Here is a 56,743-nt window from a genome sequence, read left to right as displayed (position 1 = left end):
TCGCGGAGTCGGCGGAGACGTCGGCGGCGGTGGCCTCCCTGACGGACGAGCCGGCCGAGGCCGCTCCCGTGAAGGAGTCGGCCGAGACCGCCGCCACGGAGGAGAAGGCTGAGGCTGCTCCTGTGAAGGAGAAGGCCGAGACCGCTCCCGCGGAGGAGAAGGCCGAGGCCGCTCCCGCGGAGGAGAAGGCTGAGGCTGCTCCTGTGAAGGAGAAGGCCGAGGCCGCTCCCGCGGAGGAGAAGGCCGAGGCCGCTCCCGTGAAGGAGAAGGCCGAGGCCGCTCCCGCGGAGGAGAAGGCCGAGGCCGCTCCCGTGAAGGAGAAGGCCGAGACCGCTCCGGCGGAGGCGCCGGCCGAGGGCTCCTCGGCCGAGGAACCGGCCGAGGCCGCCACGGAGGAGGCCGCCGAGGCCGCCCCCGCGGGGGAGTCGGCGGGGCCCGAGGTCTCCAAGGAGACGCCCTCCAAAGAGAAGTAAGTAACACCGAGCCCCCGCCTTGTAATGTAAGGCGGGGGCTTTGTGCTGGGTGAGAATAGAAGGGTGGTCCAGCAACTCTTCAGCCCCTCCGTCCAGCACACGCTCGATCTGATCGGCATCTTCGTCTTCGCGATCTCGGGTGCGCTGCTGGCCGTCCGCAAGAACTTCGACGTCTTCGGCATAGCTGTGCTCGCCGAGGTCACCGCGCTGGGCGGGGGGATCTTCCGTGACGTGATCATCGGGGCCGTACCGCCCGCGGCCTTCACCGACCTGGGGTACTTCCTCGCCCCGTTGCTCGCCGCCCTCCTGGTGTTCTTCCTCCACCCCCACGTGGAGCGCATCCAGACCGGTGTGAACGTCTTCGACGCGGCCGGCCTCGGCCTGTTCTGCGTCGCCGGCACCACGAAGGCGTACGACTACGGCCTGGGCCTCACCGCGTCGGCCGCCCTGGGCCTGGCCACCGCGGTCGGCGGCGGTGTGCTGCGGGACGTCCTCGCCAACGAGGTGCCGTCGCTGCTGCGCTGGGACCGCGACCTGTACGCGGTCCCGGCGATCGTCGGCGCCACGATGGTGGCGCTGTGCATCCGCTACGACGCCCTCACCCCGCTGGCCAGCGGGGCCGCCGCGGTCACGGCCTTCGTCCTGCGGCTGCTCGCGATGCGCTACCACTGGCGAGCGCCGCGCGCCTGGAACCGTCGCTCGACGGTCCGGGAGGACTAGCTCCCTCCACGGCGCCCGCCTGACCCGTCTGCGCGGTCAGCCAGCGGAACGCGGGCACCACCTGCGGCCGCCACAGCGCCATGGTGTGGCCGCCCGCGTCCCCCGGGACGAGGACGACGCGCACGGCCGTCGGCGCCTTCGCCTCCCGCTGCAGCGCCGTGCCGTCCTCGTAGCCGTCGCCCGGCCGGCCCGAGACGTACAGGGCGACGGGGGGCGGCTCGGCGGCCCTGCGCAGCAGCACCCAGGGGTTGTTCTGCTCGCGCAGGGTGCGGCTCTGCGCGGCCAGGGAGGTGCGCTCCGCGGCCGGGTCGTTGTAGCCGGACAGGCTGATCGCGGCCCGGTAGCGGTCGGGGTGGGCGACGGCCAGCTTGGCGGCGCAGTGCGCCCCGGCCGAGTACCCGGCGACCGCCCACCCCTGCGGCGCGGGCTGGGCCCGGAAGTTGTCCCTGACCATCTTCGGCACGTCGAGGCTCAGCCAGGAGTCGGCGTTGACGGTGCCGGGGACGTTGGCGCAGCCGGTGTCCGCGCCGGGCAGCAGCGCGGTGCGCGGGGCGACCAGGATGAACGGCGCGACCTTGCCCTCGCGCATCAGCGGCAGCAGCTGCTCGTGCGCGCGCAGCGTCCCGAACCAGGACTTGGCCGAGCCGGGGTAGCCCGGCAGCAGCTCCACGACGGGGAAGGCGCGCTTGCGGTAGGCCGGGTCGTCGTACTGCGGGGGCAGCCACACGTAGACCTCGGCGTCGACGCCGGAGACGCGCCCCTCGAGCTGGGTGACGCGCACCCCGCCGGCCGCGTGCATGCCGGGGCCCTCGGCCCGGCTGAACGTCTGCCGGACCCTCGGCAGGCTCTCGACCGCGATGCCGCCGGTGCCGTCGGGGCCCAGGTCGGCGGCCTGCCGCACGTGGCTGCCGGTGCCGAGGAGGTCGTCCCAGGTGTCGTACAGGTTGTTGGCGTTGTTGACCAGGACGAACACCAGGGCGACGGCGGTGCCCTGGGCGAACAGCAGCATCAGCGTCCGGGCCGTGGCACGCAGGACCCTGGGTCCGCGCACGCGCGACCACACCAGCAGCGGCAGGGCGAGGGCGGCGACGGACAGCGCGATCAGGGTGAGGAGGAACGGAGTCCCGGTGAGGCTCATGTCCCTGGAGAGGGGAAAACGGGCCCCGAGGTTTACGGACGAGTGCGGACACTTGCCGGGAAACCACCCGCCCCGCACGCGTCGGGCGGCCCCGCCCCCGCGAAAAGCTACCGCTTAGTAATTGCCTGTTGTACCGTTCATGCATGCCTGAAGCAGCCATCGCCCCCGCCACCGTCGGGGACAGCGAGTTCGACCGCGACACCGCCGTCACCCCGCGCGAGCCCGGCGTGTACGACGCCGACCTCTCGGCCGGCTGGACGATCTTCGGCGCCGTCAACGGCGGCTACCTGCTCGCCGTCCTCGGGCGCGCCCTCGCGGACACCCTGCCGCACCGCGACCCGTTCACCGTCTCCGCGCACTACCTCAGCGCCTCCCGCCCCGGGCCGGCCGTGATCCGCACCGAGACGGTCCGCACCGGCCGCACCCTCTCCACCGGCCAGGCGTCCCTCCTCCAGTACGACGAGGAGGGCCGCGAGGTCGAACGCATCCGCGTCCTCGCCTCCTACGGCGACCTCGACACCCTCCCCGACGACGTCCGCACCTCGGCGCGGCCCCCGGCCTTCCCGCCGATGGACCGGTGCTTCGGCCCCGAGGACGGACCCGCCCCCGACGCCGAGCAGCAGCCCATCGCCGAGCGGCTGATGCTCAAGCTCGACCCGTCGACCGTCGGCTGGGCCCTGGGCCGGCCCTCGGGCAAGGGCGAGATGCGGGCCTGGTTCGGGCTGGCCGACGGCCGTGACGCCGACCCGCTGTCGCTGCTCCTCGCGGTGGACGCCCTGCCGCCCACCGCGTTCGACCTCGGCATCGCCGGCTGGGTCCCGACGGTGGAACTCACCGTCCACGTCCGCTCCCGCCCGGCCCCGGGCCCGGTCCGGGTCTCCATCACCACCCGCAACCTCGCCGGCGGCTACCTGGAGGAGGACGCCGAGGTGTGGGACAGCGCGGACCGACTGGTGGCGCAGTCGCGGCAGCTGGCGCGGGTCAGGCTGGGCTGACCGGCCCGGGCGGCGGGGCCGACGGCGGCCCGTCGCCGTACGCGAGGAGAGGGCGGCGCACCCGGTGGACGGGTGCGCCGCCCTCGTCGCGCGTGCGCGTCCGCGCCCGGACACGGGGACCGGCTCAGTCGAGCCAGTGCCGGCGGCCGATGCTGACGAGCCGCAGCCGGCGGGTCGCGGCCCGGGTGACGCGCTCACGGGCCTCGGCGTGCGCCTCCTCGCCCTCCGCGGACTCCTGCGCCTCCAGGAACAGCGAGGCCGTGATGAGCATCTGGTCGACGTACAGGTGCGCCAGCATCGCCAGGTCCTCCTCGCTCCAGCCCGCCGCCTCCGGGTCCTCGGCCAGTTCGGCCTCCACCTCCGCGGCGAACCGCGCCAGTTGGTCGCGGATCGCCGCGCGGACCGGTTGGACCCCGCCGTGGCGCTCCCGGGCGATAAAACGGACATGTGCGGGGTACGCGTGTACGTGACGGGCGATCAACTCGACGGCACGGGCGATGCGTTCGTCGCTGGAACCGGCGGACGTCACCGTGGTCCGGATCATCGGGTGCAGGCTGCCCAGCGCCTCCTCGACCAGGGCCACACCGAGGTCCGCCGTGGAGCGGAAGTGGCGGTAGAAGGCCGTCGGGGCCACCCCGACGGCGCGGGTGACCTCGCGCAGGCCCAGGCTGCTCAGGCTCTGCTCCTCCAGCAGTCCCAGTGCCGCGTCCAGGAGCGCCCGCCGGGTCTTCTGCTTCTGGGCCTGCCGGATGCCGAGGGTGTGACTCATGTCATCCAGTTAACAACTGTTCTCCATAATTGCCAAGAGAGGGGGCACGCTAGACTCATGAGTCAGTGAACAAGTGTAACTGCAACTGTTCACCGAAACTTCACGGAGGGGGATCCGATCCCATGCTGTTCCTCGTCGCCGCACTGCTGCTGCTCGGCGTCGTCGTGGGCACCGTCGCCCACGCGCCGATCGGCCTGAGCCTCGCCGCCGCAGCCGTGATCGCCGTCTGGCTCGGTGTCTTCGCGCTCCGCGAGCGCCACGGCCGCCGCCACACCCCCACCCGCTGACCCGCCCACCCCGACCGGAAAGGAACGGACCATGCAGCTCACCGCACCGGCCACGCGCCGCACGGGCATCCGGGACACCGACGGCATGGCGGTCGCGTCCTTCGTCCTCGGCCTCGTCGGCCTCCTCGTCCTGAACGTCTTCCTCGGCCCGATCGCCATCGTCCTGGCGGCGGTCGCCCTCCGGCGCGGCACCGGGCGGCGCGGCCGCGCCCTGCTCGGCCTGACGCTCGGCATCGCCGACCTGGTGGTCCTGGCGGCCTTCATGCAGGCGGACTCGACGATCTCGTGGAGCTTCTGAGGCGGGCCGCCGGGAGGCGGGCGGGGACGGCCGACCGCGACACGAGGTCCGTCGGCCCCGCGCCGTAGAATCGCCTCACCATGGCTTACCTCGATCACGCCGCGACCACCCCGATGCTCCCGGAGGCGGCAGAGGCACTCGCCGCCCACCTGGGCGTCACCGGCAACGCCTCCTCCCTGCACGCGTCCGGCCGCCAGGCCCGCCGCACGGTCGAGGAGGCACGCGAGACCCTCGCGGAAGCACTGGGCGCCCGCCCGAGCGAGGTCGTCTTCACCTCCGGCGGCACCGAGGCCGACAACCTCGCCGTCAAGGGCCTGTACTGGTCCCGCCGTGACGCCGACCCGGCCCGCACCCGGATCCTCGCCAGCCCCGTCGAACACCACGCCGTCCTCGACGCCGTGCACTGGCTGGGCGAACACGAGGGCGCGACCGTCGAGTACCTCCCCGTCGACGCCCACGGCCGGGTCCACCCGGACGCCCTCCGGGAGGCCGTCGCCCGCAACCCCGGCGATGTCGCCCTGGCGACCGTCATGTGGGCGAACAACGAGATCGGCACGGTCATGCCGGTCCGTGAACTCGCCGAGGCCGCAGCGGAGTTCGACGTCCCCCTGCACGCCGACGCCGTGCAGGCCTTCGGTCAGGTCCCCGTCGACTTCGCCGCCTCCGGCCTCGCCGCGATGACCCTCTCCGGCCACAAGATCGGCGGCCCCTACGGGATCGGCGCCCTGCTCCTCGGCCGCGAGCACACCCCCGTACCCGTCCTGCACGGCGGCGGCCAGGAGCGGCACGTGCGCTCCGGGACCCTCGACGTCCCCGCCATCGCCTCCTTCGCCGTGGCCGGACGCCTCGCCGCCGAGCAGCGCGAGTGGTTCGCCCGTGAGATCGGCGCCCTGCGCGACGCCCTGGTCGACGCGGTCCGCACGGCCGTCCCCGACGCGATCCTCGGCGGCGACCCGGCGCCGGAGGGCCGCCTCCCCGCCAACGCCCACTTCACCTTCCCGGGCTGCGAGGGCGACTCCCTGCTGCTGCTCCTGGACGCCCAGGGCATCGAGTGCTCCACCGGCTCCGCCTGCACCGCCGGCGTCGCCCAGCCCAGCCACGTCCTGCTCGCCACCGGCGCCGACCCGGACCTGGCCCGCGGCACCCTGCGCTTCTCCCTCGGCCACACCTCCACCGAGGCCGACGTCGAGGCGGTCGCCCGGGCCATCGGACCCGCGGTGGAACGGGCACGGGCGGCGGGGCTCACGTGAGCGACCGCGGGATCCGCCGACGGGGACCCGGGAACGACGGGCTCGCGCGACGGGTGCCCGGGGCCCCTCACGCGGACGCGGTGTGCGCCTCCCGCACCAGCCGCAGGTACCGGTCCCAGTCCCAGTGCTCGCCCGGGTCGGTGTGGTCCGTCCCCGGCACCTCCACGTGGCCGATGATGTGCTCGCGGTCCACCGGTATCCCGTACCGCCGGCAGATCCCGGCCGTCAGCCGCGCCGAGGCCGTGTACATCGCGTCGGTGAAGTCCTGCGGACGGTCCACGAAGCCCTCGTGCTCGATGCCGACGCTCCGCTCGTTGTACCCGCGGTTGCCCGCGTGGTACGCCACGTCCAGCTCGCGGATCATCTGGGTGACGCGCCCGTCCTTGCCGACGATGTAGTGGGCGGCCGCCCGGTGGTCCGGGTCCTGGAACACCTGCACCGCGCTGGCCAGGTCGCCCTGCGTGACGTGGATGACGACCAGGTCGATGCCGTAGTCGTCCGGACGGTCGGCCCAGCGGAAGTTCGCCTCGGAGGCCGCCACCCACCGCGCGCCCCGGTAGTCGACCGCGCCCTGCACCCGGGACTTCTCCACGCCCGGCAGCCGCCACCACAGGTGCGCCAGCTCGTCACGCGCCAGCACCGCCGACCCCACGGCCGCCGCCGCCCCGCCGATCAGCAGCGCACGCCGCCCGATCCGCCGGTCGGCGTCGCGCTTCGTCTCCCCCATGGCCCGTCCTTCCTCGCCCTCCGAGATCCACAACGGATACGCGCGGGCCGCGGTTCCCGGCGCCCCGTACCCTGGGAGGCGTTATGACTGAGACCTCGCAGCGCCCCCGCCCCCTCCGCGTACTCGCCGCCATGTCCGGCGGGGTCGACTCCGCCGTCGCGGCCGCCCGCGCCGCGGAAGCCGGCCACGACGTCACCGGCGTCCACCTCGCGCTCTCCGCGAACCCGCAGTCGTTCCGGACGGGCGCGCGGGGCTGTTGCACCATCGAGGACTCCCGCGACGCCCGCCGCGCCGCCGACGTCATCGGCATCCCCTTCTACGTCTGGGACCTCGCCGACCGCTTCCGCGAGGACGTCGTCGAGGACTTCGTCGCCGAGTACGAGGCCGGCCGCACCCCCAACCCCTGCCTGCGCTGCAACGAGAAGATCAAGTTCGCGGCGCTCCTGGACAAGGCCCTGGCCCTCGGCTTCGACGCGGTCTGCACCGGCCACTACGCGAAGGTCGTGGTCCGCGAGGACGGCACCCGCGAACTGCACCGCGCCTCCGACATGGCTAAGGACCAGTCGTACGTCCTCGGCGTCCTGGACGACAGGCAGCTCGCCCACGCCCTCTTCCCCCTCGGCGACACGGTCACCACGAAGGACGAGATCCGCGCCGAGGCCGAGCGCAGGGGGCTCGCCGTCGCCAAGAAGCCCGACTCGCACGACATCTGCTTCATCGCCGACGGCGACACCCAGGGCTTCCTCGCGCGGCGGCTGGGCAAGGCCGAGGGCGACATCGTCGACGAGGCCGGCCACAAGCTCGGCACGCACGACGGCGCGTACGGCTTCACCATCGGCCAGCGCAAGGGCCTGCGCATCGGCACCCCGGCCGCGGACGGCAAGCCGCGCTACGTCCTCGACATCTCCCCGGTGGACAACACGGTCACGGTCGGTCCGGCCGCCGCCCTCGACGTCACCGCCCTGACCGCCGTCAAGCCCCGCTGGTGCGGCGCCGCCCCCACCGGCCCCGGTGCCTACACCGCCCAGCTGCGCGCCCACGGCGGCGAGACCGGGGTGACGGCGGAGCTGGTGGACGGCGAACTGCGGGTCTCCTTCGGGGAGCCCGTCCGCGGCGTGGCCCCCGGCCAGGCGATCGTGCTGTACGACGGCACGCGCGTGGTGGGCTCGGCGACGATCGCCGCGACCACGCGCGCGACGGCCGCGGCGGTGTGACCCTACGCCCCGGGCGCCCACCGGCCCGGCGACCCCACCGGTGCCGCCGGGGGGCTACGGCGCGAAGAACCCGGTGAGGACCGGCGCGAGGACGTTCGGGTCCACCATGTGGTCCTGGTCCGCCAGTTCGCGGTACGTGCCCCGCGGGACCGCCGCCGCGACCGCGCGCGTCGCCTCGCGCATCCACGCCGGGCTCGCCCCGCCCGCCACGGCCAGCACCGGCACGCCGACCGAGGCCAGCCGCTCCCGGGGGACGAGGCCGTCGCCCATCACGGCGTCGTCGTAGGCCAGGGTCGGCGCGATGGCCTCCATGCCGGCCCACATCGGCGACTGGCGGGCGCCCTGGATCATCTTCTCGGCCAGGCCCGTCAGCCTCAGGAACAGCTCCACCGCGTCCCCGCGCCGGCCCTGCCCGAGCGCCTCGGTCAGCCGCGCGGTGTAGGCGGCGCGTTCCCCGGCGCCGCCGTCCGAGAAGTCCGCGTACGGCGTCTCGTACACCGCCACCCGGCTCACCGGCAGCCCGCTCGCCGCCGCCCGGAGCACCAGCGCGCCGCCCGACGAGACGCCGTACAGCGCCGCCTCGCCGCCCGCCACGTCGATGAGCGCCGCCAGGTCCTCGACCTCGCGTTCCACCGCGTAGGGCGCCGTGTCGCCGCTCTCGCCGCGGCCCCGGCGGTCGTAGCGGACCGTGGTGAAACGCCGCGCGAGGAGGCCGGCCAGCGGTGCCACGGTGGAGCTCGTGGACATCGCGCCGCTGACGAGGACGACCGCCGGGCCCTGCCCTGCGACTTCGTACGCGAGGGACGTGCCGTCGCGCGAAAGGGTCTTCTTCTCCATGTCTGCCGAGACTGTCAGACGGGGCCGAGCTCATCGGTGCGGCGGGGCCGTCCCGGGCGTGCCGCGGCCGTCGGTCAGTCCGTCCGGATGAGGAACCGCTGGTCGGCCGCGCCGGTACAGCGTTCCTCGACCGCTTCGGCTCCCTCGGCGCGGTCGTCGCCGGTCAGGCCGACGCACGTCGTGCCGCGCGCCGTGCGGAGCCGGAAACCGCCGCCGTCGCCGGAGGGGACGGCCTCCACGCGGAACAGGGTGGCGGCGGAACAGTCGTTGCGGGGCTCGAGCATGCCCTTCACCGGACCCGACCCGATCACCGTCAGGCACCCCTTCCCCTCCGAGGGATGGTGCCACTGGATGCGGTACAGGCCCTCGCCGGCCGGTTCCAGGTAGGTGCGCGGAACGGCGGCCCGCGCGCAGGGGAGCTGCACGGCGACGGCGTTCCCGTAGGCGCCCTCGCGGTCCCGCCCGTCCGTCAGGCACAGGTCCGGTGTCCGGGCGGGGCGCACGGTGACCCAGCCGTCGGCGGGCTTCCCGGAGGCGGAGGCGGAGGCGGAGGCCGCGGCGGCCGGCGCGCCGGTGCCGTTCGCGTCGTCCGTGCCGCCGAAGGCCCCGGACAGCAGCGCCCAGGCGGCCAGGGCGAGGAGCGGGGTGGCGAGGACGGACGTGAGCAGGATCCTGCGGGACCCGGCCCCCGGCCCGCGCGCGTCCGGCCCGGCGGTCCGCGGCGGGGACTGGCCCGTCTCCTCGTCCCGGTGCTCGTCCGTGCCGTCGTCCCCGTGCTCCGTTCCGGCCAGGGACGCGGTTCCGCTCCCGGCCCCGTCCGGGTCCGTGGCCGCGGCGGGCGCGTCCGCGGCGATGCGTTCCCTGGCGTCCAGCCAGGCCGCCAGCCGCTGTCCGTCCCCGCAGGCGCGGACGAACGCGGCCAGCACGTCGGGGCGGGGCAGGGTCGCCCGGCGCAGCACGTCGGCCAGGGTGCTGCGGGCCAGCACGTCGCCGTTGCGGGCGGCCCGCTCCTCCAGCTCCCGGTACGTCAGCCCCGCGCGCTCCTTGAGCTGCCGCAGCGACGCGACGAAACCGGCGGCGTCCCGGGCCGCGTCCGGCGACGGCTCCTCCAGATTGCCCATGCACGCATGGTGTGACAGGTCTGACGCGTGGGGCAACGGTGGATCCGGTCATGACGCCGTCGTCCGGGACGGTTGTCCGGGACGGAACCCGGACAGGGCCCTGACCGGCCCGGACAGCCCGGAGGCCGTCCGGGACGGCCCGGTGCCGTCGCTTCCGCCCCGCGATGCGGCACCATCGGTCGGCGGGGGAGCGCGGACCGGTGGCGACGGGGGACCACCGGTCGTGCCCCGCCGCCCGTCCCGCCCGTCCCGCCCGTCCCGCGCGGGCTCACGCCGGCGAGACGGACACCTCGTAGAAGCAGAGGTGGTCCTTGATCGCGGCCACGTCCGGTTCGGGCTCGGGGTAGGACCAGACGAGGTCGGGCGCGTCCGGCAGGGACCAGTAGGACGCCGTGCCCTTGAAGGGGCAGCGCGTGCGGGTGGCGGAGGGGGTGAGGAGGTCCAGGCGTACGTCCTCGGCGGGGAGGTAGTAGCGCACCGGGCAGCCGGTCTCCCTCAGGACGAGGGGCCGGTCGCTCTCGGCCAGCACCTGGTCGCCGTGGACGACCCTGACGTGCCGGTCGCTCTGCTCGATCGTGATCGTGTGTCCGTGGGCCATACCGGACAGAGCGCTCGCGGGGCCGCGGTTCTTCCCGCGTACGGTGGGTGCCATGCGCATCTGTGTCTTCCTCTCCGCCGCCGACCTCGACGACCGCTACACCCGACCCGCCCGTGAGTTCGCCGAACTGCTCGGCAAGGGCGGTCACACGCTCGTGTGGGGCGGCTCCGACAGCGGGCTGATGAAGGTGGTGGCCGACGGCGTGCAGGAGGCGGGCGGCCGGCTGTGCGGGGTGTCGGTGGACTTCCTCGCGGCCAAGGCCCGGCCGGGCGCGGACGAGATGGTCATCGCCCGTGACCTCGCCGAACGCAAGAAGCTCCTGCTGGAGAAGGCCGACGCGGTGGTGATCCTGGTCGGCGGCACGGGCACCCTCGACGAGGCCACCGAGATCCTCGAGCTGAAGAAGCACGGGCACACCGACAAGCCGGTCGTGCTGCTGAACACCGCCGGCTTCTACGACGGCCTGAAGGAGCAGTTCCGGCGCATGGACGCCGAGGGGTTCCTGCCCAGGCCGCTGACCGACCTGGTGTTCTTCGCGGAGGAGCCGGTCGGCGCGCTGGCCTACCTGGAGGAGAGTCAGGGCATCGAGTGAGCGTCCGGTGATGCGAGCATGGCGGGCATGGCTACTCATGTGATCACCGGAGCGGGTTCCGGCATCGGTGCGGCCGTCGCCCGCCGCCTCCACGCGCGCGGGGACGACCTCGTGCTGCACGCGCGCGACGCGGGGCGCGCGAAGGAACTCGCGGCGGAGTTCCCCGGGGCGAGGACGCTCGTCGGCGACCTGGCCGACCCCGACAGGCTGTCCTGGGCCTTCTCGCACCAGACGCTCCCCGACCGGGTGGACTCGCTGCTGCACGTCGCCGGGGTGGTCGACCTCGGACCGGTCGGTGACCTCACCCCCAAGTCCTGGCGCCACCAGCTCAACGTCAACCTCGTCTCGCCCGCCGAGCTGACCCGGCACTTCCTGCCCCAGCTGCGCGCCGCCCGCGGGCACGTGGTGTTCGTGAACTCCGGGGCGGGACTGCGGGCGAGCGCCGACTGGTCGGCCTACGCCGCCTCCAAGCACGGTCTGAAGGCGCTGGCGGACTCCCTGCGGCAGGAGGAGCACGCGAACGGCGTCCGCGTCACCTCCGTCTACCCCGGGCGCACGGCCAGCCCCATGCAGGCCAAGGTCCACCAGCAGGAGGGTAAGGACTACGACCCCGGGCAGTGGATCGACCCGGAGTCGGTCGCGACGACGATCCTGACGGCCCTCGACCTCCCCAGGGACGCGGAGATCAACGACCTGACGGTACGTCCGGGGCGGTGACGGCGGGGGCGGGGAACCGGGGCCGGCGCCCGCGCCCGCCCCGCACCCCCCGAGCCCTACGTAGGCTTCCCCCGTGAACGAGAACATGCGACTGGGCCCCGCCACGGGCATCGGCTCCCTGCCCGGCGGCGACGCCAGGGAGGCCGCCAAGACCGTCACCGGCACCTTCGAGGACTTCCCCTTCCTCGCCGAGCTCCCCGCCCGCGGCCCCGGCGCGGACATGATCGGCCGGACGGCGGGGATGCTGGTCGAGCTGTACGCGCGCGTGGAGCCGAGCGGCTGGCGCGTCGGCGACCGGCCGGGCCGGGACACCCGGCGGGCCAGGTCGTGGCTGGGGGAGGACCTGGACGCGCTGGAGGAGTTCACCCAGGGCTACGAAGGGCCGCTGAAGGTCCAGGCGGTCGGCCCCTGGACCCTCGCCGCCGCCCTGGAGCTGCGGAACGGCGAGGCCGCCCTCTCCGACCCCGGGGCCTGCCGCGACCTGGCCGCCTCCCTCACGGAAGGCCTGCGCCTGCACCTCGCGGAGGTCCGGCGCCGCGTCCCGGGCGCGCGGCTCGTGCTCCAGCTCGACGAGCCCTCCCTCACCGCCGTCCTGCGCGGCCGGGTCAGGACCGCCAGCGGCTACCGCACCCACCGCGCCGTCGACCGCCAGGTCGTCGAGGCCACGCTCCGGGACGTCGCCGGGGTGCACGGCCAGGGTCCGGTCGTGGTCCACTCGTGCGCGCCGGACGTGCCCTTCGCCCTGCTGCGCCGGGCCGGCGTGACCGCGGTCTCCTTCGACCTCTCGCTCCTCACCGAACGTGACGACGAGGTCATCGGGGAGGCGGTGGAGGGGGGTACCCGGCTCTTCGCCGGTGTCGTGCCGGGGACGGACGGCCCGTTGTCAGACCCTGCCGGTAGCGTCATGGGTGTCAGGACGCTGTGGCGCAGGCTGGGGCTGTCACCGGGGCTTCTCGCGGAGGCGGTCACCGTCACGCCTGCGTGCGGTCTCGCGGGGGCCTCTCCCGCGTACGCGCGTCAGGCGCTCGCGCACTGCGTCCGGGCGGCGAGATCCCTCGCCGACAACCCAGAGTGACGGGAGGACTACACGGTGGCCGGCGACAAGCAAGCGGAGACGACGGTGCCCACCGAGGCACGGGAGCAGCACGCGCAGCTCGCTGAGCAGATCGAGGAGCACCGCTTCCGGTACTACGTGAAGGACGCTCCCGTCATCAGCGACGCGGAGTTCGACCGCCTCCTGCGCTCCCTGGAGGCGTTGGAGGAGCGGTACCCCGAGCTGCGCACGCCCGACTCGCCGACCCAGAAGGTCGCGGGCGCGTACGCCACGGAGTTCACGGCCGTCCAGCACCGCGAGCGCATGCTCTCCCTGGACAACGCCTTCGACGACCTGGAGCTGGCCGCCTGGGCCGAGCGCGTCCACAAGGACGTGGGCGCCTCCGCGTACCGCTTCCTGTGCGAGCTGAAGGTCGACGGCCTCGCCGTCAACCTCACCTACGAGAACGGCCGCCTCACCCGCGCGGCCACCCGCGGCGACGGCCGCACCGGCGAGGACATCACGCCCAACGTGCGCACCATCGCCGAGATCCCGGACCGCCTCGCCGGCGACGGCGTCCCCACGCTCGTGGAGATCCGCGGCGAGGTCTACTTCCCGATGGAGAAGTTCGAGGAGCTCAACGCCCGCCTGGTCGAGGCGGGCGACAAGCCCTTCGCCAACCCGCGCAACGCTGCGGCCGGTTCGCTGCGCCAGAAGGACCCGAGGGTGACGGCCGGCCGGCCGCTGCACATGGTCGTCCACGGCATCGGGGCCCTGGAGGGCTACGAGGGCCTGACCCGCCTCTCCGAGGCCTACGACCTCCTCAAGTCCTGGGGCCTGCCCACCTCCGCGCACAACGAGGTCGTCGACGACCTCGACGGCGTGCGGCGGTTCATCGCGTACTACGGCGAGAACCGGCACTCCGTGGAGCACGAGATCGACGGGGTCGTGGTCAAGCTCGACGACATCCGGCTGCAGGGCCGGCTCGGCTCGACGGCCCGCGCCCCCCGCTGGGCCATCGCCTACAAGTACGCGCCCGAAGAGGTCAACACCAAGCTCGTCAACATCCGCGTCGGCGTGGGCCGTACGGGCCGTGTCACGCCGTACGCGCAGGTGGAGCCGGTGACGGTGGCCGGCTCCGAGGTGGAGTTCGCGACCCTGCACAACCAGGACGTCGTCAAGGCCAAGGGCGTCCTCATCGGCGACACGGTGGTGCTGCGCAAGGCCGGTGACGTGATCCCGGAGATCCTCGGGCCGGTCGTCGACCTGCGGGACGGCACCGAGCGCGAGTTCGTGATGCCGTCCGAGTGCCCCGAGTGCGGGACGCCCCTGCGGCCGATGAAGGAGGGCGACGTCGACCTGCGCTGCCCCAACGCCCGCACCTGCCCGGCCCAGTTGCGCGAGCGGCTGTTCTACCTCGCGGGCCGCAAGGCCCTGGACATCGAGCACTTCGGCTACGTCGCCGCCGCGGCCCTCACCAAGCCGCTGGAGCCGCAGGACCCGCCGCTGACCGACGAGGGCGACCTGTTCGACCTCACCGTCGAGCAGCTGCTGCCCATCAAGGCGTACGTCCTCGACCAGGACAGCGGACTGCCCAAGCGGGACCCGAAGACGGGCGAGGAGAAGATCGTCACGGTCTTCGCCAACCAGCAGGGCGAGGCCAAGAAGAACGCGGTCGCCATGCTGGAGAACATCGCGGCCGCCAAGGAGCGCCCGCTCGCGCGCGTCCTCACCGGTCTGTCGATCCGGCACGTGGGGCCGGTCGCCGCCGAGGCGCTCGCCCGCGAGTTCCGCTCGATCGACCGCATCGAGCAGGCGTCCGAGGAGGAGTTGGCGGCCACCGACGGCGTGGGCTCGATCATCGCCGCCTCGCTCAAGGAGTGGTTCGCCGAGGAGTGGCACCAGGAGATCCTCCGCAAGTGGAGGGCGGCCGGGGTCCGCATGGAGGAGGAGAGCACCGGCGAGGACGAGGGCCCCCGTCCCCTGGAGGGCCTCACCGTCGTCGTCACCGGCACCCTGGAGCGCTTCACCCGCGACGGCGCCAAGGAGGCGCTGCAGAGCCGTGGAGCAAAGGTGACCGGTTCGGTTTCGAAGAAGACGTCCTTCGTGGTCGTGGGGGACAATCCCGGCTCGAAGTACGACAAGGCGATGCAGCTGAAGGTGCCCGTCCTGGACGAGGACGGCTTCACCGTCCTGCTCGAACAGGGTCCCGAGGCGGCGGCGGAAGCCGCGCTCGCGGTGACGGAGTAGCGGGGAACGGCGGTTGAAGGCCACCCGATCGGCGCATATCAGATGCATACGGGTGGCCGGGGCGCATTCGGGCAACCGTCGACGACCGCTGCCCGCGGAAGCCGTCCGCGGCCTACTGTTGAGATGTGCGCCCGCCGTGCCCAGCCGCGGTCGGGGCATCCCCGCGCTCCTGACGAGTGCGGGGAAGGGTTCACCGACGCGGCGCCGCCCGGGGGTTGTCGGGCAGTGGGCCGCGCGGCGTGGGCACCGCCGGCTGTGAGAGGGACGGGAATGGAACCGACCGAGAGCGCCGCCCAGGAGTCGGGGCTGCGCCTGCGCCGGGTCACCGGCGTCTGGTGGGGGAGCCGGCGGGTGGTGTGGTCGCAGCGTGCCGAGGCGCGCGCCGGGGCCCCGCACGCCGCCGCGGACCCGCGTGCTCCCGGCAGGTTCCCCGCCGGATCCGCGGCGGCCGGACCCGCCGGCGGCGAGAGCGAGCGCCACCTGTCCTGGTCCGCCGCGGTCGTCGCGGCGGCCGGGTTCGCCCTCGGCGCCGGTTTCTACCGCGCCTTCACCGGCAGCCACGCGCTCTTCCCGGCCGGCACCGCCGGCTGGTCGCTGGCCGTGCTCACCGGCGTCATCGTCGGCCACCTGGTCATGCTCGGCCGGGCCCGCTGGTGGGGCGGCACCGGCTCCGGCGCCGCCCTCACCCTCGCCGTCCTGCTGCTCTACGGCTGGCTGCCCGCCGGACTGGTCAGCCTCACCGTCGTCGTCCTGGTCGGGATAGCCCGCCGCCACCGCTGGCGGCAGGGCGTCCTGCACGGCGCGGTGGACATCGTCGGCATAGGCGCCGGAGCGCTGCTGCTGGCGGCCTGCGGGCGGGTGCCGTCCGTCGAGAGACCCTGGACCCCCGACACCTGGACGGTCTACACCGCCCCCCAGGTCGTCCTGGTCGCCGTCGCCTACCTCGCCGTCACCCGCGTCCTGCTCTGGTACCTCAACGCGCCCCGCCCCGACGGCCTGCCCACCGTCGCCCGCACCGCCCTGGTCAGACAGGGGCTGGTCGCGGTCGCCCTGCTCGGCATAGCCCCGCTGGTGTGCGTGGTGGCCGTGGCCGAACCGATCCTGCTGCCGCTGTTCGCCATCCCGCTCATCGCGCTCGACTCCACGCTGTGGATGGCCCGCGCCCGGGCCGAGGAGCAGTTGCGCGACCCGCTGACCGGGCTGCCGAACCGGCAGTGGCTCGGGGAGCGCATCTGGACCGCCCTGGACGACGCCGAACGCATCGGCGCCCGCGCCGCGTTGATGCTGATCGACCTCGACCGTTTCCGGTCGGTCAACGACACCCTCGGTCATCTCGCCGGTGACCGGCTCCTGCTCCAGACGGCCGACCGGCTCCGGGCCGCCCTTCCGCGCGGGGCCGAGGTCGCCCGGCTCGGCGGCGACGAGTTCGCCGTCTTACTGCCCGTCGCCGACTCCACGACCTCGGCGACCCGTGTCGCCCGCGGACTCGTCTCCGCGCTCGGTTCGCCGCTCGACCTCGACGGGCTCACCCTGGTGCTGGAGGCGAGCGCCGGCGTCGCCGTCTTCCCCGACCACGCCCTCGACGCGGAGGGGCTCCTGCGCCGCGCGGACGTGGCGATGTACCAGGCCAAGCGGGACCGCACGGGCGTCGAGGTCTACGAGTCCAAGCGGGACTCCAACACCCCCGACCGGCTCGGCCTGCTGGGCGATCTGCGGCGCGCGCTCGACGCCCACGAGGTGCAGCTGCACTACCAGCCCAAGGTCCGCTTCGACGGCCAGGTCGCCGGACTCGAGGCGCTGGTGCGGTGGGTGCACCCCGAGCGGGGGAAGGTGCCGCCGGACGAGTTCATAGCGATCGCCGAGTCCTCCGGGCTGATGCCGCACCTCACCGAGTACGTGCTGGAGACGGCGCTCGGACAGGTCGCCCGGTGGCGGTCCCAGGGCCTGTACGTGCCGGTGGCGGTCAACGTCTCCCCCCGCGACGTCCACACCCCCGGCTTCGCCGGTTCGGTCGCCGCGCGCCTCGCCCGGCACGGCGTCCCCGCGGGAGCGCTCCAGCTCGAGATCACGGAGCACGTCCTCCTGGAGGACCCCCAGCGTGCCGCCGACACCCTCAACGGGCTGACCGGGCACGGCGTGAAGATGTCCCTCGACGACTTCGGCACCGGCTACTCCTCGCTCGTCCACCTGCGCCGGCTGCCGGTGAGCGAGCTGAAGATCGACCGGTCCTTCGTGGCCCGGCTGGCGGTGGACGCCGAGGACGCGGCGATCGTGCGCTGCACGGTCGACCTCGCGCATTCGCTCGGGCTGCTCGTCGTCGCGGAGGGCGTCGAGGACGACGAGACGTGGGAGCGGCTGCGCGACCTCGGCTGCGACGCCGTGCAGGGCTGGCTGGTCGCCGCGGCGATGCCGCCCGAGGAGACGACGGCATGGCTGCGGGCCCGCGGCTCACGCGGCTGGCAGCGGCCCGCGGCGGCACTGCCCGCGGCGGCGTCCGACGAGTGACCCGCCCGCCCGGGCGACCCGGCCCCGCCGGCCCGCCCGCCGGGCACCCCGGCGACACGCCGGAGCGCCGGGCCGCCACCCGCTTCGGGTGACGCCGGAGCCCTCCCGCGCCACGCCAGGCCTCATCCGGGAGTTCCCCACCGGCCGTCCCCCTCCGGGGGGTGTCACGCCCGGGTCCTTGTGAAACCGCACGCCGTTCCCGCGCGGCACCCCGGGTCCTTGTGAACCCTCCCCGCGCGGCACCCCGGGCCCCGCGAAGCGTCACGCCGCCCCCGCGCGAGGCGGGCCCCGTCGGAACGTCCGCCGGGGCCCCGCTCACCCCGGACCCGCGGGTCCCCGTCGCCCCCGGCGGCGACGCCGGCGCCCCCTCGCGGTCAAGGGCCTCAGGGACGGCACCCCCGGGATCCTCGGCCTCGCCCTGCCGCTCTTCGTGGGCGCCCGTGCCGAGGCCTGGTACATGCTGGTCGTCGTGGTCGTGCCGCTCGTCGACACGGTGACCGTGCTGCGGCACGGTGGCACCAGGGCCGTGGCCTTCGGGGTCCACTTCGCCACCGCCGTCGCCGTGCTGATCGGCGCCGGACCGCTCTTCGCGGTCCGACCGCGCCAGGACCGCCCGCACAGCCCGTACAGCCCGTACAGAGGGGAAGCCATGTCACTGTTCGTGCCGAAGTTCGACGACTCCGTGGTCGTCCGCGACGCCGACGCCGAGGTGGTCGGCGGCGACCCGGTCGCCGTGAAACTGCTCGCCGACAGCAGCGCGTCCGGCGGCGCGCTGTCCACCGTGCGCGTCACGCTCGCGGAGGGAGCCGACGGCGCCCGCCCGCACCTGCACCGCAACTCCGCCGAGATGTTCTTCCTGCTCGACGGCGAGGCCCGGGTCCTGTCCGGCGACGACATCGTCGACGCCGAGCGCGGCGACCTCGTCGTCGTCCCGCCGGGCAGGCCGCACGCCTTCGCCGCCGCGCCCGGCAGCACCGCCGACCTCCTGATCGTCATCACCCCGGGCGTGGAGCGCTTCGAGTACTTCCGTCACCTCCAGCGCGTCCGGCTGGGGGAGGCCGGCCCGGAGAGCCTCCTCGAGGTCCAGGAGCTGTACGACAACCACTTCCTGCGCAGCGAGGCCTGGGAGGCCCGCCGCTGACGCACCGGACCGCCGCCGGGGCGAACCGTTTCACGGGTACCTGCCCGCGCCCCCTAGGATTGGGCCCAAACCACACACACTCACCCCAGAGGAACGCTGCATGCCTGGCATCACGCGCGAGGAGGTCGCCCACCTCGCCCGGCTGGCGCGTCTGGAGCTGAAGCCCGAAGAGCTCGACCACTTCGCGGGACAGCTGGACGACATCATCGGCGCGGTCGCCCGCGTCAGCGAGGTCGCCGACCAAGACGTACCGCCGACCTCGCACCCGCTCCCGCTGACGAACGTCATGCGGGCGGACGAGGTCCGTCCGTCGCTCACCCCCGAGCAGGCGCTCTCCGGCGCCCCGGCCCAGGAGCAGCAGCGTTTCAAGGTGCCGCAGATCCTGGGGGAGGACTGATCCCATGACGGACATCATCAAGCTCACGGCCGCCGAGATCGCGGGGAGGATCGCCTCCGGCGAGCTCACGGCGGTCGAGGTCACCGAGGCCCACCTCGCCCGCATCGAGGCCGTCGACGAGAAGGTGCACGCCTTCCTGCACGTCGACCGCGAGGGCGCCCTCGCGCAGGCCCGCGCCGTCGACGAGAAGCGCGAGCGCGGCGAGAAGCTCGGCCCGCTGGCCGGCGTCCCCCTCGCGCTCAAGGACATCTTCACCACCGAGGGCATCCCGACGACCGTCGGCTCGAAGATCCTCGAGGGCTGGATCCCGCCGTACGACGCGACCCTCACCAGGAAGCTGAAGGCCGCCGACGTCGTCATCCTCGGCAAGACCAACATGGACGAGTTCGCCATGGGGTCCTCGACGGAGAACAGCGCCTTCGGCCCGACCGGCAACCCGTGGGACCTCACCCGCATCCCGGGCGGCTCCGGCGGCGGCTCCTCCGCCGCCCTCGCCTCCTTCGAGGCCCCCCTCGCCATCGGCACCGACACCGGCGGCTCCATCCGCCAGCCGGCCGCCGTCACCGGCACGGTCGGCGTGAAGCCGACGTACGGGGCCGTCTCCCGCTACGGCATGGTCGCCTTCTCCTCCTCCCTCGACCAGGGCGGCCCCTGCGCCCGCACGGTCCTGGACGCGGCCCTGCTGCACGAGGTCATCGCCGGGCACGACCCGCTCGACTCGACCTCGATCGACGCCCCGGTCCCGCCGGTCGTCGAGGCCGCCCGCAACGGCAGCGTCGCCGGCATGCGCGTCGGCGTCGTCAAGCAGTTCCGCGGCGAGGGCTACCAGGCCGGCGTCATCCAGCGCTTCGACGAGTCGGTCGAACTGCTGAAGGAGCTGGGCGCCGAGATCGTCGAGCTGGACTGCCCGTCCTTCGACCTGGCGCTGTCGGCGTACTACCTGATCGCCCCGTCGGAGTGCTCGTCCAACCTCGCCCGCTTCGACGGCCTGCGCTACGGCCTGCGCACCGGCGACGACGGCAACCACTCCGCCGAGGAGGTCACCTCCCTCACCCGTGAGGCGGGCTTCGGCCCCGAGGTGAAGCGCCGCATCATGCTCGGCACGTACGCCCTGAGCTCCGGCTACTACGACGCCTACTACGGCTCCGCCCAGAAGGTCCGCACGCTCATCACGCGCGACTTCGAGAAGGCCTTCGAGCAGGTCGACGTGATCGTCTCGCCGACCACGCCCACCACCGCCTTCCCGATCGGCGAGCGCGCCGACGACCCGATGGCGATGTACCTGGCCGACCTGTGCACCATCCCGACCAACCTGGCGGGCAACGCGGCCATGTCGCTGCCCTGCGGTCTCGCCCCGGAGGACAACCTCCCGGTCGGCCTCCAGATCATCGCCCCGGCACTGAAGGACGACAGGCTGTACAAGGTCGGCGCCGCCGTCGAGGCGGCCTTCGTGGAAAAGTGGGGGCACCCGCTGCTCGAGGAGGCTCCGTCGCTGTGAGTGCACTGACCAAGGCCAAGGGCTTCAAGAAGTCCAAGTCCGGCACGTACCTGACCATGGCCACCACCGCGTTCGGCGCGTTCGGTGTCGCCAAGCGTCTCAAGAAGGCCCGCGCCGAGCAGGACACCCTGGTCCTGATCGACGCCACCTTGTCCGCCGCCGCCATCGTCACCGGCCTCGCCATCCTCTACCGCGAGCTGAAGCGGCTGGGCGACGACGACGTCCTGCTGGGCTGAGAGGGAAGTTTCACCGTGACCACCACGATCGACCTGGTGTCGTACGAGGAAGCACTCGCGTCGTACGACCCCGTCATGGGCCTCGAGGTCCATGTCGAACTCGGCACCAAGACCAAGATGTTCTGCGGCTGCTCGACCGCGCTCGGCCAGGACGCCAACACCCAGACCTGCCCGGTCTGCCTCGGCCTGCCCGGCGCGCTCCCGGTCGTCAACGCGACCGGCGTCGAGTCCGCCATCAAGATCGGCCTCGCGCTGAACTGCGAGATCGCCGAGTGGTGCCGCTTCGCCCGGAAGAACTACTTCTATCCGGACATGCCGAAGAACTTCCAGACCTCCCAGTACGACGAGCCGATCGCCTTCGACGGCTACCTCGACGTGCAGCTGGAGGACGGCACGACCTTCCGCGTGGAGATCGAGCGCGCCCACATGGAGGAGGACACCGGCAAGTCGACGCACGTCGGCGGCGCCACCGGCCGCATCCACGGCGCGTCCCACTCCCTGCTGGACTACAACCGCGCCGGCATCCCGCTGATCGAGATCGTCACCAAGCCGATCGTCGGCGCCGGCGAGCGCGCCCCCGAGGTCGCCCGGGCGTACGTCCGCGAGCTGCGCGAGGTCATCCGGGCGCTCGGTGTCTCCGAGGCCCGCATGGAGATGGGCCAGATGCGCTGCGACGTGAACCTGTCGCTGATGCCCAAGGGCGCCGACACGTTCGGCACGCGCTCCGAGACGAAGAACGTGAACTCGCTGCGGTCCGTGGAGCGCGCGGCCCGCTTCGAGATCCAGCGGCACGCGGCCGTCCTCGGCAGCGGCGGCACGATCGTCCAGGAGACCCGCCACTTCCACGAGGACACGGGGTCGACGACCTCGGGCCGCGTCAAGGAGGAGGCCGAGGACTACCGGTACTTCCCCGAGCCGGACCTGGTGCCGGTCGCCCCCTCCCGGGAGTGGGTCGAGGAGATCCGCGCCGGGCTGCCGGAACTGCCGCTGGCCCGCCGCAACCGCCTCCTCGCCGAGTGGGGCGTCTCCGCCACCGACATGCAGGCGATCCTCAACGCCGGCGCCCTGGACCCGATCGTCGCCACGATCGAGGCCGGCGCCGACGCGGCCTCCGCCCGCAAGTGGTGGATGGGCGAACTGGCGCGCAGCGCCAACGAGTCCGGCAAGGCGCTCGACGAGCTGGCGATCACCCCGGCGCAGGTCGCCCGGGTCACCGAGCTGGTGAACTCCGGCGACCTGAACGACAAGCTGGCCCGCCAGGTCATCGAGGGCGTCCTCGCGGGCGAGGGCACCCCGGACGAGGTCGTCGACAAGCGCGGGCTGAAGGTCGTCTCCGACGACTCGGCGCTGGGCACGGCCGTCGACGAGGCCATCGCCGGCAACCCGGGCGTCGCGGACAAGATCCGCGGTGGCAAGGTGGCCGCGGCCGGCGCCCTGGTCGGCGCGGTCATGAAGGCGACCCGCGGCCAGGCGGACGCGGCCCGCGTCAAGGAGCTGATCCTCGAGAAGCTGGGCGTCAGCGAGGGCTGAGCCCACCACCGCGGTACCCGGGGGGATGCGCCGACGCCGGCGCATCCCCCCGGCTCGCTCTCCGGCGCGAGGCGCTACGCTCGCCCGCCATGAGTGGACGTACCGACTCCGACACCCAGGACGACATACGGGCCGACGCGATGGACGACCAGGAGACCGGGGGGCCGACGCCCCGGGTCCCGGAGACGGACGGGCACCCCGGGACCGGCAGGCGTACCGAGGCCGCCAGGCGCCGGGGCGCCGACGGGCACCCGGAGGCCGACGCGCCTCCGGAGCCGGACCAGCACCCGGAGACGGACGAGGAGGACGGCACCGAGGACGCCCGGCGGGCCCGCTGGACGGCGACCGGCACCGGCGCCCTCCTCACCCTCGCCGGCCTGGCCGCGGCGCTGATGCGCCTCGGCGGCTCCGCCCCGGCCCTCGTCCCGGCGGCCTACGCCCTCGGCGCCGCCGTCTGCGCCCTGGCCGCGGTCCTGGGCTCCCGCGGCCGGACCCGGCGGTCGCTGTGGCTGCTGATCGCCGGAGTGATGATCATGGCGGTCGGCGACCAGTCCGACTGACCGCGCGACGAGGCCGGCCGCCACGGCCCTCACCCGCCCCCTTCCGGCCCCCGCCCTCGTGCGCCTGCTCGACGCCGCCGGCCGGCGCCTGCCGCGCGCATCGGCATCGGACCGCCCGCGTCCCGTGCGGTCCGTGAGAGGCTCACCGGCGTAGCCGAGGGACTCGAGAAGGGGCGGCAGCCGGATGTACGCGATATCGCTGGGTGACGACGGAGCCGAACTGCGCCCGCTGGAGCCCTGGCACGCCGAGGAGTTCCTGGCCCACCTGGACCGGGGCCGGGAGTTCATCGGGCAGTTCATCGCCTTCGGCACGAAGGAGACGGACGTGGCCTCCGCCCGGGCCCTGCTCCAGCGCTACGCCGACATGCGCGCCGCCGACACCGGCTCCCTGCACGGACTGTGGCTGGAGGGCACGCTCGTGGGCGGTGTGCTGTTCCTCAACTTCCACGCGGAACAGGGCAACTGCGAGGTCGGCTGCTGGCTGGAACCCGCCGCCACCGGCCGCGGACTGGTCACCCGCGCGATGCGCGTGCTCATCGACTTCGCCGTCGAGCAGCGCGGCGTCCACCGCGTCGAGTGGGTCGCCGCCGCCGGCAACCGGGCCAGTCTGGACGTCGCCCGGCGGCTCGGCATGACCCGGGACGGCGTGCACCGGCAGGCCCATCCCCACGGCGGGGTGCGGCACGACCTCGAAGTGTGGTCGGTGCTGGCCCCGGAGTGGCGGGCGGCACGCGGGCGTGCCGCCCACACGGATCGTTAAGGAGCCTCTCAGAGAGCGTCCGTACGGTGCTGGGCATGGGAACCAGGACTGTTGACGAGGCCGGCGCCGAGGCCGGCGAGGCCGAGCGCGACGAGGAGACGGCGGACGCCACCGGGGACGACGCGACGGCCACCGGTGACGGCGCCGGCGACGACGCCCCCGCCGCGCCCGGGGACGGCGGCGAACCCGCCGTCGGGAAGGACTCCGGCGAGGACGACGCCGAGGAGGGCTCCGGCACGGAGGGCGGCCCCTCGGGCGTCGGCCAGGGGGCCGGAGCCGTGGTCTCCGCCGCGCTCGGCCTGGTGTCGCTGAGCGGCGGCTGGATCGGCACGGTCGCCTCGGCCCGCCAGACCCTCGTCGGTCAGCTGGAGACCTCCTCCAGCGGCACGGCGAGCGTCGCCGAGCAGATCCAGGCGGTCTACGGCGACGCCTGGCAGGCCACCGCCCTGTGGGCCGGCCTGTTCGCCCTGGCCGCCCTGGTCACCGGCGTCGTGGTGCTGGTCCGGCCCGCCTTCGGCGCGCCCGGCGGGCCGCAGGCGCCGTGGATCAAGTCGGTCGCCTGGGCGGGCGTCTCGCTCGGCGTCATCGGCCTGCTCCTGGCGGTCCTGAAGTACACCGACGTGCTGCTCGGACTGCCGTCGGCGGGCTGAACCGCCACGGGCCCCGGGGGCTTCGGAGCGGCCGTAAGGACCTCACGGCCGCTCTGAGGCCCCTCCCGCGCGTCTAAGGCCCCGCCCGCCGGCCGGGATGCGGAACTCTCCCGATGTGGCGCACCCCCCTCACGGGCGACGGTGGAGGCACCGCGGCGAGCGCCGCCGCCACCGACTCCTTCCGAGGGGGACCCACCATGTACACGAACGAGTTGCAGCGGTTCCGTTCCGCCGAACTGCTCCGCCGGGCCGAGCGGGAGCGGCTGGCCCGCGAGGTCCTGCGCGGCCGGCGCGCGGCCCGTCGCGAGGCCCGGCGCGAGGCCGCCGTACGGGCCGCACGCGCCGCCGGGAGCGAGCCGCATACCGGCCGCCCCCGCCGGCCGCGGTCCGCCAGGACCGCGTGAGCGCCGGGCCGCGGGAGGGCGGCCGCACGGGGGTCCGCCGCCCGGCCCGGCCCGGCGCGCTCGCCCGGGCGGCCGTGCCGTCGATATCGGCTGGGGCGCCGTCGGCGCCCTGTGCGATGCTCGCTCCTGTGGAGACCAGGTCCGTCAGCCCCGTCTTCGTCGGCCGGGCCGACGAGTTGAACACCCTGAACGACGCGCTCTCCCGCGCCGCCGCGGGAGAGCCGCAGGCGTTGCTGATCGGCGGCGAGGCCGGGGTCGGCAAGACCCGCCTGGTCGAGGAGTTCGCCACCGCCGCCTGTCGCCGGGACGCCGTCGTCGCGCTCGGCGGCTGCGTCGAGATCGGCGCCGACGGGCTGCCGTTCGCCCCCTTCTCCACCGCCCTGCGCGCCCTGCGCCGCGCCCTGCCGGAGGAGCTGGCCGCCGCGGCCGCCGGCCAGGAGGAGGAACTCGCCCGGCTGCTCCCCGAGATCGGCGAGGCGGGCACGGGCCGCCACGACGAGGAGGGCATGGCCCGCCTCTTCGAACTCACCGCCCGCCTCCTGGAACGCCTCGCCGCCGACCGCACCGTCGTCGTCGCCCTGGAGGACCTGCACTGGGCCGACGCCTCCACCCGCCACCTCCTCTCCTACCTGCTGCGCACCCTGCGCAGCGGCCGGCTCGTGGTCCTCGCGACCTACCGCTCCGACGACATCCACCGCCGGCACCCGCTGCGCCCCCTGCTCGCCGAACTCGACCGGCTGCGCACCGTCCACCGCCTGGAGCTCGCCCGCCTCACCCGCGAGGAGGTCGGCCGGCAGATCGCCGGCATCCTGGCGTGCGAACCCGATCCCGCCCAGGTCGACGCCATCTTCGAACGCTCCGACGGCAACGCCTTCTTCGTCGAGGAACTCGCCGTCGCCGCCCACGAGGGCTGCCGCACCGGCCTCACGGACTCCCTGCGTGACCTGCTGCTCGTCCGCGTCGAGGCGCTCCCCGAGCGCGCGCAGAAGGTCGCCCGGATCGTCGCCGAGGGCGGTTCCACCGTCGAGTACCGGCTGCTGGCCGCCGTGGCCGGGCTCGCCGAGGACGACCTCATCGAGGCGCTGCGGGCCGCCGTCGGCGCCAACATCCTGCTCGCCGCGCCCACCGGCGACGGCTACCGCTTCCGTCACTCCCTGGTGCGCGAGGCGGTGAGCGACGACCTGCTCCCCGGAGAGCGCTCCCGGCTCAACCGGCGTTACGCCGAGGCCCTGGAGGCCGACCCGACCCGCGTCCCCGCGGACGAGCGGGTCATGCGCCTGGCCAGCTACTGGTACCACGCCCATGACGCCGCGAAAGCCCTGCCCGCCGTCCTGGACGCCTCCGTCACCGCCCGCTCCCGCCACGCCTACGCCGAGCAACTGCGGCTCCTGGAGCGGGCGATGGAGCTGTGGGACACCGCCCCCGAGGACGTGCGGGCCGCTCTGCGCCCCGTCGACTACACCGAGCTCTACCCTCCCTGCGGCTGCGACCCCGCCACCACGCCCCTGCGCTACCTCGACCTGATGGCGGAGGCCGCCGTCGCGGGCCGGCGCTGCGGGGAACGCGAACGCGCCCTGAAGATCACCAAGCGGGCGCTGTGCCTCCTGGAGGACGAGGACGACCCGCTGCGCGCCGCCTGGTTCTGGCTGCAGCGCTCCCGGCTGACGCGATCGCTGGGCCGGGGCAGCGGACGCGAGGAACTGGCCACCGCGGAGGACCTGGTGCGCGGCCTGCCGCCCAGCGAGGTGCACGCCGAGGTGCTCACCCACGTCGCCAACTGGTTCATGGTCCACGCCCCCGGACCCGACGCCTACGCCGCCGCCGAACGCGCCGTGGAGTACGCCCGCATGATCGGCGCCCGCGAGATCGAACTCAACGCCCGCCAGATCCTCGGCGTCCTCATGGTCGACTCGGGCCAGATCGAGGCCGGTCTCACCGAGCTGCACGAAGTCAAGGACCGGGCGCTGGAGGAGGACATCTCCTCCGTCGCCCTGAACGCCTACGTCAACCTGCCCTCCGAACTGGAGGCGGTCGGCCGCTCCCGCGAGGCCCTGCCGATCCTCCAGGAGGGCCGGGGCTTCGCCCAGCGGTACGGACTGCGCGAGACCGAGGCCTGGGTCCTCGGCAACCTCGCCGAGTCCCTCCTGTCCCTGGGACGCTGGGACGAGGCCGACCGTGCCCGCGCCGCGGCGGGGCGGATCGGCCTGGGCGTGGTGATCCGGGGCGTCAACGCGGCCCTGCGCGCCGAACTCGCCCTCGCCCGCGGCGACCTCACCGAGGCCGGCCGCCGCCTGGCCGCCGCGCAGGACCACTTGGGCTCCCAGGCCGACGCGCCCCAGCACGACCTCCCGCTGGCCCGCCTCGCCATCGGCGTCGCCGCGGGCGAGGGCCGCCTCCTGGACGCCCGGGCACACGTCCGGCGCGTCCTCGACCGCGGTTTCCCGCCCGGGGCCCAGCGCTACGCCTGGCCCCTGCTGGTCGCCGCGGCGGCCGCCGAGGGCGACGCCCGCACCCTGCCCGCCGCCGGGCAGGGCCGGGCCGAGATCCTCGGACGCATCCGCGAGACCGCCAGGCGGATCGCCGCGGCCGTCCCCGTCTGGCAGGCCCACGAACGCTGGCTGCGCGCCGAACTCCTGCGCGCCGAGGGCCGGGACCACCCCGAGGACTGGTCGGAGGCGGTCACCGCCTTCGAAGCGCTGGACCGCCCCTACGACCTCGCCCGCACCCGCCACCGCCTGGCCGAGGCGCTGCTGGCCGCCGGCGGCGACGACGACCGCGACCGCGCGGCCGAGCTGCTGCGCCTCACGCACGCCGTCGCCGCCCATCTCGGCGCCCGCCCGCTGGACGACGCCGCCGCCCGGCTCGCCCGGCGCGCCCGCCTGTCCGTCGGCTCCCCTCCCCGGCGGACGGCCGCCGATCCCGTCGAGGCGCTCGGCCTCACCCACCGCGAACGCGACGTCCTGCGCCTGGTCGCCGCGGGCCGCACCAACCGGCAGATCGCCGGGGAACTCTTCATCTCCCCGAAGACGGCCAGCGTCCACGTCTCGAACATCCTGGCCAAGCTGGGCGTCTCGGGGCGGGGCGAGGCGGCGGCGGTGGCGCACCGGCTGGGTCTGTTCCCGGCGGGGGCCGACGAGCGCGCGGTCGCGGGATAATGGCGGCAGGCGACCGGGGAGGAGCCGTGCCGTACCGGACCGAGCACACCGAGCGTGCCGCGCACTGACCATCGCCGTCATGCGGCCCGAAGAAGGAAGAACCATGTTCAACGCCTTCGAGGAACTGTTCTCCCCGGGTCGCAAGCACACCCGCGACGAGCAGAACCGGCTGGAGCTGACCCGGGAGGACGTCGGCGACGCCGACCCCGGGCGCGGGCCGATAGACCTCGCGTCGGGGAAGGTCGTCGTCCGTCCGCCCGGGCCGGCGGCCGCCGAGGACGCAGAGGACACAGAGGCGGACCGCGGGGAGTGAGGCCGGGCCCCGGCCCGCGCGCCAGGACCGCTCAGCTCACCCGCAGCTCCAGGATCCGGTCGTCCCCCGCCTTCGGCGTGCCCCGGCCGTCCGTGTCGCTGGTCGTCAGCCACAGCCTGTCGCCGCCCGCCGCGACCACCGTGCGCAGCCGGCCGTACTCGCCCTCGAGGAACGCCTGCGGCTCCGCCGACGCCTCCGTGCCCTTCAGCGGCACGCGCCACAGGCGCTGCCCCTTCAGCCCGGCCGTCCAGACCGAGCCCTCGGCGTAGGCGATGCCGCTCGGGGAGGCGTCGTCCGTATCCCACTGGGCCAGCGGGTCGTGGTACTTCGCGTCGTCGGAGTCGCCCTCGGCCTCCGGCCAGCCGTAGTTGTCGCCCGGCTCGATCGCGTTCAGCTCGTCCCAGGTGTCCTGGCCGAACTCCGCCGCGAACAGCCGCTGCTTCGCGTCCCAGGCCAGCCCCTGCACGTTGCGGTGGCCGTACGAGTACACCGGGGAGCCGGGGAACGGGTTGCCCGGTGCCGGATCGCCCTCCGGGGTCAGGCGCAGGATCTTGCCGCCCAGGGACTCCTTGTCCTGGGACAGGCCCCTGTCGCCGCTCTCGCCGGTGCCGACGTAGAGCATCCGGTCGGGGCCGAAGGCGATCCGGCCGCCGTTGTGGATGACGCCCTTGGGTATGCCCTTGAAGATCGTGTCGGGTGCGCCCAGCTGGTCGCCGGCGGGCCGCCGGGGGTCGTACAGCATGCGGACGACGCGGTTGTCCGAGGCCGACGTGAAGTAGGCGTAGACCATGTGGTCCGAGGCGTACGCGGGGGAGAGGGCGATCCCCAGCAGGCCGCCCTCGCCGGCCGCGGACACCCCCGGCACCTCGCCGAGCTCCGTCTTCGCCCCGGTCTTCTCGTCGACCCGGACGACCGTGCCCTCGTCACGCGAGGAGACCAGCAGCCCGCCGTCGGGGAGCGGGGCGAGACCCCACGGGCTGTTCAGGCCCTCGGCGACCGTCCGCACCACCGTGACCGTGCCCTTCGCGGGCGGGGTCGCCTCGGCCGGCTGCGAGGGGGAGGTCCGCGCGGACGTGGGGCTCGGGGACGGGCTCGCGGCGGCGCCCGGGGTTCCCCCGCCGTCGGAGGAACAGCCCGCCGCCAGCAGAAGCGCGCTCGCGGCCAGTACGGCAGTCACTGCTCGGCGTTGCACGATCTCGGTCCCTTCGACGCGGCGGGTCCCGGCGGCGGGCTCCCCGGACGGCTCCGCACCGACGGGTTCCCACGGCGGTCTCTCCTTGTCATACACCGCGCGCGCCCCGTGAGTTCCCGATCACCGCAATCGATCACGCAACCGCTCACCGGAACCGACCACGGCAGTCGCTCACCGGAACCGACCACGGCAGTCGCTCACCGGAACCGACCACGGCAGTCGCTCACCGGAACCGACCACGGCAACCGCTCACCGGAACCGACCACGGCAGTCGTCCACCGGAACCGATCGCGGTTTCCGCGCACGGCACCCGCTCACCGCGGTCGACCGGCGCGACCCACCACGGCTCCCGCGCACCGCACCCGGTCACCGCGGCCCACCACGGCTCCCGCGCACCGCATCCGGCCGGCGAAGCCGCCGCCGCTCCCGGGGGTCAGTCCCACGACCCCTGCGCAGCCGGCAGCCGCGCCACCTCGGCCAGGTCCCGCGCCGTCAGCCGCAGCCCGGCCGCCGCCGCGTTCTCCGCCACCCACCGCTGCCGCTTGCTCCCCGGCACCGGCACCACGTGCCGCCCCTGCGCCAGCACCCACGCGAGCGCCACCTGCGCCGCGGTCACGTCCTCGCCGTGCCGCGCCGCCACCCGGCGCAGACCGGCGACGATCGGCTGGTTCGCGGCCATCATCTCGGCGGTGAACCGCGGGTGCCGGGCGCGCATGTCGTCCGGCTCGAATCCCTCGCCCGGGGTCAGCGTGCCGGTCAGGAAGCCGTTGCCCAGGGGCATCGCCGCCAGGAAGCCGACGCCCCGCTGCTCGCACCACGGCAGCAGCGTCTCCAGCGCCTCCGGCGACCACACCGACAGCTCCGCCTCCACCGCGCTCACCGGGAACACCTGCTGCACCCGCTGCAACTGGCGGACCGTCGCGTCGTACAGCCGTCCGCCCGCCCGGCGACCGCCCCGCGCCCCCACCGCGCACAGCCCCAACGCCCGCACCTTGCCCGCCCGGACGAGCTCGGCCATCGCCCCCCAGGTCTCCTCGACCGGCACCTCCGGGTCGGCGCGGTGCAGTTGGTAGAGGTCGATGACGTCCGTCTGCAGGCGCCGCAGCGAGGCGTCGCAGGCCCGTCTCACGTACCCCGGGCGGCCGTTGGCCACGATGTGCTGCTCGCCCACCAGCAGGCCGACCTTCGTCGACACGAACGCGTCCGCCCGACGCTCCTTCAACACCCGCCCCACCAGGAGCTCGTTGGTGAACGGGCCGTACATGTCGGCCGTGTCCAGCAGGGACGCGCCCAGATCCAGCGCCCGGTGCAACGCCCTCAGCGACTCGTCCCCCCGCTGCCGCGACCCGCTGTACCCCCAGCTCATCGGCATGCACCCGAGTCCGACGGCCCCCACCCCGAGCGCCGCCGCGCCGATCGTCCTGCGCTCCACCTGCTCGTGACCCTCCCTCTTCCGGCCCCCCCAACCTAACCTCTGCGCCCCGGACCGCCTGACATAGCCTCCGGACCATGACTGCAGCTGACGTGTGGCTCCCCATCCCGCCGGACGAGATCGGAGGCCTCCCCGAGGGCCCGCACTACCGGTTCTGGGACGGCGGCGAGGACTTCCCCGCCGATCCGGCCCGGTGCGTGTTCTACGTGGTCCCCTACATGAAGCCCGCCGAGGTCTGCCTGCGGCCCCTGCCCCACCTGAGCTCCGCCGAGGTCGTGCAGACCCTGTCTGCCGGCGTCGACAACGTCCTGCCGGGCATCGGCTCCCTGCGCCCGGGGGTGCGGTTGTGCAACGCGCGCGGAGTGCACGAGGCGAGCACCGCCGAGCTCACCCTCACCCTGATCCTCGCCTCGCTGCGGGGCGTCGCCGACTTCGTCCGCGCCCAGGACCGGGGGGAGTGGCTCGCCGGGTTCCGGCCCGCGCTGGCCGACAAGAACGTCCTCATCGTGGGGTACGGATCGATCGGATCGGCCATCGAGGACCGGCTCGTGGCGTTCGAGCCCGCGCGGGTGGCGCGCGTCGCGCGCTCCGAGCGCACCACGGCGCGCGGTCCGGTGCACCCGCTCACCGAACTGCCCTCCCTGCTGCCCGAGGCGGACGTCGTCGTGCTGGCGACCCCGCTGACCGACGCCACCCGCCACCTGGCGGACGCGGGCTTCCTCGCCCGCATGAAGGACGGCGCCCTGCTGGTCAACGTCGCCCGCGGCCCGGTCGTCGACACCGAGGCGCTCCTCGCCGAACTGGGCAGCGGCCGCCTCACCGCGGCCCTGGACGTCACCGACCCCGAGCCGCTGCCGCCGGGCCACCCGCTCTGGCGGGCGCCGGGCGTGCTGATCAGCCCGCACGTCGGCGGCCCCACGTCCGCGTTCCGGCCGCGCGCGGAGCGGCTGTTGAGGGACCAGTTGAGCCGTTTCGTGAACCACGAGCCCCTGCGCAACGTGATCCTTACGACGGGCACCACGAGCGAGGTCTGACGAGCGCGGCACACGTCCGGACCGGTTCGGGCACCCTCCGCAGTCCTGCGGACGCGGTCCGTGCGCGCGCCGCCGGTGATCGTCACGGAGCGTAGAGGAACTATGTCCCTGAGTGACGAGACTGGTGTATCGTCCCGACAGGGGCTGCGCCGCGCACCGTTCGGCGCCGGGGACGGACATGTCAGACTGTGAGGGGGGCGACGGGCGATGCACAGCCTATGGACGAGCGATCCGACGCGGCGGAGCCGCCGCCGGCGACCCTGTTGCACGGCCACGAGCAGACGGGGCCCCGGCCACGGCAGTCGGCACAACCGCCACCACCGCGGGCACGCCGGCCGCGGGAGGCACGCCCAGCCGGCGCCCCGGCACCGGCGGGACGGCGAAGCGGCGCGGGCCGGGTGGCTCCGGTGAGCTCGCCGTCGACCACCACGACCCTCCTCGACGGGGCGCTGCGGGCGCAGCCCGCGACGGGGACACCGCTGACCGGGCCGCCGGCCGCCGACGGCCCCGGATCGAGGAGCACCGTCCGCCAGTTGGTGCTGGCCCTGCTGTGCGCGGGCTACGCCGTCGGCTCCGCGCTCGGCTGGGGCTCGGACCGACTCGCGCTCGTCATGGGCGACTTCGGGCTCGCGGCGGCGGCGGGCGCCGCCGCCGTGTCCTGTTTCCTCTACGCGCGAGGCCGCCGCGTCCGCTTCCGCCCCGCCTGGCTGCTGTTCGGGATCTCCTCGGCGATGGCGGCCCTGGGCAACGTGGTCTGGGGGTGGTACGAGGTCGTCCTGGACCGCCCCGTGCCCAGCCCCAGCTACGCCGACCTGTTCTTCCTGTGCTTCGCGCCGCCCGCGATCGTGGGGCTGCTGGTGCTCGCCGCCCGGCCGGTGACGAAGGCGGGCTGGGTCTGCCTGGCGCTGGACGCCTGGCTGATCGCGGGTTCGCTGCTCACCCTCTCCTGGAGCCTGGCGCTCGCGCAGGCCGCGCAGACCGGCGGGCCGAGCGTGACCCACGCGGCGCTGACGCTGGCGTACCCGCTGCTCGACATCGCCCTGGTGAGCATGGTGCTGGTGCTGCACTTCCGGCGCTCCTCGGTCAACCGCACGGCGGTCAACACCGCCGTCGGCGCCCTGGCGCTGACCGTGGTGTGCGACGCCCTGTTCACCTCGCCGCTGCTGCACCACACCTACCGCTCCGGCCAGCTCCTCGACGCCGGCTGGTTCGCCGGATCGCTGCTGCTGGCGTACGCCCCCTGGGCCGCGGGCCGGCGGCAGGGGCAGGACGACGACGGGCACACGCGCGTGGTGCACGAGCACGTGCCCGGGCAGAGCAGGCCCGGCCACCCGCAGGCGCGGCCGCCCGCACCGGGCGGCGACCCCGGCCGGTACCCGGGCACCCGGCCCATCACCGGCTCCCTCGCCGCCCTCACGCCGTACCTCGCCGCCGCCGTCTGCACCCTGGGGATCCTCTACAACGTCCTCGACGGCCACAGCGTCGACCGCGTGGTGCTGCTGACCGGCGGCGCCGTGGTGCTCGCCCTCGTGGTCCGGCAGGCGATCATGCTGCTCGACAACATCGCCCTCACCCAGGAACTGGCGCAGCAGGAGAAGCACTTCCGCTCCCTGGTGCAGGGCTCCAGCGACGTCATCATGATCGCCGCCCCCAGCGGCGTCCTGCGCTACGTCTCCCCGGCCGCCGCCGGCGTCTACGGGCGGCCGGCCGAGGAACTGGTGGGCACGGAACTGGCCCACATGATCCACCCCGAGGACCTCGGCTGCGTGGTGCACGAGGTGCGCCGCTTCCTCGCCGCCAGTCCCAAGGAGGAGCCCACCACGCGCATCGAGTGCCGGTTCCGCTCCGGCCGCGGCGGCTGGCTCAACGTCGAGTCGACCGTCAACCGTCATCACGGCGGCCTGATCTTCAACAGCCGGGACGTGACCGAACGGGTGCGCCTGCAGGCGCAGCTCCAGCACAACGCCGAGCACGACCCGCTGACCGACCTGCCCAACCGCGCCCTGTTCACCCGGCGCGTCCAGCAGGCGCTGTCCGGCCGCCGCAGCTCCGACCGGGGCACCGCCCTGCGCAACACGGCCGTCCTCTTCATCGACCTCGACGGCTTCAAGGCGGTCAACGACACCATCGGCCACCAGGCCGGGGACGAGCTGCTCGTCCAGGCCGCCCGCAGGCTCCAGGACGCGGTCCGGCAGGGCGACACCGCCTCCCGGCTGGGCGGCGACGAGTTCGCGGCCCTGATCGTGGGTGACGGCACCCGTGACCGCGGCGCCCGGCAGCGGCACATCCTGGAGCTCGCCGACCGCCTCAGGATCACGCTCTCCCAGCCGTACCTCATCGACGGCAACGAGGTGCGGGTCGCCGCGTCCATCGGCGTCGCCTTCGCCGAACCAGGGCTCGGGGCCGGCGAGCTGCTGCGCAACGCCGACCTCGCGATGTACCGCGCCAAGGCGGGCGGCAAGGGCCGGGTCGAGCTGTACAGGCCGCAGATGCAGCAGGACGTCGTACGGAAGGCGGCGCTGGCCACGCGGCTGCGCGCCGCGCTGCACGAGGGCGAGTTCGCGCTGCTGCACCAGCCGGTGGTGCGGCTGGAGGACGGCCGGATCTCGTCGGTCGCCGCCCACGCCCGCTGGCGGTCCTCCCAGGGAGTGCTCTTCACGCCCGAGGAGTTCCTGCGGGTGGCCGAGGGCGGCGACCGGGCCGCCGAGCTGGCCCGCTGGACGCTGGAGAAGGCCGTCGAGCAGGCCGCCGACCGTGCCGCGAGCGGGCTGAACGTGCCGGTGGTGGTCCGGGTGGGCGCCCGGCGTCTGCTGGACCGTGCGATGCCGCCCGGGTCGGTCGAGGCCCTGCTGACCCGGCACGGGCTGCCGTCCGGGTCGCTCGTGGTCGAGCTGTCGGACATAGAGCCGGACGTCTCGCTGGACGAACTGGAACGCCGTCTGGGTTCCCTGCGCAGGCTCGGCGTCCGGATCGCCCTCGACGGCTTCGGCGGCGGCTGCGTGGCCATAACGGCACTGCGCCGGCTCCCCGTCGACGTGCTGAAACTGGACCACGGTCTGGTGGAGGGCGTCGTGGAGTCCGCGCGACTGCACAAGATCACCAGCGGGCTGCTGCGGATCGCCGGCGACCTCGGGCTCCAGTCCGTGGCCGAGGGCGTGGACCTGCCCGAGCAGATCGTCGCGCTGCGCGCGATGGGCTGCACGCACGGGCAGGGCATGGCGTTCTCCGGGCCGCTCGACGAGTACCGGCTGCGCCGGACGCTCGCCCGCGGCCACTGTCCGGTGCCGCACGGGTCCGCCGAGCCCGCGTTCGCGGGCGGCGGCGCCGGGGTGTACACCGGTGGCGTCCCGGCGGTCCTGGGAGGCGGAAGCCTGGGCGGCGGCACGGCCCTCCGCTCACATAATGAGACCCCCGTCCCACCCACTTGACAGTGGGGGCTTGACGGGGGGAGGGTCAATGCCATGCGCACCCGAATTCTCGTACTTGGACAGCGCGTCGGCTGAGCTGGGACCCACCGGAGGACGATCCGGAAATCCCAGCGACCTCACCGACGCGCTCCCCTCGCTTGCCCCTGGGCACGAGGGGTTTTTTGTTGCACGGGCACCTGCCGCGCAGCAGTTGAACGCCGTACAAAACTCGCAAAAACCCTCAGCATCGAGAAGAGAATGCCGATGACCGAGCAGGCCACCGGGGCCCATCATCCGCAGCCGCGGCCCCGATCCGGAGGACAGCACTCCGCTCCCGTCGAGCACGTCACGGGTGCGCAGTCCCTCATCCGCTCTCTCGAGGAGGTCGGCGCCGACACGGTATTCGGCATTCCCGGCGGTGCGATCCTTCCCGCCTACGACCCGATGATGGACTCGACGCGGGTGCGCCACGTCCTGGTCCGTCACGAGCAGGGCGCCGGCCACGCGGCCACCGGCTACGCGCAGGCCACCGGCAAGGTCGGCGTCTGCATGGCGACCTCCGGCCCCGGCGCCACCAACCTGGTCACCCCGATCGCCGACGCGCACATGGACTCCGTCCCGCTGGTCGCGATCACCGGCCAGGTCGCCTCCTCGGCGATCGGCACGGACGCCTTCCAGGAGGCGGACATCGTCGGCATCACCATGCCGGTCACCAAGCACAACTTCCTGGTCACCAAGGCCGAGGACATCCCGCGGGTGATCGCGCAGGCGTTCCACATCGCCTCCACCGGCCGTCCCGGCCCGGTCCTGGTCGACATCGCCAAGGACGCCCTCCAGGCGAAGACCACCTTCTCCTGGCCGCCCACCATGGACCTGCCCGGCTACCGGCCCGTCACCAAGCCGCACGCCAAGCAGATCCGCGAGGCCGCCAAGCTGATCACCGCCGCCAAGCGGCCGATCCTCTACGTCGGCGGCGGCGTCCTGAAGGCCGGCGCCACCGCCGAGCTGAAGGTCCTCGCCGAGCTGACCGGCGCGCCCGTCACCACCACGCTGATGGCGCTGGGGGCCTTCCCCGACAGCCACCCGCAGCACCTGGGCATGCCGGGCATGCACGGCTCGGTGGCCGCCGTCACCGGTCTGCAGAAGGCCGACCTGATCGTCGCGCTCGGCGCCCGCTTCGACGACCGCGTCACCGGCAAGCTGGACAGCTTCGCCCCGTACGCCAAGATCGTCCACGCGGACATCGACCCGGCGGAGATCGGCAAGAACCGCGCCGCCGACGTGCCGATCGTCGGGGACGCGCGCGAGGTCGTCGCCGACCTGATCCAGGCCGTCCAGAAGGAGCACAGCGAGGGCAATCGGGGCGACTACAGCGCCTGGTGGAAGGACCTCGACCGCTGGCGCGAGACGTACCCGCTCGGCTACGACCAGCCGCAGGACGGCTCGCTCTCCCCCCAGCAGGTCATCGAGCGCATCGGGCAGCTCGCCCCCGAGGGGACGATCTTCGCCGCGGGCGTCGGCCAGCACCAGATGTGGGCCGCCCACTTCATCCAGTACGACACGCCCGCCACCTGGCTGAACTCCGGCGGCGCCGGGACGATGGGCTACGCGGTCCCGGCCGCGATGGGCGCCAAGGCGGGGGCCCCGTCGAAGACGGTCTGGGCGATCGACGGCGACGGCTGCTTCCAGATGACCAATCAGGAACTCACCACCTGCGCCCTGAACAACATCCCGATCAAGGTCGCGATCATCAACAACGGCGCCCTCGGGATGGTCCGCCAGTGGCAGACCCTCTTCTACAACCAGCGGTACTCCAACACCGTGCTGCACTCCGGCCCGCAGGACGTCAACCCCGAGGCCCGGGGCACCCGCGTCCCCGACTTCGTGAAGCTGTCGGAGGCCATGGGCTGCTACGCGATCCGCTGCGAGGACCCGGCCGACCTCGACAAGGTCATCGAAGAGGCGAACTCCGTCAACGACCGCCCCGTCGTCATCGACTTCATCGTGCACGAGGACGCCATGGTGTGGCCGATGGTCGCCGCCGGCACCTCCAACGACGAGATCATGGCCGCCCGGGACGTCCGCCCCGACTTCGGCGACAACGAAGACGACTGAGCGAGAGACGCAAGAGAGAGACGTACACGACCATGTCCAAGCACACGCTCTCCGTCCTGGTGGAGAACAAGCCGGGCATCCTGGCCCGGATCGCCGCCCTGTTCTCCCGCCGCGGCTTCAACATCGACTCGCTCGCCGTCGGTGTCACCGAGCACCCCGACATCTCCCGCATCACCATCGTGGTGAGCGTCGACGCCCTGCCGCTGGAGCAGGTCACCAAGCAGCTCAACAAGCTCGTCGAGGTGCTGAAGATCGTCGAGCTGGAGCCCTCCCAGGCCGTCCACCGTGAACTCGTCCTGGTGAAGGTGCGCGCCGACAACGAGACGCGCTCCCAGATCGTCGAGATCGTCCAGCTCTTCCGCGCCAAGACCGTGGACGTCTCCCCGGAGGCCGTGACCGTCGAGGCCACCGGCAGCAGCGACAAGCTGTCCGCCATGCTCAAGATGCTGGAACCGTACGGCATCAAGGAGCTGGTCCAGTCCGGCACGATCGCGATCGGCCGCGGCGCCCGTTCGATCACGGACCGGTCGCTGCGCGCACTCGACCGGTCGGCGTAGGACACGTACCGGATTCATCCGCAACCGGGAACGGGCGGTCGGCGCGCCGTCGGCCGCCCGCATTCCGAGACCCCCAGACTTCCCTTCCGCCCACCGTCATACGGTGGGACGCAACACCTGCACCCAAGGAGAGAACCCAAAGTGGCCGAGCTGTTCTACGACGCTGACGCCGACCTGTCCATCATCCAGGGCCGCAAGGTCGCGGTCATCGGCTACGGCAGTCAGGGCCACGCCCACGCCCTGTCGCTGCGTGACTCGGGTGTCGACGTGCGGGTCGGTCTGCACGAGGGCTCGAAGTCCAAGGCCAAGGCCGAGGAGCAGGGCCTGCGCGTGGTGACGCCGTCCGAGGCCGCCGCCGAGGCCGACGTCATCATGATCCTGGTGCCGGACCCGATCCAGGCCCAGGTCTACGAGGAGTCCATCGCCCCGAACCTGAAGGACGGCGACGCGCTGTTCTTCGGCCACGGCTTCAACATCCGCTTCGGCTTCATCAAGCCCCCGGCCGGCGTGGACGTCTGCATGGTCGCCCCGAAGGGCCCGGGCCACCTGGTCCGCCGTCAGTACGAGGAGGGCCGCGGCGTTCCCTGCATCGCCGCCGTCGAGCAGGACGCCTCCGGCGACGCCTTCGCGCTCGCCCTGTCGTACGCCAAGGGCATCGGCGGCACCCGCGCCGGCGTCATCAAGACGACCTTCACCGAGGAGACCGAGACCGACCTGTTCGGCGAGCAGGCCGTCCTGTGCGGTGGCACGGCCGCGCTGGTCAAGGCGGGCTTCGAGACCCTGACCGAGGCCGGCTACCAGCCGGAGATCGCCTACTTCGAGTGCCTGCACGAGCTGAAGCTGATCGTGGACCTCATGTACGAGGGCGGCCTGGAGAAGATGCGCTGGTCCATCTCCGAGACCGCCGAGTGGGGCGACTACGTCACCGGCCCGCGCATCATCACCGACGCCACCAAGGCCGAGATGAAGAAGGTCCTCGCCGAGATCCAGGACGGCACCTTCGCCCAGCAGTGGATGGACGAGTACCACGGCGGTCTGAAGAAGTACAACGAGTACAAGAGCCAGGACTCCGAGCACCTGCTGGAGACCACCGGCAAGCAGCTCCGCAAGCTGATGAGCTGGGTCGACGAGGAGGCGTAAGCCTCACGCCGGGGCCGGAGCGCGCTGCTCCGGCCCCTTTGGCGAACCTTGGGTAACGTCGTAGGTGACGGTGTTGTCCAGCTCGTCCAGCCACGGACGGGTGATCCTTCCGCAGAGGCGCATGACGACCTTTGCCGCACCACTACACTGCTGCACTACATACGCGTCAGGCCCACAGCGTCGTGCGTCTTCCACGCGGCTAGCCCCTCCTCCGCCTGCGGCCGTCGGGACGGCCGTCCGCATGCGCCCCCATAGCCATTGAGGGCATGGGAGGTGCCCCCAGATTTGTGAGGACTCACGTGAGCTCGAAACCTGTCGTACTCATCGCTGAAGAGCTGTCGCCCGCGACCGTGGACGCGCTGGGCCCGGACTTCGAGATCCGCCACTGCAACGGAGCGGACCGAGCCGAGCTGCTCCCGGCCATCGCCGACGTCGACGCCATCCTGATCCGCTCGGCCACCAAGGTCGACGCCGAGGCGATCGCCGCCGCGCGCAAGCTGAAGGTCGTCGCGCGAGCCGGCGTCGGCCTGGACAACGTCGACGTCTCCGCCGCCACCAAGGCCGGCGTGATGGTCGTCAACGCCCCCACCTCGAACATCGTGACCGCCGCCGAACTGGCCTGCGGTCTGATCCTCGCCACCGCCCGGCACATCCCGCAGGCCAACGCCGCGCTGAAGAACGGCGAGTGGAAGCGCAGCAAGTACACGGGCGTGGAGCTCGCCGAGAAGACCCTCGGCGTCGTCGGGCTCGGCCGCATCGGCGCGCTGGTCGCCCAGCGCATGTCGGGCTTCGGCATGAAGGTCGTCGCCTACGACCCCTACGTGCAGCCCGCGCGCGCCGCCCAGATGGGCGTCAAGGTCCTGTCGCTGGACGAGCTGCTCGAGGTCTCCGACTTCATCACCGTCCACCTGCCCAAGACCCCCGAGACGGTCGGCCTCATCGGCGACGAGGCGCTGCGTAAGGTCAAGCCGGGCGTGCGGATCGTCAACGCGGCCCGCGGCGGCATCGTCGACGAGGAGGCGCTGTACTCCGCCCTCAAGGAGGGCCGGGTCGCCGGCGCCGGTCTCGACGTGTACGCCAAGGAGCCGTGCACGGACTCGCCGCTGTTCGAGTTCGACCAGGTCGTCGCCACCCCGCACCTCGGCGCCTCCACGGACGAGGCGCAGGAGAAGGCCGGCATCGCCGTCGCCAAGTCGGTGCGCCTCGCGCTCGCCGGCGAGCTGGTGCCGGACGCGGTGAACGTCCAGGGCGGCGTCATCGCCGAGGACGTCAAGCCGGGCCTGCCGCTCGCCGAGCGCCTCGGCCGCATCTTCACCGCGCTCGCGGGCGAGGTCGCGGTCCGCCTCGACGTCGAGGTCTACGGCGAGATCACCCAGCACGACGTGAAGGTGCTGGAGCTGTCCGCCCTCAAGGGCGTCTTCGAGGACGTCGTCGACGAGACGGTGTCGTACGTCAACGCCCCGCTGTTCGCCCAGGAGCGCGGCGTCGAGGTGCGGCTGACCACCAGCTCGGAGTCGGCCGACCACCGCAACGTCGTCACCGTGCGCGGCACGCTCGGCAGCGGCGAGGAGGTGTCGGTCTCCGGCACGCTGGCCGGCCCGAAGCACCTCCAGAAGATCGTCGCGGTCGGCGACTACGACGTCGACCTCGCGCTCGCCGACCACATGGTCGTGCTGCGGTACGAGGACCGTCCGGGTGTCGTCGGCACGGTCGGCCGCATCCTGGGCGAGGCCGGGATCAACATCGCCGGCATGCAGGTCGCCCGTGCGGCGGCCGGCGGCGAGGCGCTGGCCGTCCTCACGGTGGACGACACGGTGTCCGCCGGCGTGCTGGGCGAGCTCGCGGCGGAGATCGGCGCGACGTCGGCCCGCGCGGTGAACCTGGTCTGACCGTTCGTCCCCGGTGACCGCCGCCGCGGTCGCCGTCCCGTCCTGGAGCGCCGGGCGGGCCGGGAGTCCCGGCCCGCCCGGCGTTCTCCGTCGTACGGGTTCCGTGCCGCGGGCCCCCTCGGACCGCGGTGGGTTCCGGACCCCGCGGCCCGGCGGCGCCCCGGAGGCGAACGGGTCTCAGAGGCGATGCGCCTTGAGGGCCATGTGGAGCAGCAGCCGGTCCTCGCCGTCGTCCAGGTCCAGGCCCGTCAGCTGCTCCACCCGTGCCAGGCGGTAGTAGAGCGTCTGGCGGTGGATGCCCAGTTCGGCGGCGGCGCGGCCGGCCTGCCCCGCGCGGTCGAGGTAGACCTCCGCGGTCCGGGCAAGCTCCCGGTGCGCCGGGGTCAGCAAGGGCCGTACGGCCGGGTCGTGGACGGTCTTCGGGGGCAGGAAGGCCAGCAGGCGGTACGGGCCGATCGACGACCAGTGGGCGACGGGCCCGAGGCGGCTCTCCGCCCGCGCCGCCCGCGCCGACGCGGACGCCTCCTGCCAGGCCGTGCCCAGCTCCGAGAGGCCGGCCCGCGCGGCGGCGATCCCGGCGGCGGCCACCCGGTCGCCGCCCGCCCGCTCCAGCAGCCGCCCCGCCGCCGAGGCGGCCGGTCCCGGCGCGTCCGTCGACCGCAGCCGCACCAGCAGCGCCAGCGACTGGGCGGTCGTGCCCCACGGCACCGTGCACAGGGCCTCCGCCCCCGGCAGGGTGCGCAGCGAGGGCGCGTCGTCCGGGTCGGCCGACGGCCAGGGGGCCACGCACACCACCGTGTGGGGGGCGTCCGCGCGGGCGCCGAGCGCGGTGCGCAGCTCCGCCACCGCCATGTCCCGCTGCCAGCCCCCCTCCGCGGTCAGCACCGCCCGCAGTTCCCGGGTCAGGTCGGCGCCGTGCTGCGCCTCGTCGGCGAGCAGGGCGCCGATCCGGCCCGCCACCTCCATCGCCGCCGCCAGCTGGGCGTCCGAGGGGCCCGGGTCGCCGTCCAGCAGCCAGACGTAGCCGATGACCACGCCCCGATGGCGCACCGGGAGGCAGACGCGCCCCCGGTACACGCCCGCCTCCGGGGTCGGGGGGATGCGGACCGGGCCGGTCGCCCGGGTGATGCCGAAGCCCTCGAACCAGGCCCGGACCGCGGCCGTGGAGCGCCGGGTCAGGATCGAGCGGGTACGCACCGGGTCCAGGGCGGAGGCGTCGAGCTCGTCCTCGCTGTCGTAGGCGCCGAAGGCGATCAGCTCGAAGTCGCGGTTCTCCAGGGTCGCGGGGGCGCCCAGCAGCTCCGAGATCTCGTCGACGAGCTCCTGGTAGTCACCCTTGTGGTCCGATGGCACTCGGGCATTCTCCCGCAATCCGAGGACCCTTCATACATCTGTCTGAGATCTGCCGCGCGGATGCGTGACAGCTGTCGATGGCAGACGATCGGAGAAATCCCTACCTTTCACGGTGGTTCTCCGTGCCGTTCCCGGATCGTCGGGCAGCGGCCTCGTATGGGTAGGTATGTGGAGGTGCCCCGTGCTGGGTCCCGTGATTCTCGCCGCGTCGCGCAGCGACCGGATGCGACGCCTGATCTCGGCGGCCCCGGTGACCAAGCAGGTCGTCGACCGCTTCATCCCGGGCGAGACCGTCGGCGACATCGTGCCGATCGTCAAGGAGCTCACGGACAAGGGCCTGGAGCTGACGATGGACGTCGTCGGCGAGGACATCACCACCCCCGAGCAGGCCACCGCCGCCCGGGACGCCTACCTGGAGCTGATCGGCCGGCTCGAGGGGCTGGAGCTGGGCGAGAAGGTCGAGATGTCCGTCAAGCTGTCCATGTTCGGCCAGGCGCTGGAGGGCGGCCACGAGCTGGCCCTCGCCAACGTCCGCCCGGTCGTCGAGGCCGCCGCCGCCATCGGCACCACCGTCACCCTGGACGCCGAGGACCACACCACCCTCGACTCGATGTTCGCCATCCACGACGAGCTGCGGAAGGACTTCCCGCAGACCGGCTGCGTCATCCAGGCCTACCTCTTCCGCACCGAGGCCGACGCCCGCCGCCTCGCCGCGAACGGCAGCCGCGTGCGGCTCGTGAAGGGCGCCTACAAGGAGCCCGCCGAGGTCGCCCTGCAGCAGAAGCACGAGATCGACAAGGCGTACGTCCGCATCCTGCGGACGCTGATGGAGGGCGAGGGGTACCCGATGGTCGGGTCGCACGACCCGCGTCTGATCTCCATCGCCCAGGAGCTGGCCCACCAGGCCGGACGCAAGCTCGACGAGTACGAGTTCCAGATGCTGTACGGCATCCGCGGCGACGAGCACCTGCGGCTGGCCGCCGAGGGCCACCGCATGCGCGTCTACACCGCGTACGGCACCGACTGGTACGGCTACTTCATGCGGCGCCTCGCGGAGAAGCCGGCGAACCTGCGCTTCTTCCTGCGCTCGATGGTCAGCAAGGGCTGAGCACCACCCAAGCTCGCAACACCGCTCACTAAGGAGTTACGGAACCCATGGACGCTGTGACCCAGGTCCCCACCCCCGTCAACGAGCCGGTGCACGGCTACGCCCCCGGTTCGCCCGAGCGCGCCCGTCTGGAGGCGAAGCTCAAGGAGCTGGCCGACAACCCGGTCGACCTGCCCTGCACCATCGGCGGCGAGCGGCGCATGGGCGGCGGCGACGAGTTCAAGGTGGTCCAGCCGCACAACCACCAGGCCGTCCTCGGCACCTACCGCAACGCCACCCGGCAGGACGCCCAGGACGCCATCGACGCGGCCCTCGCCGCCGCGCCGGCCTGGCGCGCCATGTCCTTCGACGACCGCGCCGCGATCATCCTGCGCGCCGCCGAGCTGCTGGCCGGCCCCTGGCGCGAGACGCTGGCCGCCTCCACCATGCTCGGCCAGTCCAAGACCGCCCAGCAGGCCGAGATCGACACCCCGTGCGAGCTCGTCGACTTCTGGCGCTTCAACGTCCACTACGCCCGCCAGATCCTGGCCGAGCAGCCCCCGGCGAACTCCCCGGGCGTCTGGAACCGCCTGGACCACCGCCCGCTGGAGGGCTTCGTCTACGCGATCACGCCGTTCAACTTCACGGCGATCGCGGGCAACCTGCCGACGGCCCCGGCCCTCATGGGCAACGTCGTCGTGTGGAAGCCGTCCCCGACGCAGACCCACGCCGCCGTGCTGCTCATGCAGCTCCTGGAGGAGGCGGGCCTGCCCAAGGGCGTCATCAACCTCGTCACCGGTGACGGCATCGAGGTCTCCGAGGTCGCCCTGAACCACCGCGACCTCGCCGGCATCCACTTCACCGGCTCGACCAAGACCTTCCAGTACCTGTGGAAGACGGTCGGCAACAACATCGAGAAGTACCGCGCCTACCCGCGTCTGGTCGGCGAGACCGGCGGCAAGGACTTCGTCGTCGCCCACCCGAGCGCCGACCGCGCCGTCCTGAAGACCGCCCTGACCCGCGGCGCCTTCGAGTACCAGGGCCAGAAGTGCTCCGCGACCTCCCGCGCCTACATCCCGGCGTCCATCTGGAACGACGGGTTCAAGGAGGAGTTCGCCGCCGAGGTCGACTACATCACCATGGGTGACGTCACCGACCTGTCGAACTTCATCGGCGCCGTCATCGACGAGCGGTCCTTCGCCAAGAACAAGGCCGCCATCGACCGCGCCAAGGCCGACCCGTCCTGCACGATCGTCGCCGGCGGCTCCTACGACGACTCGGTCGGTTACTTCGTCCGCCCGACCGTCATCGAGTGCACCGACCCGGAGAACGAGGTGTTCACCACCGAGTACTTCGGCCCGATCCTCGCCGTGCACGTGTACGACGACAGCTCGGCCGACAAGTACGACGAGATGCTGACCCAGATGGAGTCGGTGTCCGACTACGCGCTCACCGGCTCGGTCGTCGCGAACGACCGCGCCGCCGCCGCGTACACGATGGAGAAGCTGCGCTACGCGGCCGGCAACTTCTACATCAACGACAAGTCGACCGGCGCCGTCGTCGGCCAGCAGCCCTTCGGCGGCGGCCGCGCCTCCGGCACCAACGACAAGGCCGGCGCGCCGCAGAACCTGACGCGCTGGACCCTGACCCGCGCCATCAAGGAGACGCTGGTCCCGCCGACCGACTACACCTACCCGCACATGGGCTGACGCCCCGCGCACCGGACGGGCCAGGTCTTCGCGACCTGGCCCGTCCGGCTGTCCGGGCGGCGGCCGGCACGGCGCCCGCCGGCGGGACGTCCCCGCCCGGCCCGGTGAACCCAGGGCTTCGGGGAGGCGCCGGCGCCGGCGTGCCGCGGAGGGCGTCAGCCGGGCATCTCCGTCCGCTCCCACCACTCGTACACCGGCAGCCTGCCCTCCGGCGTGTCCGAGTGACGGTCCGTGGCCCGGAAGTGCTCGTAGCCGTTCCGGAGCTCGATCTTGACGTCGTCGCCGGGGGCCGGGACCGGGACGATCCGTTCGGGCAGGTCCTGCGGGCCGCCCTCGAGAAACGCTTTGGCCGTGTCTTTCATGACCTCACCGTTCCCGTGACGGCGATCCGATGTCACGTGCGGCGGGGAGGATCAGTCAGGTGGGCGATCAAGGGGCGGGCGGCCGCCGCGCCGGCGCCTTCCCCCGTCCCCGCCCCGGGGAACGGGCCGGAGCGCCTCCTCGCCGTCACCGCCGCCGTCCGGGCCCCGTCCGGGAACCACGCTCATCCGTGAAACCGCAGCTCAGCGCCGTACGACCCCGTGCGCCGTCTCAGATAGTAGGAAGTCCGAGTAATTGTGGAGACAGGCGCGCGCTCCTCGCTTAGTTTTGTAGGAGCCGAACGTCTCGCTCGACCCAGCGAATGGCGGTCGTGAGCCGGAGCCCGTGCAGGCAATCCCTGCGGCACCGCAGCTCCCCGCCCCTTCCGGCGTCTCGCACCCCCTTGCCGCTCCCTGGCCTGCCGAAGGAGTCGATTCCCCATGGCCGAGACGACCGTCCGCCGCCGAGTCCGCCACGTGTCCCGCACCGGCGAGTCCGACCGCAAGAACGCCGCAGCCGCCCTCCAGCGCGCCCTCGACCGCCGCGACAACGGCGGCGAGACCGGCCACTGAGCCCCCGCCGGCCCACCGGGCCGCCCCTGTGATCCGGGAGCCGCACCCGCACGGGGCGCGGCGCGGAGTCTCGAGCGGGACCTCGGGCTCCGCGCCGCACCTCGCGACGGTCGGCGCCCGGTGTCCGTCTCGGCCGACCGGAGGGCGCGGCCCGGCCGAGCCACGCCGGATGTCCGTATGGCGGACGTGCCGTGTCATCCCCTGGGACGAGGAGTAGGGTGCCGGGCATGTCTCGCAGCATCAATCTCGCAGTGATCCCCGGTGACGGCATCGGCCAGGAGGTCGTGGCCGAAGGTCTGAAGGTCCTCTCCGCCGTCCTTCCGCAGGATGTGAAGCTGGAGACCGAGGAGTACGACTTCGGAGCCAAGCGCTACCACGCCACCGGTGAGACCCTCACCGACGCCGACCTCGAGGCGCTCAAGCGGCACGACGCCATCCTGCTCGGCGCCATCGGCGACCCGTCGGTCCCGTCCGGCGTCCTGGAGCGCGGCTTCCTGCTCAAGCTCCGCTTCGCCTTCGACCACCACGTCAACCTGCGCCCGAGCAAGCTGCTGCCCGGCGTGGCCACCCCGCTCGCCGGCGAGCCGCAGATCGACTTCGTCGTGGTCCGCGAGGGCACCGAGGGCCCCTACACCGGCAACGGCGGCACCATCCGCAAGGGCACCGAGCACGAGGTCGCCACCGAGGTCTCCGTGAACACGGCCTTCGGCGTCGAGCGCGTGGTCCGGGACGCCTTCGCCCGCGCCCAGGCCCGCCCCCGCAAGAAGCTCGCGCTGATCCACAAGAACAACGTGCTGACCTTCGCGGGTCACCTGTGGACGAACGTCTTCAACAAGGTGGCCGAGGAGTTCCCCGAGGTCACCACCGAGTACATGCACGTCGACGCGGCGACCATCTACCTGGTCACCCAGCCCGAGCGCTTCGATGTGATCGTCACCGACAACCTCTTCGGCGACATCATCACCGACCTCGCGGCGGCCGTCTCCGGCGGCATCGGCGTCGCGGCCTCCGGCAACATCAACCCGTCCGGAGCGTTCCCGTCCATGTTCGAGCCGGTCCACGGCTCGGCCCCGGACATCGCCGGCCAGGGCAAGGCCGACCCCACCGCCACGGTCCTGTCCGTCGCCCTCCTCCTGCGCCACCTCGGCTACGAGGCCGAGGCCGCCCGCATCGACGAGGCCGTCTCGGTCGACCTCGCGGAGCGCACCGGCAAGCCCGCCCGCTCCACCTCGGAGATCGGCGACGCGCTCGCCGTACGAGTAGCCGGCTGACCCGCGCCACTCGAACCCCCCGATCTCCCGAAGATCATTCGAAGCCGCCGGGTCGCATCCGCACCCGGCGGCTTCTCGTATGCGGTTGCCGGGTGCCACCATCGACCCCGGGCCGCATTCACCCCGTTTTCTGCCGCCGCGCCGCACGCGAGATAATCGAACGCGGAGCCGCGGAATGAGGGAATGCTCGGACGTCCTAGCACTGGCCACCGGCCGTGCGGGAGTGAAGCGGCCCGTCACTACACAACGGTGAAGGACAACTACTCATGACGACGCCCACGATCGAGCTCAAGCCCTCCGCCAGTCCGCTCTCCGACGCCGAGCGCGAGGCGATCCTGGCCCACCCGGGGTTCGGCCGCCACTTCACCGACCACATGGTGACGATCAAGTGGACCGAGGGCCGCGGCTGGCACGACGGACAGCTCGTTCCGTACGCGCCGATCCCCCTCGACCCGGCGACCAACGTCCTGCACTACGCGCAGGAGATCTTCGAGGGCCTCAAGGCCTACCGCCGCCCCGACGGCTCGGTCGCCACCTTCCGCCCGGACCAGAACGCCAAGCGCTTCCAGCGTTCCGCCCGCCGCCTCGCCATGCCCGAGCTGCCGGTGGAGACCTTCATCGAGGCGTGCGACGCCCTGGTCCGGCAGGACAAGGCGTGGGTGCCGGCCCACGGCGGTGAGGAGTCCCTCTACCTGCGCCCCTTCATGATCGCGACCGAGGTCGGCCTGGGCGTGAAGCCCGCCAACGAGTACCTCTTCCTGGTGATCGCCTCCCCGGCCGGCGCCTACTTCCCCGGTGGCGTGAAGCCGGTCTCCATCTGGGTCTCGGAGGACCGCGTCCGCGCCGTCCCCGGCGGCATGGGCGACGCCAAGACGGGCGGCAACTACGCGGCCTCCCTCCTCGCCCAGGCCGAGGCCGCCGCCAAGGGCTGCGACCAGGTCTGCTACCTCGACGCCGTGGACCACAAGTGGGTCGAGGAACTGGGCGGCATGAACCTGTACTTCGTGTACGGCAACAAGATCGTCACGCCGTCCCTCAGCGGCTCCATCCTGGAGGGCGTCACCCGTGACTCCCTCCTCACCGTCGCCCGCGACCTCGGCTACGAGGCGGAGGAGGGACGTGTCTCCGTCGAGCAGTGGCAGGACGACTCCGAGAACGGCACCCTCACCGAGGTCTTCGCCTGCGGCACCGCCGCCGTCATCACCCCGGTCGGCACGGTCAAGCGGGCCGGCACCGAGTGGAAGCAGTCGGGCGGCGAGCCCGGCGAGGTCACCCTCAGGCTCCGTCAGGCCCTGCTGGACATCCAGCGCGGCACGGTCGAGGACAAGCACGGCTGGATGCACGAGCTGGCCTGACGTCCGCGGCCGGGCCGGCGCCCGGCGCCGACGCGGAGGCCCGCCCCGTTCCCCGGGGCGGGCCTCCGCGTCGTGCGGACCGGCGCCTACGACACCGTCGAGGCCCGCGGCGTCTTCGGCGCGGCCGCCGCGTCGTCCCGCACCGGCGCCGGACCCCGGCTCGAAGCGAGGTACACGGCGCCTCCGACCGCCCCCGACAGCAGGAAGCTGCAGTCCACCCCGCCGGTCAGGGACAGCAGCGGCCCCTCGTACGACGGCAGGGACACGGCGAGCACGCCCACGACCGCGCCCGCCGCCCAGGCCACGGTGGCCGGGAGGTTCCAGCCGCCCCGGTACCAGTAGATCCCGCCCCGGGCGCGGCGGTTGAAGACCTGGAGGGCCTCGGCGTCGTAGATCCCGCCGCACCGGACGAAGCCGATGAGGGTGATGACCGCCCAGGGCGTCCCGATCGCCGTCAGCAGCAGCACGAACGACGTCATCGCGTCCTGCGCGGTCGACGCGTAGTGGCCCGCGAAGACGCAGGCCGTGGCGACGACGGCGACCGTGTGGGTGGCCGCGGCGCGGGAGGCGCGCGGCAGGATCGCGTCCAGGTCGAGGCCCATCGAGTAGAGCATCAGCCCCGCGTTGCCCACCGAGCCGGCCGATGCGGCCAGCAGCAGGGGGACCAGGTACCAGACGGGGGCGGCGTCCACCAGCGGACCCGCGTAGTCGAGGGCCGCGCCGGCCGCGTACGCGGTGAAGGTGCCGAAGAGCTGCGGCACCAGCAGACCCAGGAGCAGACCGAGCCAGGTGGCGTGCAGGACCCGCCGGTCGGAGTGCCGGACCGGTGAGACGTAGCGGGTGTAGTCGCCGAGGAGCGTGATGAAGGCGATGGGTCCGGACAGCCCGGCCGCCACCGCCGCCAGCAGCCAGGTCGGCCAGTAGCCGTCCAGCAGATAGCCGCCGGCCTCCGGCAGCGCCTCGGTGGTGAAGCGCGGGGCGTACGCGATCACGCCCAGGACGAGCAGGGCGGTCATGCCGATGGCGAGGACGCGGGACATCGCGAGCAGCACGCGGTAGCCGTAGACCGCGCCGGCCACCGTGGCCGCGGCGAGCAGCCCGTAGATCACGCCGTAGGACAGTCCGTTCGCGGGCAGTCCGGCCAGCCGGCCGAGGACGCCGACCATCACGTCGCCGCCGATCCACACCGTCAGCGCGGTGTAGCCGAGGGCGAGCAGCAGTCCGACCACCGAGCCGACCAGCCGGCCGCGCACCCCGAACTGCGCGCCGGAGGACGTCGACAGGTTGGTCGCCGTGCGCAGGGAGATCAGGGCCAGCGGTGCGGTGAGGGCGATGCCGACGAGGGTGCCCGCGACGACCGAGGTGACCGAGGACCACCAGTCGAGCCCGAAGGACGGGGGCAGCCAGCCGAAGACGATCACTCCGAGACAGAGGTTCGAGCCCAGCAGGATCGAGACGAGATCCCGGGGGCCGCTGGTGCGCTCCTCCTCGGGGATGGTGTCGACTCCGCGCCGTTCCCTCGGCATGGCAGGTCTCCTTCGATCGGCCGCCTGATTGTTAGAGCGACGCTCAATGTGACGTTCGCAAAGCTCGCTCGTCAATGTTTCCGTCGAATGAATCCGGTGTTTAGAGTGTTGCTCTAACATGTGGGAGGCAAGGAGGTGCCCGCGTCATGAGACTCACCCCCACGGAACGTGACCGGCTGCTGCTCTTCGGGGCGGCCGAACTGGCCCGTGCCCGCCGGGCCCGGGGCCTGCGGCTGAACGTCCCCGAGGCGACCGCCCTCATCGCGGACACCGTCTGCGAGGCCGCCCGCGACGGCCGCCGCCTCGCCGAGGCCGTCGAGGCCGCCCGCTCCGTCCTCGGTCCCGACGACGTGCTGCCGGGCGTCGCGGACGTCGTGACCGAGGTGCACGTCGAGGCCGTCTTCGACGACGGATCCCGGCTGGCGGTCGTCTCCGACCCGATCGGCGGCGGCCTCGCCGACCGCGCCCCGGGCGCCCTGCTGCCGGGACCCGCCCACGCCGACCCCGAGCCGGCACTGCGGCTGACGGTCACCAACACCGCGACCGTGCCGGTCTCCGTCACCTCCCACTTCCACTTCTTCGAGACCAACCCGCGCCTCGACTTCGACCGTGCGGCGGCCTACGGCATGCGGCTCGCCGTGCCCGCCGGGTCGTCCGTGCGCTTCGGGCCGGGGGAGAGCGTCGAGGTCGGGCTCCTGCCGATCGGCGGCGCCCGCGTCGCCGTCGGCTTCGCCGGACTCGTCGACGGTCCGCTCGACGCGCCCGGCGCCCGCGAGGAGGCGCTGCGCCGCGCCGCCGCCTGCGGCTACCTGGGCGCGGCGGCCACACCCGATCAGGAGGCCGACCGATGAGCCGCCCCGGAGGACACCCGGCCGAGGCCCGCCGCCTCACCCCGCACGAGTACGCGGCCACGCACGGCCCGCGCGCCGGCGACCGGCTCCGGCTCGGCGACTCGGGGCTGACGGTCCGGGTCGAGTCCGACGCGCAGGCGTACGGCGACGAGTTCCTGGCCGGCTTCGGCAAGACCGCCCGCGACGGACTGCACCTCAAGGCCGCCGCCGTGCGCGACACCTGTGACGTCGTCATCAGCAACGTCGTCGTGATCGACGCCGTGCAGGGCGTCCGCAAGGTGTCCATCGGGATCAGGGAGGGCCGGATCTGCTCCATCGGGCGGGCCGGGAACCCCGACACCCTCGACGGGGTGGACGTCGTCGTCGGCACCGGTACCTCGATCGTCTCCGGCGAGGGCCTGATCGCCACCGCCGGGGCCGTCGACACCCATGTCCATCTGCTGTCCCCGCGGATCATGGAGGCGTCCCTCGCCTCCGGCGTCACCACGATCATCGGGCAGGAGTTCGGCCCGGTGTGGGGCGTCGGCGTCAACTCGCCCTGGGCGCTGCGCCACGCCTTCGCGGCGTTCGACGCCTGGCCGGTCAACATCGGCTTCCTGGGACGCGGTTCGTCGTCCCACCACGCCCCGCTGGTCGAGGCGCTGGCCGAGGGCGGTGCGTCCGGCTTCAAGGTGCACGAGGACATGGGCGCCCACACCCGGGCGCTGGACACCGCCCTGCGCGTCGCCGAGGAGCACGACGTCCAGGTCGCCCTGCACAGCGACGGCCTGAACGAGTGCCTCTCCGTCGAGGACACCCTGCGGGTGCTGGAGGGCCGCACCATCCACGCCTTCCACATCGAGGGCTGCGGCGGCGGCCACGTGCCGAACGTCCTGAAGATGGCGGGCGTCCCGAACGTGATCGGCTCCTCCACCAACCCCACCCTGCCCTTCGGCCGGGACGCCGTCGCCGAGCACTACGGCATGATCGTCTCCGTCCACGACCTCAAGACCGACCTGCCCGGCGACGCCGCCATGGCCCGCGACCGCATCCGCGCCGGGACCATGGGCGCCGAGGACGTCCTGCACGACCTGGGCGCGATCGGCATCACCTCCTCCGACGCGCAGGGCATGGGCCGGGCGGGCGAGACGGTCCGCCGTACGTTCGCGATGGCGGGGAAGATGAAGGCCGAGTTCGGCGCGCCGGAGGAGCACGACAACGAGCGCGTCCTGCGGTACATGGCCAAGCTGACCATCAACCCCGCGATCGCCCACGGCCTCGCGCACGAGGTCGGCTCGATCGAGGTCGGCAAGCTCGCCGACATCGTGCTGTGGCGGCCGGAGTACTTCGGCGCCAAACCGCAGCTCGTCCTCAAGGCCGGGTTCCCCGCCCACGGCGTGGTCGGCGACCCGGGCGCGGCGACGGACACCTGCGAACCCCTGGTCCTGGGGCCGCAGTTCGGCGCCCACGGCGCCACCCCCGCCGACCTCTCCGTCGCCTTCGTGGCGCGGGCCGCCCTGGAGCAGGGCCGGGACACCCTGCCGACCCGCCGCCGCAGGGTCGCGGTGCGGGGCACCCGCGGCATCGGCCCGGCCGACCTGCGCCTGAACTCCCGCACCGGCGCGGTCGACGTCGACGCGCGCACCGGTCTGGTCACCCTCGACGGCGAACCCCTGCGCTCCGCGCCGGCCGAGTCGGTCTCCCTCAACCGCCTGTACTTCCTCTAAGGACCCCCGATGAAGGATCCCCGATGAACAAGGCTGCCGCCGACGGCTTCCGCATGCCCGCCGAGTGGGCCCCGCACGAGCGCACCTGGATGGCGTGGCCGGGGCCGAACCCGACCTTCGACGACCCCGGCGCGCTCGCCGACGCCCGGGCCGCCTGGGCGTCGGTCGCCCGCGCGGTCCGCCGGTTCGAGCCGGTGACGGTGGTGTGCGGCCCCGGCCGGTCGGCCGAGGCCCGCGCCCTGCTGGGCGAGGACGTCGACACCGTCGAACGCGAACTGGACGACGCCTGGATGCGGGACATCGGCCCCACCTTCCTGACGAACGGGCGGGAACTCGCGGCCGTCGACTGGACGTTCAACGGCTGGGGTGCCCAGGACTGGGCCCGCTGGGAACACGACGCGAAGATCGCCGCGTACGTCTCGGACCTCGCGGGGGCACGCACGTACTCCTCGCGACTGGTGAACGAGGGCGGGGGCATCCACGTCGACGGCGAGGGCACCGTCCTGCTGACCGAGACGGTCCAGCTCGGCCCCGAGCGCAATCCGCACTGGACCCGCGCGGAGGTCGAGGCGGAGATCCACGCGCAGCTCGGCACCAGCAAGGCCGTCTGGCTGCCGCGCGGCCTGACCGGCGACTACCCGCCCCACGGCTACGGCACCCTCGGACACGTGGACATCGTCGCCGCGTTCGCCCGCCCCGGTGTGGTCGTGGCCCACGTGCAGCCCGACCCGGCCCACCCCGACCACGAGGTGACCCGGGAGGTCGTCGGACTGCTGCGCTCCCAGACGGACGCCCGCGGCCGCCGGCTCGAGGTCGTCGAGGTGCCCGCCCCGACCGTCCTGGAGGCCGACGGCCACTGGGCCGACTACTCCTACATCAACCACTACCTCTGCAACGGCGGTGTCGTGCTCTGCGGTTTCGACGACCCGCGCGACGAGACGGCGGCCGGCATCTTCCGCCGGCTGTTCCCCCGGCGGACGGTGACGCTCGTGGACGCCCGCGCGATCTTCGCGGGCGGCGGCGGCATCCACTGCATCACCCAGCAGCAGCCCAGGGTGGCGGTCGGGTAGAACGTACGGGTGAACGTACTGCTGCTCCGCACGGCCCGCGGCCGCCGTCCCGGCGCACCGCTGCGCCCGCTGCCCGAGCTGCCCGTACCCCCCGGGCGCGACGGACGGAAGAACCCCGACGGCCCGCGGCACGCGCCGTCCGCCGTGCCGCGAGGCCTTCGCGGCACGGCGGACGGGCGGTCCGGGGGACCGTCGTCCGGGGCGCCGTCCGCGACGCGCGTCCCGCCCGGCGCCGTGAGCGTGACCGCCGTATGAGCACGCCCCGCCGTACCCCGGCCCCGCCGCGCGAGCAGGTCCTCGCCGCCGCCATGGAGATGATCGCCGAGCGCGGACTGGAGAAGCTCACCATGGCGGCGCTCGGCCGCGAGGTCGGGATGAGCAGCGGACACCTCCTCTACTACTTCCGCACCAAGGACGAACTGCTCCTGCAGACCCTGGAGTGGAGCGAGGGCCGGCTCGGCGCCGAGCGCGGCCGGCTCCTCACCCGGTCCGCCCCCGCCCGCGAGCGCCTCGACGCGTACGTCGACCTGTACGTGCCCGACGGACACCGCGACCCGCACTGGTCGCTCTGGCTGGAGGTGTGGAACCGCTCACAGAACGCCGCCGAGGACGCCCGCGACCGTCAGGCCGCCATCGAGGGCGCCTGGCACCGCGACCTGGTGGCGCTGGTCGCCGAGGGCGTCTCGCGCGGCGAGTTCCGCCGGGTCGACCCCGACCGCTTCGCCGCCCGGCTGCGCGCGCTCCTCGACGGCTTCTCCATCCACGTGGCGATCGGCCTGCGCGGCACGGGCCGCGACCAGGTCCTCGGCCACGTCCGGGAGTTCCTCGCGGACGCCCTTCTCGACGACACCTGAGCCCCCGGCGGCGCGGGCCCCCGCCCGGCGGTCCCACGGTCCGGCCGCGTTGCTCGCATCCTGAGACGGCGGTGAGCGCGGGGGGCGGCTCGTGCCAGAATGCCCGCGTGCTCTCGTTCGCCATGATGATTGGCAGCAGGCGCGCCGGTCCGCAGTGACCGCCACGTACGACCAGGTGCGGGCGGCCACCGTCGTCCTCGACCCGCGCGCAGACCTCTCGCACCCGCGAGAGGTCTTTCGTTTTCCTGGCCCACCTTCAGCCGGGAGCGAGAGCGCGAGGGACCATTGGGGGGACGGTGGAGCCGGTCATTCCGGTAAGACCGAAGATCCACAACAGGAGCCTTGACACCCATGACCGAGACGGCAACCAGCGAGCTCGACGACTCGTTCCACGTCTTCGACACGACCCTGCGGGACGGCGCCCAGCGTGAGGGCATCAACCTCACCGTCGCCGACAAGCTCGCGATCGCACGGCACCTGGACGACTTCGGCGTCGGCTTCATCGAGGGCGGCTGGCCCGGCGCCAACCCCCGCGACACGGAGTTCTTCGCCCGTGCGCGGGAGGAGATCGACTTCCGGCACGCCCAGCTGGTCGCCTTCGGCGCCACCCGCCGGGCCGGGGCCAAGGCCTGTGAGGATCCGCAGGTCAAGGCCCTGCTGGACTCGGGCGCCGAGGTCATCACCCTGGTCGCGAAGTCCCACGACCGGCACGTCGAGCTGGCCCTGCGCACCACGCTCGACGAGAACCTGGAGATGGTCCGGGACACCGTTTCCTTCCTCCGCTCGCAGGGCCGCCGGGTCTTCGTCGACTGCGAGCACTTCTTCGACGGCTACCGCGCGAACCCCGAGTACGCCAAGGCGGTCGTCCGGACCGCCGCGGAGGCCGGCGCCGACGTCGTCATCCTCTGCGACACCAACGGCGGCATGCTCCCGGCCCAGGTCCAGGCGGTCGTCTCGACCGTCCTCGCGGACACGGGCGCCCGGCTCGGCATCCACGCCCAGGACGACACGGGCTGCGCGGTGGCCAACACGCTGGCCGCCGTGGACGCGGGCGCCACCCACGTGCAGTGCACGGCGAACGGCTACGGCGAGCGGGTCGGCAACGCCAACCTGTTCCCCGTCGTGGCGGCCCTGGAACTGAAGTACGGCAAGAAGGTGCTGCCCGACGGCCGCCTGCGGGAGATGACGCGGATCTCCCACGCCATCGCCGAGGTCGTCAACCTCACGCCCTCCACCCACCAGCCCTACGTCGGTGTCTCCGCCTTCGCGCACAAGGCCGGCCTGCACGCCTCCGCGATCAAGGTCGACCCCGACCTGTACCAGCACATCGACCCCGAGCTGGTCGGCAACACCATGCGGATGCTGGTCTCCGACATGGCCGGCCGCGCCTCCGTCGAGCTCAAGGGCAAGGAGCTGGGCATCGACCTCGGCGGCGACCGCGAGCTGGTCGGCCGGGTGGTGGAGCGCGTCAAGGAGCGCGAGCTCAAGGGCTACACCTACGAGGCGGCGGACGCGAGCTTCGAACTCCTGCTCCGAGCCGAGGCCGAGGGGCGGCCCCTGCGCTACTTCGAGGTCGAGTCCTGGCGCGCGATCGTCGAGGACCGCCCCGACGGCACCCACGCCAACGAGGCCACCGTGAAGCTGTGGGCGAAGGGCGAGCGCATCGTCGCCACGGCCGAGGGCAACGGCCCGGTCAACGCCCTCGACCGCGCCCTGCGGGTCGCCCTGGAGAAGATCTACCCGCAGCTCGCCCAGCTCGAGCTCGTGGACTACAAGGTCCGCATCCTGGAGGGCGTCCACGGCACCCAGTCCACGACCCGCGTCCTGATCTCCACCACCGACGGTGCGGGCGAGTGGTCGACGGTCGGCGTCGCCGAGAACGTGATCGCCGCGTCCTGGCAGGCCCTGGAGGACGCCTACACGTACGGGCTGCTGCGGGCGGGCGTGGAGCCGGCGGAGTGACGGCGGCGGGCGGCGGGGGGGGGGGGGCCCCCCCCCCCCCCCCCCCCCCCCCCCCGCCCGCGGGGGGCGGGGGGCCCGGGGGGGGGGGGGCCCCCCCCGGGCCCCGGGGGGCCCCCCCGCCCGCCCCCCCCCC

The 56,743-nt window shown here is 73.3% G+C and carries 50 protein-coding genes and 1 pseudogene (1 of these 51 only partly in view); 40 read left to right on the top strand and 11 right to left on the bottom strand.

Annotation, left to right across the window (positions count from 1 at the left end):
- Together ACH4F6_RS35535 and ACH4F6_RS35530 are read left to right on the top strand one after the other, a co-directional pair.
- On the top strand, nt 1-473 hold the end of the coding sequence (locus ACH4F6_RS35535; RefSeq protein WP_397964564.1) for an ABC transporter ATP-binding protein. Its footprint begins 1,126 nt before the window's first position; only the last 473 of its 1,599 coding nucleotides appear in the window; the start codon falls outside the window, past its left edge; it ends in the stop codon at nt 471-473.
- 63 nt (nt 474-536) lie between these two features.
- A complete protein-coding gene (locus ACH4F6_RS35530; RefSeq protein ID WP_397964514.1) occupies nt 537-1,193 on the top strand; it encodes a trimeric intracellular cation channel family protein in 657 nt (218 codons plus the stop codon).
- Here the strand turns inward: ACH4F6_RS35530 and ACH4F6_RS35525 are convergent.
- Nucleotides 1,102-2,331 (bottom strand): alpha/beta hydrolase, encoded by a 1,230-nt coding sequence (locus ACH4F6_RS35525; RefSeq protein ID WP_397964513.1) that lies wholly within the window; start codon nt 2,329-2,331, stop codon nt 1,102-1,104. The genes ACH4F6_RS35530 and ACH4F6_RS35525 overlap by 92 nt on opposite strands.
- Before the next feature lie 143 nt (nt 2,332-2,474).
- On the opposite strand from ACH4F6_RS35525, the gene ACH4F6_RS35520 reads away from it, so the two are divergent.
- On the top strand, nt 2,475-3,326 hold the full coding sequence (locus ACH4F6_RS35520; protein WP_397964512.1) for a thioesterase family protein: 852 nt from the start codon (nt 2,475-2,477) through the stop codon (nt 3,324-3,326).
- A 124-nt stretch (nt 3,327-3,450) separates the two neighbouring features.
- Here the strand turns inward: ACH4F6_RS35520 and ACH4F6_RS35515 are convergent, their stop codons facing one another.
- Entirely contained in the window at nt 3,451-4,095 is a 645-nt protein-coding gene (locus tag ACH4F6_RS35515; protein ID WP_397964511.1) for a TetR family transcriptional regulator, read from the bottom strand.
- A 122-nt stretch (nt 4,096-4,217) separates the two neighbouring features.
- Between ACH4F6_RS35515 and ACH4F6_RS35510 the strand changes: the two genes are divergently transcribed.
- From ACH4F6_RS35510 to ACH4F6_RS35500, 3 genes are all read left to right on the top strand, one after another.
- Nucleotides 4,218-4,382 (top strand): hypothetical protein, encoded by a 165-nt coding sequence (locus tag ACH4F6_RS35510; protein ID WP_397964510.1) that lies wholly within the window; start codon nt 4,218-4,220, stop codon nt 4,380-4,382.
- Between the two features lie 31 nt (nt 4,383-4,413).
- The gene (locus ACH4F6_RS35505; protein WP_397964509.1) at nt 4,414-4,680 is read left to right on the top strand and encodes a DUF4190 domain-containing protein; all 267 of its coding nucleotides are present in this window, start codon (nt 4,414-4,416) and stop codon (nt 4,678-4,680) included.
- A gap of 80 nt (nt 4,681-4,760) precedes the next feature.
- Nucleotides 4,761-5,930 carry a cysteine desulfurase family protein gene (locus ACH4F6_RS35500; RefSeq protein ID WP_397964508.1) on the top strand — a complete coding sequence of 390 codons (1,170 nt, stop codon included), beginning with the start codon at nt 4,761-4,763 and terminating at the stop codon, nt 5,928-5,930.
- 67 nt (nt 5,931-5,997) lie between these two features.
- Here the strand turns inward: ACH4F6_RS35500 and ACH4F6_RS35495 are convergent, their stop codons facing one another.
- Nucleotides 5,998-6,657: an N-acetylmuramoyl-L-alanine amidase gene (locus ACH4F6_RS35495; protein ID WP_397964507.1), complete on the bottom strand. Its 660-nt coding sequence runs from the start codon at nt 6,655-6,657 to the stop codon at nt 5,998-6,000.
- Between the two features lie 83 nt (nt 6,658-6,740).
- On the opposite strand from ACH4F6_RS35495, the gene mnmA reads away from it, so the two are divergent.
- Nucleotides 6,741-7,871, top strand: a complete 1,131-nt coding sequence (gene mnmA, locus ACH4F6_RS35490) for a tRNA 2-thiouridine(34) synthase MnmA (RefSeq protein WP_397964506.1) — start codon at nt 6,741-6,743, stop codon at nt 7,869-7,871.
- Nucleotides 7,872-7,925: 54 nt separating this feature from the next.
- On the opposite strand, the gene ACH4F6_RS35485 is transcribed toward mnmA, so the two are convergent.
- The 3 genes from ACH4F6_RS35485 to ACH4F6_RS35475 all read right to left on the bottom strand — a co-directional run bounded on the left by ACH4F6_RS35485 (nt 7,926) and on the right by ACH4F6_RS35475 (nt 10,427).
- Nucleotides 7,926-8,708, bottom strand: coding sequence for an alpha/beta fold hydrolase (locus tag ACH4F6_RS35485; RefSeq protein WP_397964505.1), 783 nt, complete (start codon nt 8,706-8,708; stop codon nt 7,926-7,928).
- Between the two features lie 74 nt (nt 8,709-8,782).
- Complete coding sequence (locus ACH4F6_RS35480; RefSeq protein ID WP_397964504.1) at nt 8,783-9,829, bottom strand: helix-turn-helix domain-containing protein; 1,047 nt, start codon at nt 9,827-9,829, stop codon at nt 8,783-8,785.
- 268 nt (nt 9,830-10,097) lie between these two features.
- Nucleotides 10,098-10,427 (bottom strand): DUF427 domain-containing protein, encoded by a 330-nt coding sequence (locus ACH4F6_RS35475; protein WP_397964563.1) that lies wholly within the window; start codon nt 10,425-10,427, stop codon nt 10,098-10,100.
- Nucleotides 10,428-10,479: 52 nt separating this feature from the next.
- On the opposite strand from ACH4F6_RS35475, the gene ACH4F6_RS35470 reads away from it, so the two are divergent.
- From ACH4F6_RS35470 to ACH4F6_RS35390, 17 genes and pseudogenes are all read left to right on the top strand, one after another.
- Entirely contained in the window at nt 10,480-11,019 is a 540-nt protein-coding gene (locus ACH4F6_RS35470; protein ID WP_397964503.1) for a TIGR00730 family Rossman fold protein, read from the top strand.
- Nucleotides 11,020-11,037: 18 nt separating this feature from the next.
- A complete protein-coding gene (locus ACH4F6_RS35465) occupies nt 11,038-11,736 on the top strand; it encodes an SDR family oxidoreductase (RefSeq protein ID WP_397964502.1) in 699 nt (232 codons plus the stop codon).
- An 85-nt stretch (nt 11,737-11,821) separates the two neighbouring features.
- Nucleotides 11,822-12,811 carry a methionine synthase gene (locus ACH4F6_RS35460; RefSeq protein WP_397964562.1) on the top strand — a complete coding sequence of 330 codons (990 nt, stop codon included), beginning with the start codon at nt 11,822-11,824 and terminating at the stop codon, nt 12,809-12,811.
- 15 nt (nt 12,812-12,826) lie between these two features.
- Nucleotides 12,827-15,019, top strand: coding sequence for an NAD-dependent DNA ligase LigA (gene ligA / locus ACH4F6_RS35455; RefSeq protein ID WP_397964501.1), 2,193 nt, complete (start codon nt 12,827-12,829; stop codon nt 15,017-15,019).
- Nucleotides 15,020-15,289: 270 nt separating this feature from the next.
- On the top strand, nt 15,290-17,524 hold the full coding sequence (locus tag ACH4F6_RS35450; protein ID WP_397964500.1) for a putative bifunctional diguanylate cyclase/phosphodiesterase: 2,235 nt from the start codon (nt 15,290-15,292) through the stop codon (nt 17,522-17,524).
- Nucleotides 17,525-17,927: 403 nt separating this feature from the next.
- Nucleotides 17,928-18,035, top strand: a pseudogene (locus tag ACH4F6_RS35445) (hypothetical protein); the annotation flags it as partial.
- Nucleotides 18,036-18,173: 138 nt separating this feature from the next.
- A complete protein-coding gene (locus tag ACH4F6_RS35440) occupies nt 18,174-18,665 on the top strand; it encodes a cupin domain-containing protein (protein ID WP_397964561.1) in 492 nt (163 codons plus the stop codon).
- A 100-nt stretch (nt 18,666-18,765) separates the two neighbouring features.
- A complete protein-coding gene (gene gatC / locus ACH4F6_RS35435; protein WP_018531282.1) occupies nt 18,766-19,062 on the top strand; it encodes an Asp-tRNA(Asn)/Glu-tRNA(Gln) amidotransferase subunit GatC in 297 nt (98 codons plus the stop codon).
- A gap of 4 nt (nt 19,063-19,066) precedes the next feature.
- On the top strand, nt 19,067-20,560 hold the full coding sequence (gatA, locus tag ACH4F6_RS35430; RefSeq protein WP_397964499.1) for an Asp-tRNA(Asn)/Glu-tRNA(Gln) amidotransferase subunit GatA: 1,494 nt from the start codon (nt 19,067-19,069) through the stop codon (nt 20,558-20,560).
- Nucleotides 20,557-20,796 carry a hypothetical protein gene (locus ACH4F6_RS35425; RefSeq protein WP_397964498.1) on the top strand — a complete coding sequence of 80 codons (240 nt, stop codon included), beginning with the start codon at nt 20,557-20,559 and terminating at the stop codon, nt 20,794-20,796. Before gatA ends, ACH4F6_RS35425 begins: the two co-directional genes overlap by 4 nt.
- Before the next feature lie 15 nt (nt 20,797-20,811).
- Complete coding sequence (gene gatB, locus ACH4F6_RS35420; RefSeq protein WP_397964497.1) at nt 20,812-22,326, top strand: Asp-tRNA(Asn)/Glu-tRNA(Gln) amidotransferase subunit GatB; 1,515 nt, start codon at nt 20,812-20,814, stop codon at nt 22,324-22,326.
- Between the two features lie 89 nt (nt 22,327-22,415).
- Complete coding sequence (locus ACH4F6_RS35415; RefSeq protein WP_397964496.1) at nt 22,416-22,886, top strand: hypothetical protein; 471 nt, start codon at nt 22,416-22,418, stop codon at nt 22,884-22,886.
- A gap of 184 nt (nt 22,887-23,070) precedes the next feature.
- The gene (locus ACH4F6_RS35410; protein WP_397964495.1) at nt 23,071-23,646 is read left to right on the top strand and encodes a GNAT family N-acetyltransferase; all 576 of its coding nucleotides are present in this window, start codon (nt 23,071-23,073) and stop codon (nt 23,644-23,646) included.
- A 35-nt stretch (nt 23,647-23,681) separates the two neighbouring features.
- The gene (locus ACH4F6_RS35405; protein WP_397964494.1) at nt 23,682-24,296 is read left to right on the top strand and encodes a hypothetical protein; all 615 of its coding nucleotides are present in this window, start codon (nt 23,682-23,684) and stop codon (nt 24,294-24,296) included.
- Nucleotides 24,297-24,493: 197 nt separating this feature from the next.
- Nucleotides 24,494-24,700, top strand: coding sequence for a hypothetical protein (locus ACH4F6_RS35400; RefSeq protein WP_397964493.1), 207 nt, complete (start codon nt 24,494-24,496; stop codon nt 24,698-24,700).
- 116 nt (nt 24,701-24,816) lie between these two features.
- Complete coding sequence (locus tag ACH4F6_RS35395) at nt 24,817-27,855, top strand: AAA family ATPase (protein WP_397964492.1); 3,039 nt, start codon at nt 24,817-24,819, stop codon at nt 27,853-27,855.
- A gap of 103 nt (nt 27,856-27,958) precedes the next feature.
- Nucleotides 27,959-28,168 (top strand): DUF6191 domain-containing protein, encoded by a 210-nt coding sequence (locus tag ACH4F6_RS35390; RefSeq protein WP_397964491.1) that lies wholly within the window; start codon nt 27,959-27,961, stop codon nt 28,166-28,168.
- 31 nt (nt 28,169-28,199) lie between these two features.
- Here ACH4F6_RS35390 and ACH4F6_RS35385 read toward each other — a convergent pair whose 3' ends face one another.
- Both ACH4F6_RS35385 and ACH4F6_RS35380 read right to left on the bottom strand, forming a co-directional pair.
- Nucleotides 28,200-29,345: a PQQ-dependent sugar dehydrogenase gene (locus ACH4F6_RS35385; protein WP_397964490.1), complete on the bottom strand. Its 1,146-nt coding sequence runs from the start codon at nt 29,343-29,345 to the stop codon at nt 28,200-28,202.
- Nucleotides 29,346-29,793: 448 nt separating this feature from the next.
- On the bottom strand, nt 29,794-30,792 hold the full coding sequence (locus ACH4F6_RS35380) for an aldo/keto reductase (protein WP_397964489.1): 999 nt from the start codon (nt 30,790-30,792) through the stop codon (nt 29,794-29,796).
- Between the two features lie 77 nt (nt 30,793-30,869).
- Here ACH4F6_RS35380 and ACH4F6_RS35375 point away from each other — a divergent pair, with 77 nt between their 5' ends.
- The 6 genes from ACH4F6_RS35375 (at nt 30,870) to serA (ending at nt 40,934) form a co-directional block, all read left to right on the top strand.
- Entirely contained in the window at nt 30,870-31,826 is a 957-nt protein-coding gene (locus ACH4F6_RS35375; protein ID WP_397964488.1) for a 2-hydroxyacid dehydrogenase, read from the top strand.
- A gap of 407 nt (nt 31,827-32,233) precedes the next feature.
- Entirely contained in the window at nt 32,234-35,254 is a 3,021-nt protein-coding gene (locus ACH4F6_RS35370; RefSeq protein WP_397964487.1) for a putative bifunctional diguanylate cyclase/phosphodiesterase, read from the top strand.
- A gap of 243 nt (nt 35,255-35,497) precedes the next feature.
- Complete coding sequence (locus ACH4F6_RS35365; RefSeq protein ID WP_397964486.1) at nt 35,498-37,348, top strand: acetolactate synthase large subunit; 1,851 nt, start codon at nt 35,498-35,500, stop codon at nt 37,346-37,348.
- A 32-nt stretch (nt 37,349-37,380) separates the two neighbouring features.
- Nucleotides 37,381-37,905, top strand: coding sequence for an acetolactate synthase small subunit (ilvN, locus tag ACH4F6_RS35360; protein WP_397964485.1), 525 nt, complete (start codon nt 37,381-37,383; stop codon nt 37,903-37,905).
- A gap of 141 nt (nt 37,906-38,046) precedes the next feature.
- Nucleotides 38,047-39,045 carry a ketol-acid reductoisomerase gene (ilvC, locus tag ACH4F6_RS35355; RefSeq protein ID WP_397964484.1) on the top strand — a complete coding sequence of 333 codons (999 nt, stop codon included), beginning with the start codon at nt 38,047-38,049 and terminating at the stop codon, nt 39,043-39,045.
- A gap of 299 nt (nt 39,046-39,344) precedes the next feature.
- Nucleotides 39,345-40,934, top strand: coding sequence for a phosphoglycerate dehydrogenase (gene serA, locus ACH4F6_RS35350; RefSeq protein ID WP_397964483.1), 1,590 nt, complete (start codon nt 39,345-39,347; stop codon nt 40,932-40,934).
- Nucleotides 40,935-41,111: 177 nt separating this feature from the next.
- Here serA and ACH4F6_RS35345 read toward each other — a convergent pair whose 3' ends face one another.
- On the bottom strand, nt 41,112-42,305 hold the full coding sequence (locus ACH4F6_RS35345) for a PucR family transcriptional regulator (RefSeq protein WP_397964482.1): 1,194 nt from the start codon (nt 42,303-42,305) through the stop codon (nt 41,112-41,114).
- A 163-nt stretch (nt 42,306-42,468) separates the two neighbouring features.
- Here ACH4F6_RS35345 and ACH4F6_RS35340 point away from each other — a divergent pair, with 163 nt between their 5' ends.
- Both ACH4F6_RS35340 and pruA read left to right on the top strand, forming a co-directional pair.
- Complete coding sequence (locus ACH4F6_RS35340) at nt 42,469-43,395, top strand: proline dehydrogenase family protein (RefSeq protein ID WP_397964481.1); 927 nt, start codon at nt 42,469-42,471, stop codon at nt 43,393-43,395.
- Between the two features lie 47 nt (nt 43,396-43,442).
- Nucleotides 43,443-45,083 (top strand): L-glutamate gamma-semialdehyde dehydrogenase, encoded by a 1,641-nt coding sequence (gene pruA, locus ACH4F6_RS35335; protein WP_397964480.1) that lies wholly within the window; start codon nt 43,443-43,445, stop codon nt 45,081-45,083.
- Between the two features lie 155 nt (nt 45,084-45,238).
- On the opposite strand, the gene ACH4F6_RS35330 is transcribed toward pruA, so the two are convergent.
- Nucleotides 45,239-45,445, bottom strand: coding sequence for a DUF5988 family protein (locus tag ACH4F6_RS35330; RefSeq protein ID WP_397964479.1), 207 nt, complete (start codon nt 45,443-45,445; stop codon nt 45,239-45,241).
- 438 nt (nt 45,446-45,883) lie between these two features.
- On the opposite strand from ACH4F6_RS35330, the gene ACH4F6_RS35325 reads away from it, so the two are divergent.
- From ACH4F6_RS35325 to ACH4F6_RS35315, 3 genes are all read left to right on the top strand, one after another.
- Nucleotides 45,884-46,015 carry a hypothetical protein gene (locus ACH4F6_RS35325; protein ID WP_397964478.1) on the top strand — a complete coding sequence of 44 codons (132 nt, stop codon included), beginning with the start codon at nt 45,884-45,886 and terminating at the stop codon, nt 46,013-46,015.
- 227 nt (nt 46,016-46,242) lie between these two features.
- On the top strand, nt 46,243-47,286 hold the full coding sequence (locus ACH4F6_RS35320; RefSeq protein ID WP_397964477.1) for a 3-isopropylmalate dehydrogenase: 1,044 nt from the start codon (nt 46,243-46,245) through the stop codon (nt 47,284-47,286).
- Nucleotides 47,287-47,552: 266 nt separating this feature from the next.
- Entirely contained in the window at nt 47,553-48,641 is a 1,089-nt protein-coding gene (locus ACH4F6_RS35315; RefSeq protein WP_397964476.1) for a branched-chain amino acid aminotransferase, read from the top strand.
- A gap of 86 nt (nt 48,642-48,727) precedes the next feature.
- Here ACH4F6_RS35315 and ACH4F6_RS35310 read toward each other — a convergent pair whose 3' ends face one another.
- Entirely contained in the window at nt 48,728-50,167 is a 1,440-nt protein-coding gene (locus tag ACH4F6_RS35310; protein ID WP_397964475.1) for a cytosine permease, read from the bottom strand.
- A gap of 146 nt (nt 50,168-50,313) precedes the next feature.
- Between ACH4F6_RS35310 and ureA the strand changes: the two genes are divergently transcribed.
- From ureA to cimA, 5 genes are all read left to right on the top strand, one after another.
- On the top strand, nt 50,314-51,018 hold the full coding sequence (gene ureA / locus ACH4F6_RS35305; protein WP_397964474.1) for an urease subunit gamma: 705 nt from the start codon (nt 50,314-50,316) through the stop codon (nt 51,016-51,018).
- Complete coding sequence (locus ACH4F6_RS35300; protein ID WP_397964473.1) at nt 51,015-52,724, top strand: urease subunit alpha; 1,710 nt, start codon at nt 51,015-51,017, stop codon at nt 52,722-52,724. The genes ureA and ACH4F6_RS35300 overlap by 4 nt, the downstream gene beginning before the upstream one ends.
- A gap of 23 nt (nt 52,725-52,747) precedes the next feature.
- Nucleotides 52,748-53,794 carry an agmatine/peptidylarginine deiminase gene (locus ACH4F6_RS35295; protein ID WP_397964472.1) on the top strand — a complete coding sequence of 349 codons (1,047 nt, stop codon included), beginning with the start codon at nt 52,748-52,750 and terminating at the stop codon, nt 53,792-53,794.
- Between the two features lie 251 nt (nt 53,795-54,045).
- Nucleotides 54,046-54,648: a TetR/AcrR family transcriptional regulator gene (locus tag ACH4F6_RS35290; RefSeq protein WP_397964471.1), complete on the top strand. Its 603-nt coding sequence runs from the start codon at nt 54,046-54,048 to the stop codon at nt 54,646-54,648.
- Nucleotides 54,649-54,999: 351 nt separating this feature from the next.
- Nucleotides 55,000-56,610 (top strand): citramalate synthase, encoded by a 1,611-nt coding sequence (cimA, locus tag ACH4F6_RS35285; protein WP_397964470.1) that lies wholly within the window; start codon nt 55,000-55,002, stop codon nt 56,608-56,610.
- The last annotated feature ends 133 nt before the right edge of the window (nt 56,611-56,743 follow it).

Source organism: Streptomyces sp. NPDC017936 (genome assembly GCF_044328485.1).
GTDB lineage: Bacteria > Actinomycetota > Actinomycetes > Streptomycetales > Streptomycetaceae > Streptomyces.
This window is presented reverse-complemented; position numbering and strand designations above follow the sequence as displayed.

Bases quoted from the DNA above. Each gene is read 5' to 3' on its own strand.
- ACH4F6_RS35315 (WP_397964476.1), top strand. From the start codon at position 47,553: ATGACGACGCCCACGATCGAGCTCAAGCCCTCCGCCAGTCCGCTCTCC.
- ACH4F6_RS35485 (WP_397964505.1), bottom strand. From the start codon at position 8,708: ATGGAGAAGAAGACCCTTTCGCGCGACGGCACGTCCCTCGCGTACGAA.
- ACH4F6_RS35500 (WP_397964508.1), top strand. From the start codon at position 4,761: ATGGCTTACCTCGATCACGCCGCGACCACCCCGATGCTCCCGGAGGCG.
- ACH4F6_RS35395 (WP_397964492.1), top strand. From the start codon at position 24,817: ATGCTCGCTCCTGTGGAGACCAGGTCCGTCAGCCCCGTCTTCGTCGGC.
- ACH4F6_RS35520 (WP_397964512.1), top strand. From the start codon at position 2,475: ATGCCTGAAGCAGCCATCGCCCCCGCCACCGTCGGGGACAGCGAGTTC.
- ilvN (WP_397964485.1), top strand. From the start codon at position 37,381: ATGTCCAAGCACACGCTCTCCGTCCTGGTGGAGAACAAGCCGGGCATC.
- ACH4F6_RS35410 (WP_397964495.1), top strand. From the start codon at position 23,071: ATGTACGCGATATCGCTGGGTGACGACGGAGCCGAACTGCGCCCGCTG.
- ACH4F6_RS35515 (WP_397964511.1), bottom strand. From the start codon at position 4,095: ATGAGTCACACCCTCGGCATCCGGCAGGCCCAGAAGCAGAAGACCCGG.
- pruA (WP_397964480.1), top strand. From the start codon at position 43,443: ATGGACGCTGTGACCCAGGTCCCCACCCCCGTCAACGAGCCGGTGCAC.
- ACH4F6_RS35320 (WP_397964477.1), top strand. From the start codon at position 46,243: ATGTCTCGCAGCATCAATCTCGCAGTGATCCCCGGTGACGGCATCGGC.
- ACH4F6_RS35415 (WP_397964496.1), top strand. From the start codon at position 22,416: ATGAGTGGACGTACCGACTCCGACACCCAGGACGACATACGGGCCGAC.
- ACH4F6_RS35325 (WP_397964478.1), top strand. From the start codon at position 45,884: ATGGCCGAGACGACCGTCCGCCGCCGAGTCCGCCACGTGTCCCGCACC.
- ACH4F6_RS35510 (WP_397964510.1), top strand. From the start codon at position 4,218: ATGCTGTTCCTCGTCGCCGCACTGCTGCTGCTCGGCGTCGTCGTGGGC.
- ACH4F6_RS35460 (WP_397964562.1), top strand. From the start codon at position 11,822: ATGCGACTGGGCCCCGCCACGGGCATCGGCTCCCTGCCCGGCGGCGAC.
- ACH4F6_RS35310 (WP_397964475.1), bottom strand. From the start codon at position 50,167: ATGCCGAGGGAACGGCGCGGAGTCGACACCATCCCCGAGGAGGAGCGC.
- ACH4F6_RS35300 (WP_397964473.1), top strand. From the start codon at position 51,015: ATGAGCCGCCCCGGAGGACACCCGGCCGAGGCCCGCCGCCTCACCCCG.
- ACH4F6_RS35365 (WP_397964486.1), top strand. From the start codon at position 35,498: ATGACCGAGCAGGCCACCGGGGCCCATCATCCGCAGCCGCGGCCCCGA.
- ureA (WP_397964474.1), top strand. From the start codon at position 50,314: ATGAGACTCACCCCCACGGAACGTGACCGGCTGCTGCTCTTCGGGGCG.
- ACH4F6_RS35450 (WP_397964500.1), top strand. From the start codon at position 15,290: ATGGAACCGACCGAGAGCGCCGCCCAGGAGTCGGGGCTGCGCCTGCGC.
- ACH4F6_RS35475 (WP_397964563.1), bottom strand. From the start codon at position 10,427: ATGGCCCACGGACACACGATCACGATCGAGCAGAGCGACCGGCACGTC.
- ACH4F6_RS35405 (WP_397964494.1), top strand. From the start codon at position 23,682: ATGGGAACCAGGACTGTTGACGAGGCCGGCGCCGAGGCCGGCGAGGCC.
- ACH4F6_RS35495 (WP_397964507.1), bottom strand. From the start codon at position 6,657: ATGGGGGAGACGAAGCGCGACGCCGACCGGCGGATCGGGCGGCGTGCG.
- ACH4F6_RS35400 (WP_397964493.1), top strand. From the start codon at position 24,494: ATGTACACGAACGAGTTGCAGCGGTTCCGTTCCGCCGAACTGCTCCGC.
- ACH4F6_RS35505 (WP_397964509.1), top strand. From the start codon at position 4,414: ATGCAGCTCACCGCACCGGCCACGCGCCGCACGGGCATCCGGGACACC.
- ACH4F6_RS35390 (WP_397964491.1), top strand. From the start codon at position 27,959: ATGTTCAACGCCTTCGAGGAACTGTTCTCCCCGGGTCGCAAGCACACC.
- ACH4F6_RS35440 (WP_397964561.1), top strand. From the start codon at position 18,174: ATGTCACTGTTCGTGCCGAAGTTCGACGACTCCGTGGTCGTCCGCGAC.
- ACH4F6_RS35525 (WP_397964513.1), bottom strand. From the start codon at position 2,331: ATGAGCCTCACCGGGACTCCGTTCCTCCTCACCCTGATCGCGCTGTCC.
- ACH4F6_RS35330 (WP_397964479.1), bottom strand. From the start codon at position 45,445: ATGAAAGACACGGCCAAAGCGTTTCTCGAGGGCGGCCCGCAGGACCTG.
- ACH4F6_RS35470 (WP_397964503.1), top strand. From the start codon at position 10,480: ATGCGCATCTGTGTCTTCCTCTCCGCCGCCGACCTCGACGACCGCTAC.
- ACH4F6_RS35295 (WP_397964472.1), top strand. From the start codon at position 52,748: ATGAACAAGGCTGCCGCCGACGGCTTCCGCATGCCCGCCGAGTGGGCC.
- ACH4F6_RS35375 (WP_397964488.1), top strand. From the start codon at position 30,870: ATGACTGCAGCTGACGTGTGGCTCCCCATCCCGCCGGACGAGATCGGA.
- cimA (WP_397964470.1), top strand. From the start codon at position 55,000: ATGACCGAGACGGCAACCAGCGAGCTCGACGACTCGTTCCACGTCTTC.
- ACH4F6_RS35290 (WP_397964471.1), top strand. From the start codon at position 54,046: ATGAGCACGCCCCGCCGTACCCCGGCCCCGCCGCGCGAGCAGGTCCTC.
- ACH4F6_RS35465 (WP_397964502.1), top strand. From the start codon at position 11,038: ATGGCGGGCATGGCTACTCATGTGATCACCGGAGCGGGTTCCGGCATC.
- gatC (WP_018531282.1), top strand. From the start codon at position 18,766: ATGCCTGGCATCACGCGCGAGGAGGTCGCCCACCTCGCCCGGCTGGCG.
- ACH4F6_RS35480 (WP_397964504.1), bottom strand. From the start codon at position 9,829: ATGGGCAATCTGGAGGAGCCGTCGCCGGACGCGGCCCGGGACGCCGCC.
- gatA (WP_397964499.1), top strand. From the start codon at position 19,067: ATGACGGACATCATCAAGCTCACGGCCGCCGAGATCGCGGGGAGGATC.
- mnmA (WP_397964506.1), top strand. From the start codon at position 6,741: ATGACTGAGACCTCGCAGCGCCCCCGCCCCCTCCGCGTACTCGCCGCC.